General features: G+C 43.0%; 40 protein-coding genes (2 of these 40 running past the window's edge). 29 read left to right on the top strand and 11 right to left on the bottom strand.

Annotation, left to right across the window (positions count from 1 at the left end; genetic code table 11):
• The 6 genes from BW976_RS16235 to BW976_RS16260 all read left to right on the top strand — a co-directional run.
• Positions 1 to 1045 carry the 3' portion of a glycoside hydrolase family 88 protein gene (locus BW976_RS16235; RefSeq protein WP_076374373.1) on the top strand. Its footprint begins 173 nt before the window's first position, so the window shows 1045 of its 1218 coding nt (coding positions 174-1218); its start codon lies off the left edge, out of view; its stop codon occupies positions 1043 to 1045.
• Positions 1046 to 1067: 22 nt separating this feature from the next.
• Positions 1068 to 1670, top strand: a complete 603-nt coding sequence (locus BW976_RS16240) for a TMEM175 family protein (protein WP_076374374.1) — start codon at positions 1068 to 1070, stop codon at positions 1668 to 1670.
• Positions 1671 to 1846: 176 nt separating this feature from the next.
• On the top strand, positions 1847 to 2452 hold the full coding sequence (locus tag BW976_RS16245; RefSeq protein ID WP_076374375.1) for an RNA polymerase sigma factor: 606 nt from the start codon (positions 1847 to 1849) through the stop codon (positions 2450 to 2452).
• A gap of 28 nt (positions 2453 to 2480) precedes the next feature.
• Positions 2481 to 3752, top strand: a complete 1272-nt coding sequence (locus BW976_RS16250; protein WP_084192218.1) for a FecR family protein — start codon at positions 2481 to 2483, stop codon at positions 3750 to 3752.
• A gap of 285 nt (positions 3753 to 4037) precedes the next feature.
• Complete coding sequence (locus tag BW976_RS16255; RefSeq protein WP_076374376.1) at positions 4038 to 7433, top strand: TonB-dependent receptor; 3396 nt, start codon at positions 4038 to 4040, stop codon at positions 7431 to 7433.
• Between the two features lie 24 nt (positions 7434 to 7457).
• On the top strand, positions 7458 to 8987 hold the full coding sequence (locus BW976_RS16260) for a RagB/SusD family nutrient uptake outer membrane protein (protein WP_076374529.1): 1530 nt from the start codon (positions 7458 to 7460) through the stop codon (positions 8985 to 8987).
• 55 nt (positions 8988 to 9042) lie between these two features.
• On the opposite strand, the gene BW976_RS16265 is transcribed toward BW976_RS16260, so the two are convergent.
• Together BW976_RS16265 and BW976_RS16270 are read right to left on the bottom strand one after the other, a co-directional pair.
• Entirely contained in the window at positions 9043 to 9657 is a 615-nt protein-coding gene (locus BW976_RS16265; RefSeq protein ID WP_076374377.1) for a trimeric intracellular cation channel family protein, read from the bottom strand.
• 83 nt (positions 9658 to 9740) lie between these two features.
• Positions 9741 to 10961, bottom strand: a complete 1221-nt coding sequence (locus BW976_RS16270; RefSeq protein WP_076374378.1) for a dicarboxylate/amino acid:cation symporter — start codon at positions 10959 to 10961, stop codon at positions 9741 to 9743.
• Positions 10962 to 11167: 206 nt separating this feature from the next.
• Between BW976_RS16270 and BW976_RS16275 the strand changes: the two genes are divergently transcribed.
• From BW976_RS16275 to BW976_RS16285, 3 genes are all read left to right on the top strand, one after another.
• Positions 11168 to 13561: a TonB-dependent receptor gene (locus tag BW976_RS16275; RefSeq protein ID WP_076374379.1), complete on the top strand. Its 2394-nt coding sequence runs from the start codon at positions 11168 to 11170 to the stop codon at positions 13559 to 13561.
• Between the two features lie 236 nt (positions 13562 to 13797).
• Entirely contained in the window at positions 13798 to 14376 is a 579-nt protein-coding gene (locus BW976_RS16280) for an HD domain-containing protein (protein ID WP_076374380.1), read from the top strand.
• A gap of 11 nt (positions 14377 to 14387) precedes the next feature.
• Entirely contained in the window at positions 14388 to 15266 is an 879-nt protein-coding gene (locus tag BW976_RS16285) for a YitT family protein (protein WP_076374381.1), read from the top strand.
• Positions 15267 to 15359: 93 nt separating this feature from the next.
• Here the strand turns inward: BW976_RS16285 and BW976_RS16290 are convergent, their stop codons facing one another.
• The 3 genes from BW976_RS16290 to BW976_RS16300 all read right to left on the bottom strand — a co-directional run bounded on the left by BW976_RS16290 (position 15360) and on the right by BW976_RS16300 (position 18335).
• The gene (locus BW976_RS16290) at positions 15360 to 16403 is read right to left on the bottom strand and encodes an adenylate/guanylate cyclase domain-containing response regulator (RefSeq protein ID WP_175614122.1); all 1044 of its coding nucleotides are present in this window, start codon (positions 16401 to 16403) and stop codon (positions 15360 to 15362) included.
• Positions 16403 to 16780 (bottom strand): response regulator, encoded by a 378-nt coding sequence (locus tag BW976_RS16295; RefSeq protein WP_076374383.1) that lies wholly within the window; start codon positions 16778 to 16780, stop codon positions 16403 to 16405. The genes BW976_RS16290 and BW976_RS16295 overlap by 1 nt, the downstream gene beginning before the upstream one ends.
• Positions 16781 to 16955: 175 nt before the next feature.
• On the bottom strand, positions 16956 to 18335 hold the full coding sequence (locus BW976_RS16300) for a sensor histidine kinase (protein ID WP_076374384.1): 1380 nt from the start codon (positions 18333 to 18335) through the stop codon (positions 16956 to 16958).
• Positions 18336 to 18672: 337 nt separating this feature from the next.
• Here BW976_RS16300 and BW976_RS16305 point away from each other — a divergent pair, with 337 nt between their 5' ends.
• From BW976_RS16305 to BW976_RS16315, 3 genes are all read left to right on the top strand, one after another.
• The gene (locus BW976_RS16305; RefSeq protein ID WP_076374385.1) at positions 18673 to 19782 is read left to right on the top strand and encodes a twin-arginine translocation signal domain-containing protein; all 1110 of its coding nucleotides are present in this window, start codon (positions 18673 to 18675) and stop codon (positions 19780 to 19782) included.
• Positions 19783 to 20141: 359 nt separating this feature from the next.
• Positions 20142 to 21236, top strand: a complete 1095-nt coding sequence (locus tag BW976_RS16310; protein ID WP_076374386.1) for a hypothetical protein — start codon at positions 20142 to 20144, stop codon at positions 21234 to 21236.
• A 10-nt stretch (positions 21237 to 21246) separates the two neighbouring features.
• Positions 21247 to 23568, top strand: a complete 2322-nt coding sequence (locus BW976_RS16315; RefSeq protein ID WP_076374387.1) for a GH92 family glycosyl hydrolase — start codon at positions 21247 to 21249, stop codon at positions 23566 to 23568.
• A 21-nt stretch (positions 23569 to 23589) separates the two neighbouring features.
• Here BW976_RS16315 and BW976_RS16320 read toward each other — a convergent pair whose 3' ends face one another.
• Positions 23590 to 24492 (bottom strand): AraC family transcriptional regulator, encoded by a 903-nt coding sequence (locus BW976_RS16320; protein ID WP_076374388.1) that lies wholly within the window; start codon positions 24490 to 24492, stop codon positions 23590 to 23592.
• 334 nt (positions 24493 to 24826) lie between these two features.
• Here BW976_RS16320 and BW976_RS16325 point away from each other — a divergent pair, with 334 nt between their 5' ends.
• The 10 genes from BW976_RS16325 (at position 24827) to BW976_RS16370 (ending at position 41883) form a co-directional block, all read left to right on the top strand.
• Positions 24827 to 25624: an SDR family NAD(P)-dependent oxidoreductase gene (locus BW976_RS16325; protein WP_076374389.1), complete on the top strand. Its 798-nt coding sequence runs from the start codon at positions 24827 to 24829 to the stop codon at positions 25622 to 25624.
• Between the two features lie 4 nt (positions 25625 to 25628).
• The gene (locus tag BW976_RS16330) at positions 25629 to 26864 is read left to right on the top strand and encodes an enolase C-terminal domain-like protein (RefSeq protein WP_076374390.1); all 1236 of its coding nucleotides are present in this window, start codon (positions 25629 to 25631) and stop codon (positions 26862 to 26864) included.
• Positions 26865 to 26951: 87 nt separating this feature from the next.
• Positions 26952 to 28607, top strand: a complete 1656-nt coding sequence (locus tag BW976_RS16335) for a sodium:solute symporter family transporter (protein ID WP_076374391.1) — start codon at positions 26952 to 26954, stop codon at positions 28605 to 28607.
• An 11-nt stretch (positions 28608 to 28618) separates the two neighbouring features.
• Positions 28619 to 29050, top strand: a complete 432-nt coding sequence (locus BW976_RS16340; protein WP_084192220.1) for an L-rhamnose mutarotase — start codon at positions 28619 to 28621, stop codon at positions 29048 to 29050.
• A gap of 178 nt (positions 29051 to 29228) precedes the next feature.
• Positions 29229 to 31511, top strand: coding sequence for a glycoside hydrolase family 95 protein (locus tag BW976_RS16345; protein WP_076374392.1), 2283 nt, complete (start codon positions 29229 to 29231; stop codon positions 31509 to 31511).
• Positions 31512 to 31856: 345 nt separating this feature from the next.
• A complete protein-coding gene (locus BW976_RS16350) occupies positions 31857 to 33794 on the top strand; it encodes an SGNH/GDSL hydrolase family protein (protein ID WP_076374393.1) in 1938 nt (645 codons plus the stop codon).
• Positions 33795 to 33798: 4 nt separating this feature from the next.
• Positions 33799 to 35100, top strand: a complete 1302-nt coding sequence (locus tag BW976_RS16355) for an alpha-L-fucosidase (protein ID WP_084192221.1) — start codon at positions 33799 to 33801, stop codon at positions 35098 to 35100.
• A gap of 13 nt (positions 35101 to 35113) precedes the next feature.
• On the top strand, positions 35114 to 37447 hold the full coding sequence (locus BW976_RS16360; RefSeq protein ID WP_076374395.1) for a glycoside hydrolase family 95 protein: 2334 nt from the start codon (positions 35114 to 35116) through the stop codon (positions 37445 to 37447).
• Positions 37425 to 39554, top strand: a complete 2130-nt coding sequence (locus BW976_RS16365) for an alpha-galactosidase (protein ID WP_139332319.1) — start codon at positions 37425 to 37427, stop codon at positions 39552 to 39554. The genes BW976_RS16360 and BW976_RS16365 overlap by 23 nt, the downstream gene beginning before the upstream one ends.
• Before the next feature lie 136 nt (positions 39555 to 39690).
• Positions 39691 to 41883: an alpha-galactosidase gene (locus BW976_RS16370; protein WP_076374396.1), complete on the top strand. Its 2193-nt coding sequence runs from the start codon at positions 39691 to 39693 to the stop codon at positions 41881 to 41883.
• Between the two features lie 575 nt (positions 41884 to 42458).
• On the opposite strand, the gene BW976_RS16380 is transcribed toward BW976_RS16370, so the two are convergent.
• Positions 42459 to 43874: an MFS transporter gene (locus BW976_RS16380; protein WP_084192222.1), complete on the bottom strand. Its 1416-nt coding sequence runs from the start codon at positions 43872 to 43874 to the stop codon at positions 42459 to 42461.
• A 113-nt stretch (positions 43875 to 43987) separates the two neighbouring features.
• Here BW976_RS16380 and BW976_RS16385 point away from each other — a divergent pair, with 113 nt between their 5' ends.
• Both BW976_RS16385 and BW976_RS16390 read left to right on the top strand, forming a co-directional pair.
• Complete coding sequence (locus tag BW976_RS16385) at positions 43988 to 44371, top strand: winged helix-turn-helix transcriptional regulator (protein ID WP_076374399.1); 384 nt, start codon at positions 43988 to 43990, stop codon at positions 44369 to 44371.
• Positions 44372 to 44614: 243 nt separating this feature from the next.
• The gene (locus tag BW976_RS16390) at positions 44615 to 45541 is read left to right on the top strand and encodes a collagen-like domain-containing protein (protein WP_076374400.1); all 927 of its coding nucleotides are present in this window, start codon (positions 44615 to 44617) and stop codon (positions 45539 to 45541) included.
• Between the two features lie 129 nt (positions 45542 to 45670).
• Here BW976_RS16390 and BW976_RS16395 read toward each other — a convergent pair whose 3' ends face one another.
• Positions 45671 to 46429 carry a hypothetical protein gene (locus tag BW976_RS16395; RefSeq protein ID WP_076374401.1) on the bottom strand — a complete coding sequence of 253 codons (759 nt, stop codon included), beginning with the start codon at positions 46427 to 46429 and terminating at the stop codon, positions 45671 to 45673.
• 225 nt (positions 46430 to 46654) lie between these two features.
• Positions 46655 to 47599 carry a helix-turn-helix transcriptional regulator gene (locus tag BW976_RS16400; RefSeq protein WP_139332320.1) on the bottom strand — a complete coding sequence of 315 codons (945 nt, stop codon included), beginning with the start codon at positions 47597 to 47599 and terminating at the stop codon, positions 46655 to 46657.
• 45 nt (positions 47600 to 47644) lie between these two features.
• Here BW976_RS16400 and BW976_RS16405 point away from each other — a divergent pair, with 45 nt between their 5' ends.
• Positions 47645 to 48529 (top strand): NmrA family NAD(P)-binding protein, encoded by an 885-nt coding sequence (locus tag BW976_RS16405; protein WP_076374403.1) that lies wholly within the window; start codon positions 47645 to 47647, stop codon positions 48527 to 48529.
• A 66-nt stretch (positions 48530 to 48595) separates the two neighbouring features.
• Here the strand turns inward: BW976_RS16405 and BW976_RS16410 are convergent, their stop codons facing one another.
• Complete coding sequence (locus BW976_RS16410) at positions 48596 to 49615, bottom strand: class I fructose-bisphosphate aldolase (RefSeq protein WP_076374404.1); 1020 nt, start codon at positions 49613 to 49615, stop codon at positions 48596 to 48598.
• A 126-nt stretch (positions 49616 to 49741) separates the two neighbouring features.
• Here BW976_RS16410 and BW976_RS16415 point away from each other — a divergent pair, with 126 nt between their 5' ends.
• Positions 49742 to 50476, top strand: coding sequence for a class I SAM-dependent methyltransferase (locus BW976_RS16415; RefSeq protein ID WP_076374405.1), 735 nt, complete (start codon positions 49742 to 49744; stop codon positions 50474 to 50476).
• A gap of 115 nt (positions 50477 to 50591) precedes the next feature.
• On the top strand, positions 50592 to 51710 hold the full coding sequence (locus BW976_RS16420) for a Gfo/Idh/MocA family protein (RefSeq protein ID WP_076374406.1): 1119 nt from the start codon (positions 50592 to 50594) through the stop codon (positions 51708 to 51710).
• A gap of 93 nt (positions 51711 to 51803) precedes the next feature.
• On the opposite strand, the gene BW976_RS16425 is transcribed toward BW976_RS16420, so the two are convergent.
• Positions 51804 to 53153 (bottom strand): alpha-L-fucosidase, encoded by a 1350-nt coding sequence (locus BW976_RS16425; protein WP_076374407.1) that lies wholly within the window; start codon positions 53151 to 53153, stop codon positions 51804 to 51806.
• A 116-nt stretch (positions 53154 to 53269) separates the two neighbouring features.
• Here BW976_RS16425 and BW976_RS16430 point away from each other — a divergent pair, with 116 nt between their 5' ends.
• Together BW976_RS16430 and BW976_RS16435 are read left to right on the top strand one after the other, a co-directional pair.
• Positions 53270 to 54451, top strand: a complete 1182-nt coding sequence (locus BW976_RS16430) for an ROK family protein (protein ID WP_076374408.1) — start codon at positions 53270 to 53272, stop codon at positions 54449 to 54451.
• Between the two features lie 459 nt (positions 54452 to 54910).
• Positions 54911 to 57671, top strand: the 5' portion of a protein-coding gene (locus BW976_RS16435; RefSeq protein ID WP_076374409.1) for a SusC/RagA family TonB-linked outer membrane protein. Its footprint extends 587 nt past the window's final position; the window shows 2761 of its 3348 coding nt (coding positions 1-2761); it begins with the start codon at positions 54911 to 54913; the stop codon falls past the right edge of the window.

The raw sequence follows: 57671 nt of genomic DNA on the forward strand, positions 1-57671 counted from the left end.
GCAGGAATTTCCTAAAACATATCATCCCGATACTAAAAAACAAGAAAACAGTAACTCAGACTGGTGGTGCAGTGGTTTTTACCCCGGTAGTTTATTGTACCTTTATGAACAGGATCATGATCAGCAGTTATTAACCGAAGCTAACCGCATATTAGGCGTATTAGCCAAAGAGCAATTCAATACCCATACCCATGATTTGGGTTTTATGATGTATTGCAGTTTTGGTAATGCTAACAGGATTGAGCCTAACCCGGAGTATAAACAAATTTTAATTAATAGTGCTAAATCGTTATCAACCAGGTTTAATCCAACAGTAGGCTGCATCAAATCATGGGACTCTAAAAATCCTTCTGATTATTTGGTAATCATTGATAATATGATGAACCTGGAACTACTGTTTTGGGCCACTCACGAAACTGGCGATTCCAGCTACTACAAAATAGCGGTTACCCATGCCAATACCACCATGAAAAACCATTTCAGACCCGATTATAGCTCGTACCATGTGATCAATTACGATGCGCAAACAGGTGCTGTTAAAGAAAAAAAAACAGCGCAGGGTTTTGCCAATGAATCGGCATGGGCCAGGGGGCAAGCATGGGGTTTATATGGTTATACCGTAATGTACCGTGAAACCAAAGACAAAAAATATCTGGAACAGGCGCAAAACATTGCCCGGTTTATACTAACGAATCCCAATCTGCCTGCTGATAAGATACCTTACTGGGATTATAATGCTAACAATATCCCCAATGCGCTTAAAGATGCATCGGCCGCGGCCATAGCGGCCTCGGCTTTGCTGGAGCTTTGCCGTTATGCGGATAACAATAAAGGGCAGGAGTATTTTACAACAGCCGAAACTATATTAAAAACACTGTCCTCACCGGCTTATAAAGCCCCTGCCAGAACAAATGGAGGTTTTATATTGGAGCATAGCGTAGGGCATTTGCCCGGAGGCACCGAGGTTAATGTGCCCCTAACCTATGCCGATTACTATTTTATTGAAGCGATGAAAAGATACCAGGCATTCGGTGTGAAAAATTAAAGTTAACGATAATCAAAAATCTATGGCATTTGGTAAATCGAGGATAGAGGCTTTTAGTGATGGCGTTATTGCTATCATCATCACAATTATGGTGCTGGAGATGAAAGTACCTCATGGCGACAGTTTTGCATCGTTAAAACCGCTTATGCCTGTTTTGTTAAGTTATGTATTGAGTTTTACTTATGTCGGGATATACTGGAACAATCATCACCACATGTTCCATATCGTAAAATCGGTAAACGGAGCGGTATTATGGGCCAATCTTCACCTGCTTTTTTGGTTGTCTCTGATACCTTTTGTAACCGGTTGGGTTGGCGAAAACCATTTTACCCAATTACCTGTGGCCTGCTACGGTTTTATATTGGCCATGAATGGTCTTGCGTATACCATTCTCGAAAAAACACTGATCAGGCATAATGGCAAAAATTCAGTTATCGCCAATGTATTGGGGCGCGATTGGAAGGCAAAAAGTTCGGTAATTATTTATGCTGTGGCAATTGGTTTATCCTGGCTAAGTCCTGTAATTAGCTTTGTGTTATACGGTGTGGTTGCCGCTCTTTGGTTTATTCCTGATAAAAGAATCGAAAATAAATTAACCCGCGAAGCATCTGAAAGTAAAGAATAACCATTAGTTTAGATACCCCTGCTAATAAGTAAAAGATTATCGTCCTGAAGGGTAGGTTTTCTAAAAAGAATAAACTTTATCACTATAGTACTGTTATTGCACTTGACTTAATTTAGTTAAGAGCGTTAAAGGTTTTATAAAAGTTTAATTATTTGCCAATATTTATACACTAAACTATGTTTGAAATTGCTCATGCTGATGAGAGAGAGTTGTTGATGCAGGTAGCTTCGGGTGATGAACATGCCTTTCGCCAGTTGTTTACGATGCACCATCAGCAGTTGGGTGTGCATATGCTGCGTATAACAAACTCCATTGAACTGGCCGAAGAAGTAGTACAGGATGTTTTTTTGAAAATATGGTTCACCCGCGAATCATTGGTACGCGTTGATAATTTTAAGGCTTACCTGTTTGTAATATCTAAAAACCACGCTTTAAATTGCTTAAAAAAACTGGCTAAGGAACGTGCAGTGATTAAACAACTGGAAGAAGCTGGCACCGGCAACCTTCATGCTGAAATAGCGGGTACAAATATGTACTATAATTTATTGGATGAAGCCATTGATCAATTACCCCCGCAGCAGCAAAAAGTGTATTTATTAAGCAGGCACGGCCGCTTGAAATACGCTGAAATAGCCGACCAAATGGAGCTATCTCGCGAGACTGTAAAAAAATATTTGCAGATAGCTACCCTGTCTATAACAGAGTATGTGCATGAGCATCTGGAAGTTATAGCACTCTTGTTAATCGCTTTAAAAAGTTTTTTCATTTTTTTTAAAAACTAATACCCCCTTTTTTACCCTTGTTGTTGTCATGCATGTGAGGTTTCCTAAAAACCATCATTCGCCAATTATTTACTATGATAAACAACTACACGGTATGAGTGCATTGAATGCCAGATTACGTTATCTTTTTAACAGTTATTATAACCAAACCGCTACAGAACAGGAGCGGGATGAGCTGTTTCAAATTATTAATGCCTCAACCAATGATGTTGAACTTACTGCGCTTATTCAGCAGGCGTGGAATGATCTTGAAGTAAATGAACCGCTTTTTGACCCTTCAAAAAGCATGGATATGTTAAACAATATCCTGAAAAACGGAAACCAGGACAATATTCATATCATTAAGCCTCCTGATAATTACAGACTATGGCAGCGATTGGGTACTGCTGCTGCGCTGATGATCTTTTTAGGTTTTGGCGCCTATGTGCTGATCAACAAAAAAAGACAGCTAGATACAAAAAAAAACATAACCAAAATGCAGCCCAAGCATGATGTGATGCCAGGGGGCAACAGGGCGCTATTAACGCTTGCAAATGGTAAAACGATTTATCTTGATAATGCCCAAAACGGTGTTTTAGCAAAAGAAGGGAATACCCAAATTAATAAAACCCATGATGGGCAGTTAGTTTATGAAGGTGGCAAAGATGGGGCTGCTACCGGGGCGATACCTATGAATACCATTGCTACGCCAAGAGGCGGCCAATATCAATTAGTATTGAACGATGGGAGCAAAGTTTGGTTAAACTCAGCATCGTCATTGAGTTTTCCTGCTGAATTTACCGGTAAAACCAGGGAGGTTGAAATTACCGGCGAAGCTTATTTTGAAGTGGCCAAAAACGCGGCTATGCCTTTCAGGGTGAAAACTAACCATACTGTTATTGAAGTGTTGGGGACCCATTTTAATACTATGGCCTATAATGATGAGGCCGTAATGAAAACTACGCTTCTTGAAGGATCTGTTAAAATAAGCAATAACAACTATACCAGTATTTTAAAACCGGGCCAACAGGCATCTTTAAATCAGAATGGCGAGATCCGGGTGGTTAATGATGCCGATGCCGATGAATCGGTTGCATGGAAAGACGGACTGTTTCAGTTTACCGACGCCAGCATCCAGTCGATCATGAGACAGGCGGCCCGCTGGTATGATGTAGAAGTAAGTTATGAAGGTAAGATCCCGGTCAGGGAATTTACCGGGCGTATATCCCGCAATGTAAAAGCCTCTGAACTTTTGGGGATGCTTAAATATGAAGGGGTTAATTTTAAAATAGAAGATAAACACATTACTATAATGCAATGATCCTGTTGATCAGGATAAAATAAATCTCAAGACAACTAACCAATTATTCACCTTAAACAACTCTATGATGGAAGAAGTACCAAAAATAAGTTAGCTCCGGCAGGGGGATTCACAACTTTTAATACCTGTTTGCCGCACTGTAAATCTTACATAGCCGCAGGGTAGGTACAAGTGATAAAAACCGGGAAGTGTTCGCTGCACTTTCCCGGCCAAAAAATTATCTGGATCCCAAAAAAATGCAATCGACGAATTGAATTTAATGTTTAACCCAAACACAACAAACTTATGAATTTTAATTCTAAGGCCACGCCTTTGGCATGGCCCCAATTATCCAAAATAATACTGGCTATGAAGCTAACGGCTATTATTATAATTGCAGCCCTTACCAATGTAAGCGCAAAAAGTTATAGTCAGGTGGTGACTCTGCATCAGAAGAACACTACCGTTGAAAAAGTACTGAAAGCAATTGAAAAGCAAACCGGTTATCATTTTTTATATGATAAAAAGGATGTATCCAATGCAGGCGGAATAAATGTTCAAGTATCCGATGGTTCGCTTCAGGAGGCCCTTGATCAGTGTTTTAAAAATCAACCTCTTACTTACAAAATATTCCAGGAAACCATTGTAGTAAAAAAGAAAGATGAAACTGCTGCAATGGCTCCCGCGGCGGCATTTAAAGTGCAGGGTACGGTGAGTGATGATAAAGGACCTCTTCCAGGTGTAAGCGTCAGGATTAAAGGCTCAAATGTGGGTGCAATTACCGATGTAAACGGTAAATATACTTTAAATACGCCTGACGGTAATGCAATCCTGGTATTTAGCTTTGTGGGTTACAACACGCAGGAAGTGTCTGTTGGTAACAAATCTGTACTCAATGTAACACTTGTTGAGAATCAAAAAAGCCTTAACGAGGTTGTTGTGGTTGGTTACGGTACTCAAAAAAGAGTTGATCTTACCGGCTCAGTTGGTAGCGTTGGAGCAAAAGCTTTACAGGAGCGTCCGGCTATTAACTTAGAGCAGGAACTAGCCGGTAAAATTGCGGGTGTAAACGTATCTACCAACTCCGGTGCACCAGGTGGTGAAACCAAGATCCGTATCCGTGGCTATAGTTCTATCAATGCAGCTACAGATCCGCTGTATGTGGTAGATGGGGTGGTATGGACAGCAGGTGGCGCAGCATTAAACCCTAACGATATCGAAACTATTGATGTTTTGAAGGATGCGTCATCAACAGCAATATATGGTACCCGCGGTGCCAATGGTGTAATCCTGGTAACAACTAAACGTGGTAAAAAGGGTGGTAGTGTAAGCTATGACGCTTATGGAAGCGTTAGCGTAATGGCTAAAGAATTGCCTGTGCTGAATTCTCAGCAATGGTTATCGGTTGAAGATCAATCTTATGCCAATATTCCTAAATATGACCCCGCTGGCTGGGCCGCTGGTAAATATGTAGATGATGATCCTAAAAAGGAACGTACCGCGCTGATTGGCAAATTATTTGATCAGAATCTGAATCCATTGTATAATGTAGATTGGCAAAAAGCTACTACACGTACAGCTTATAGCCAAAACCACAACGTTACATTTACCGGTGGTTCAGATAACCTTACCTATGGTTTATTCCTGAACTATGCCGACGATGAAGGTATCATCCTGAATAGCTATCAGAAACGTTATAACGCCCGTTTAACTATTGACCACCAGGTAAAACCATGGTTAAAAGTAGGCGCTACCATTAACTATAATAACTCTGAGCAACGTACCGCAGATGACGGTACAGGTGGTAATAATATTCCGCGTATGTTAATTGAGATGGTGCCATTTATTCCAATCAGATATCCTGATGGTTCATATGGTAAAAGAACCGATTATCCCAATCTGGAAGGCGGTGACAACCCGGTTGCGCAGGCTAATGAAATTCACAACCTGTATCGCAAAAGCATATTTAGCGGTAACGGTTACCTGAACATAAACCTGGCGCCCGGATTGGAATTCCGCAGTACTTTAGGTGTTACCACTCAGGCAAACTATAACCCACATTATCAAACCGGTTTAGTTGGTGGTGCTACAGTTGACCAAAGCAACAGCTCGGCTTCTATTAACGAGTATAATGATACCTTCTGGCAGTGGGAAAACCATTTTACCTATAGCAAGGTGTTCAATAAAATTCATTCATTGAACGTAGTAGTAGGTACAGAACGCCAAAGCTTTAATGAACTGAGCGTTGGATCTTCAACATCGGGTTTATCAGATGATTATTTTGGATTTTATAACCTCGGTGTAGGTGCTACTCCCGGAACACCTGCTTCAAACTATTACGCGTGGCAGATACAGTCATTCTTCGGACGTATCAATTATGGCTTTATGGATAAGTATCTGTTAACCTTAACAGGCCGCGAGGATGGTTCGTCACGTTTCGGTCCTTCAAAAAAGTATGGTTTCTTCCCATCAGCGGCTTTCGCCTGGCGTGTATCTCAGGAAGATTTCCTGAAGGATAATAAAACTATTTCCGACCTGAAACTGAGATTCAGCTATGGTTTAACAGGTAACTCTGAGATTGGTCAATACAGGTCACAGGCTAACCTTGTGTCCGGAACTACAGTAGTGGGCGGAACAGGAACTGTAATTGATACAGGCAGCCCGGGCAACCCAGGTCTTCAATGGGAAAAAAATAGTGAGTTTAACTTTGGTGTTGCTTTCGGCTTGTTCAATAACCGGTTGAATGTAGATGCGGATGCTTATTATAAAAAGACTAAAGCACTATTGTTAAACGCACCGATTCCGGAAAGCAGCGGTTACAGCAGTGTGTTTAAAAACATAGGTAGTCTTGAAAATAAAGGTATTGAAGTTACCATTAACTCTGTTAACATCAAATCACAGGATTTTAGCTGGAATACTACTTTTAACATCTCGTTTCTGAAAAATAAAATTCTGCATTTAGGTGATGCCAATGATGATATCTTCCTGGCGCCTACGTTCCTTTCACAATTTAACCTTTTACGTGTTGGGCAACCTGCCAGCGTATTTTATGGTTACAAAGTGTTGGGTACATGGAGTACATCCGAAGCTGCCGAAGCTGCTAAATACGGCAAATTACCAGGTGATCTTAAAATACAGGACACAAACGGCGATGGAAAAATTACTGTAGCTGATAAACAAATTCTGGGTAAATCAACCCCATCAGGCTACGGAACATTTACCAATACCTTCCGTTACAAAGCGTTTGACCTGGGTATCGAGTTGCAGTTTAACTACGGCAACCAGATCATGAACTTAACACGTCACTCTGGTCAGGACCGTACCGGTCAGGCTAACAGCTATGCCACCGTATTGAATGCCTGGACTCCAGACCATCAAAATACCAGTATAGCTCAGGATCGTCCGGCCTATGTTTATTATCAAACAGAAATTTACTCAACCAAAGTGGAGAGTGGTAACTTCATCCGTGGCCGTAACGTAACGTTGGGCTATAACTTCCCTGATAATTTGGTTAAGAAACTTAAACTAAGCAGGCTAAGAGTATATGCACAAGGACAAAACTTGTTCCTGATTACCAAGTACACCGGGTATGATCCTGAAACTTCCACCTACAACAGTAGCAGTAACTTTACCCAGGGTATACAGTTTTACGATTATCCAAAACCAAGAGTATACCTTCTGGGTGTAAATGCAAGTTTTTAATTAAATACCTAAATGAATGTTATTATGAAATTTAATTTAAAAAAATACAGGACTGGTTTACTAGCCCTGATCGTTATAGCAAGTGCTACGAGTTGCAAAAAATACCTTGATGAGCCGAATAAAAGCAACTTTACTCAGCAAAACTATTTTACAAGCCAGAGCCAGGCACGTGCATTTGTAAATGGTATTTATGGCAACAACTTAAATGGTCAAAACTATGGCACCTACTTTTTTCAGAATGGTGATGCTTATGGTGAAGCTCCATTTATCACGCTGGAACTGTTTGCTGGTCACGCCACATCATTAGGACAAAGTGTGAATAATAATAACGTGATATTTGAGCGTACAGATCCAACCAATCCCGGCTTTGAAACCGTATGGAAAAGCTGCTATACCGCCATTGCAGAGTGTAATATTGCATTGAACCGTATACCGGCTATCAGCATGGATGACGCTACAAAAAAATCAATGTTAGGCGAGGTATACTTTTTAAGGGCATTCTATTATTATCACCTGGTAAGATTGTATGGTGATGTGCCTTTGATCATTGCTCCGGTTGATTTGAATAGCCCACTTTTATATCCGTCGCGCACGGCAAAAGAGCAGGTTTATGATCAGGTAGTAAGTGATCTTTTGGCGGCCGAACAATCGGGCCTTCCGGGTACTAACGGCATGTTAGCATCAATGGGCGCAGTTCATACATTGCTGTCAAGTGTATATTTAACTATGGCTGGTTATCCGTTGCAAAAAACTGAGAACTATCAGAAAGCAGCAGATGAAGCTAAACAAGCGTTGCCTTTATATACCCTGTTTACTGATTACGCCTATTTACATGATAACGCCCATAAAAACCAGGGTGAGCTGATATTTCAGGTCAATTATGATGCAACTAAAAATGCTACAAATGCTATCACCCAGTTAACCGTTCCGTTTAACTTGCCGGTTGGTGTTTATAGCGACCACCTGGGCGCTATGATTCCTACGGATGCTTTCTTTGCCAGTTATGAGGCTGGTGATAAGCGTACACAGGAGCAACAATTCTATTTTTCACAGTATCCATCTTCTGATGGCAAATCCACCGTTATTTTTGGAGAGCACTGCTTGTACAAATACTTCCATGTGGAAAGTTCTGTATCAGGTACTGCCAATAGCGGAAAATGTGATGAAAACTGGACACTTTTACGTTTGCCTGAAGCTATGCTGACCTATGCTGAGGCATCAAACGAGGTGAATGGTCCAACTGCTGATGCTTATGCTGCGGTAAATCAGATCCGTACACGTGCAAATCTGGCACCCTTAGCTGGGTTAACCAAAGATCAGTTCCGCGTAGCCATCTGGAAAGAACGTTATCACGAGCTTGCTTTTGAGGATAAATCATATTTCGATATCCAACGTACTCATCAGATATATGATGTGAAAAACAATGTATTTGGTCCGGCAACATCTACTGCAAACGAGCAGGGCGTTACCATGAAGGATCAGTATTACTTGTGGCCTGTTCCACAGCGCGAGATATCTACAAACAATAAACTAACCCAAAATACCGGTTGGTAATATTGTCATCAGAATAAACAAAGATGCCCTCCGATACTTCTGAGGGCATCTTTGTTTAATGCCACTCTTCGTTGTAAACAAATTTGGGCATCTGCCATTTATAACGGATGGATAACAGGCGCAATGCCAAACCAATAACACATGCCAGTATGATGGCAACTTCGGAACTGCCGCCCAGGTATTCGATACCTAAATAAGCCGCACCGGTAACTATCGAGGCGCTTGCATAAATCTCTTTATGAAACAACAGCGGGATATCATTACACAATACGTCGCGAAGCACACCACCCGCACAGCCGGTGATCATACCGCTGAACATCACAATAGTAGGCGGGAGGTTTATTTGTTGTGCTACCTGGCAGCCTATAATGGTAAATACCACCAAGCCCAGCGCATCAAGATATAAAAATAGCTTTTTGAGTTTGGTCATCAACGAGGCAATGATGGCAGCTAATATGGCCGCCCCTGCGGTGATCAGCAGATACTCCGGGTGTTCAACCCAGCTCATGGGATAGTGGTTAAATAAAATATTACGAACGGTGCCTCCGCCCAGTGCGGTAACCCAGGCAATGATACAAACACCAACCCAATCCATATTACGCCTCCCGGCGGATAAAGCGGCCGTCATAGCCTCGGCAATAATGGCGATGATGTATAATATATGCAGCATAATAATCCTGGAATTTGGGTATGATTGGGCTTACAGCTCAAATATAGTTATTGGAGACGATTAATTAAATGATGGTTTAAATGCTATTCGGCTTTGTTGAGCCAGTTTTTACCTTCGCTAAAGCGGGTTACCAGCATAGCGGCGACTGTATCGCCTGTGGCGTTTAAAAGGGTAGCCATGGGATCAACCAGGGTGCCGATGATCATGGCAGGGGGGAGGGCCTCCGGTGGAAAACCATAGGCTGATATAAACAGCAGCTCGCCAATGTATCCGCCATTGGGTATACCGCCTTCAACCAGGCTCACCAGCACCGTCATGGCCAGAGCCAGCGCAATGGTATCGGCGCTGTTAAAACTTTTACCGAATAAGGCAAACACTACTACCATTTTTACGATGGATGATATACTTGAACCATCTTTATGCAGGGTACCACCAAGCGGGATTGTAACATTGGCTATCACATCGGGAATCCCCATTTTTTTTGCGGCATCCAGATTTGCGGGTATGGTAGCTATGCTGCTACAGGTGCCTACCGCCGTTGCCGATGGTATAATATTGTTTCGCCAGTACTTTTTTATACCCTTTACACCACCGGCTATAAAAGCATATAAGCTAAAGATCACCACAAAATAAAAAGCCCCTACACCATAATACAGTTCCATAGAACGGGCATATCCCCCAAACAACTGCGGACCGAACACGCCCACCTGATAGGCAAAATACGCCCCCAGGCCAATGGGGCCAAGTTCCATGATGAGGATGAATATATTTTTAAATACCTCGTTGCCGCTATGCAAAAAACGAGCAAAAGAGGCTCCTTTTTCGCCTGAGCGTAAGGTGGCAAAGCCTATCAGTATCGAAAAAATAATAGCGGCCAGCATGCTTTTTCTGGATAAGAGCTGATAAAATTCGCTGGTAGTAAACAGCTGGGTGAGCTGATCGCCAAAGGGCTTTTTGACAATGGCTTCGGTAATGGGGCTGGCCACCAGGTGCTGATGAATAGGAAAAATCCATGTAGCAATAATAGTAACTATAGCTGCTACCAGTACGGTTGATAAAAACACCAGCGAGGTAATGCCCAGTAAGCGGCCAAGCCGTTTTGATCCATCAAGCCCTGCAATGGCCGACGCGATGGCAAAAAACACTAATGGCACTACCGCTGTAAATAGCAAGTTCAGGAAAATATCACCAACCGGTTTAATGAGCTCCACCTTTTTGCCCAAAAGCAAGCCTGCTATACTACCCGCTATAATACCAATCATGAGCATGATAATGCCCTTGTAGTTTTTGAACCAGCTATTCATTGGGCTAATATAATTCTTCTATGCCACATATGTCTGGGTATAGCGGAATGAGCTATAAATCAAAGTGGAATTTTGATGGATTATTAACGAAAACGTATTAGTATTTTTTTATTTGGATTTATTCTAAATAAAAATAACTTTGCGGCGTTTTACACTAGCAGTTTAAACACACATAACTATTGATCCCCTACAAAACCCCTAACGCAATGACGCATTTTTTACGAAAAAATCATCCCCCCTCGTTAAGTCTCATATTCTTCATCTTTGTTTTAACGCTTTGCCTGAATACCGGTTTTGCATCGGCAGAAACACCAACGGGTAGTATAAAAGGTATAGTTAAAACCAGCGATAACGAACCTATAGGCCTGGCCACGTTGCTCATCAAGGAAACTAACCAACGCACCATGACCAGCGTAAATGGTCGTTTCAACTTTAAAAAGGTAAAACCAGGTACTTATACCCTGGTTGCTTCATTTGTAGGTTCAACCACCAAATCGCAGCAGATTACCGTTACGGAAAATGCCGAAACAGTTGCCGATTTTATCCTGGAAGATGATAGTAAAAACTTGCAGGAAGTAAGTGTAAAAGGTCATAAAACTAATAAATTCCTGAAAAAGGAAACGGAAGATGTAGCCCGTTTACCACTCAAAAACCTGGAAAACCCACAAGTATATAGTGTAGTAACCAGCGAACTGATGAAAGAGCAGGTAGTAACCAGCTATGTGGATGGTTTTAAAAATATTCCCGGTACAGGTGTGCCATTGGTATACAACAACGGGCGTACAACACTTTTATCCCGCGGCTTCACTACTGGTAACTTTATCCGTAACAGCGTAGCTGGCTACAACTTTAATGCAATTGACCCTGCCGATATTGAAAAGATTGAAGCTATCAAAGGACCTACAGGTACCTTGTTTAACAGTAGCTTAGCCTCATTTGGCGGTTTATTTAACCGGGTTACCAAACAACCTTTTGGTACGCCGCATACAGAGATCGCTTACCAGACCGGCAGTTTCGACCTTAACCGCTTAACGGCCGATGTAAACACGCCATTGAACCATGATAAAACATTATTATTTCGGGTTAATGCCGCCCTGCACAATGAGCATAGCTTTCAGGATGCCGGTTATAACCGTAGCTTCTTTGTAGCGCCGAGTATCACTTATATTGTTAACGACCGTTTATCTGTTGATGTTGACGCGGAGATAGGTAACGGCAGCGCTACATCTGCATATCGCCTGGCGCCGGATCCTAAAGCCAAAATATATAATATTAAGGATCTGGGTATAGATTATAAACGTTCGTTCGCCAATAACAATCTTGATTACCAAAGTCGCCAAATTGATATTTATGCTTTAGTTAACTACAAGATATCTGATAACTGGAAATCACAAACCATGTTCAACAAAACTTTCTCTACCACAAAAGGCTTTGTTACGGCGTTTACCATATCAGATACTGCAATAAGACGGCAGGCAACCAAAGAAGATTATCCATATTACATCACCAATGTACAGCAAAACTTTATTGGCGATTTTAAAATTGGCCGGTTCCGCAATCGTATCGTTACTGGTTTTGAATACTACAACCAAAAAAGTAACAATACCAATGTTTCAGTAAATATGCCGCTCATCAATTATAAAAACCCGGGAGCTGCTTACAATAATTTTACCCCTGAAAAGGTTTCTGCACTTATTGCCGCGCAGGCGCCAATACCGGGCAATTATGTTCAAAATAACCAAAGTTCATACGCGGCCTATGTGTCGGATGTATTTAACATTACCGATAGGTTAAATGCGATGGCCAGTATCCGTATAGACCGTTTCGAGAACAAAGGCGCTTATACCCCTGCCGACGGCAAAACCACAGGTAACTTTAACCAAACGGCATGGTCGCCAAAATTTGGTTTGGTTTACCAGTTGGTTAAAGACAAGGTATCGCTGTTTGGCAATTATATGAATGGTTTTAACAACGTCACAGCTACCAGCTTTGATAATACGCCATTTAAACCTCAATATGCCAACCAATGGGAAGGTGGTGTAAAAGTTGATGTGTGGGATCATAAGTTAAGTTCCACAGTGAGCTACTATGATATCTCGGTAACCAATACTACGATGGATGATCCGGCACACCCGGGATTTTCAACCCAGGCAGGTACCCAGTTAAGCAAAGGTATCGAAGCCGAATTGATAGCCAACCCATTTGCTGGCTTTAACATTGTAGGTGGCTTTGCCTATAACAATAGTAAAATAACCAGTGCGGCGCCAGGTACTGGTATACAAGGTTTACGCCCTGGGGCATCAGGTCCTGCACGTTTGGCTAACTTATGGGCAAGCTACCGTATTACCAATGGTAAGGTAGAGGGTTTGGGTTTTGGGGTAGGTGGTAACTACGGTAGCTCTTCATACCAAACCAATACAGCAACGTTTAAATTTACTATACCATCATATACCACGGTTGACGCAACAGCTTTTTATGATCAGCCTAAATACCGCATTGGTGTAAAATTCGATAACCTGACTAACGAAAAATACTGGTCGTTCCGTTTAGCGCCACAAAACCCAACCCGGTTTACATTGAACCTAACGCTTAAAATGTAAGCTGTTAAAGTATTATAAAAAGCCTGCTGATCGCATAAGTGGTCAGCAGGCTTTTTTGTTTTTATCTTATACTGGGCGACGCATGTAATGCGTCTCTACATTTGTTTTTTGTAGAAACACAATACTTGTGTCTCCCTCTCGTATAGGGAAACGCTTTTGTTTTTAATAGAGACAAAATATTGATGTATTCTTCTCATAAGGCAATTTCTTATATTAGCCATCAATTTTAACCACCGATGCAGATTGAACAGGCCCGGGAATTTATACTGGATAAACTAAAAAAAGAACTTCCTGCGTGTTTTCATTATCATAATGCCGACCATGCTTTGGATGTATACACAGCATCAAAGCAACTAGCACAAAGTGAGGGGATAGGCGATCATGAAACCCAATTACTACTTACCGCGGCGTTGTTTCATGATTCGGGTTTTTTATCGGGCCAAAAAGATCATGAAAGCAAATCATGTAATAATGCACGATTATATTTACCTAACTTCGGCTATACCGACGAAGATATTGAACGGATCTGCGATATTATTATGGCCACCAAAATGCCGCAAAGTCCTCATAATCATTTAGGCCAAATTATTTGTGATGCCGATTTGGATTATTTAGGCCGGAATGATTTTTTTGTACTAAGTAAAAAGCTATTTTCGGAACTTGTAATAACCGATGGTTTAAAAACAGAAAATGACTGGGATAAGCAACAGATAGTCTTTCTTAAAAATCATCATTATTTTACCAAAACAGCGATCGAATTGCGAGGCCCTGCCAAGCAGCTGCATCTGGAAGAGATTATTAAAAGAACAGTTTAAAAATATAATTCATGACCAAATCGGAACACAGTTTACCCGAAATAATTAAGGATGTTGTAACCGTAATCATCGGGATATTATTTTGCGGTTTTGCCCTCAAAGGTTTTTTGGTCCCCAATAGCTTCTTCGACGGCGGTGTTACTGGTATATCGCTGTTGATACATGAATTGTATCATAAGAACATCGCATTTGTTATTGTAATAGCCAACATCCCATTCATTATCATGGGGATGTTCCAGGTTAATAAGACATTCGCGCTTAAAACTTTTGCCTGTGTGGTTGCATTAGGTATTTGTCTGCATTTTGTACCATACCCGGTTATTACGTCTGATAAGCTATTGGTATCCATATTTGGTGGGGTGTTTATGGGCTTGGGAGTGGGGCTGTCCATCCGTGGTGGCTGTGCATTGGATGGTATTGAAATACTGGCACTTTATACCTTAAAACGAAGCAGTTTTACCATCAGCGAGATCATCCTTGGCATTAATATTATCATCTTCTTAATCGCAGCCTTTAAGCTTGGGTTGCCAACAGCATTGTATTCGATCTTAACCTACTATACCGCTTCCCGAACCATCAGCTTTGTGATTGATGGGCTAGAAGAGTACACGGCTGTGAACATCATATCTGGCCAAAGCGAGATCATCAAAGAAAAACTGGTGATGGAACTGGGTAGGGGTATTACCATTTACAAAGGCGAGCGGGGTTTCCTGAAAGAAAGCTTTGATGTACACCAGCCGGTTGATATTATCTTTACCGTAATAACCCGCTTTGAAGTACGCAGGCTAAAAAACCTGGTTCACAGCATTGATCCCAAGGCCTTCGTATTTACCAATAGCATTAAAGAAGCTGCTGGCGGTGTATTGAAGAAAAGAGTGAGGGAGCATTGATTTGAAGTCAAAAATCAAAAGTCAAAAGTCAAAAAAATAAACCAAAAACTCTAGCCATAAGAGACTTTTGGCTTAAGACTTTAAACTTAAGGCTTAAGAGACCACCTCGTATATCTCAACCGGTTTGGCTTTGTTTTTAAGGCTTACTTCGCCAATTTTATTAAACTCGAATGATTCCTTGGCTTTTTCGTAAACATCGTGGGTAACGATGATCTGGTTGGCTTGGGCAACCGATTGTAAGCGTTGTGCCAGGTTGACAGCATCGCCTATTACGGTATAATCCAAGCGTTTCAAAGAGGCTGAGCCAATATTTCCTGAAATCATTTCGCCCGAATTGATACCTATAGAAACTTCGGGTTTAAAAGTTCTGTCGCCATAAACTATAGCTTCGGCAGCGTGCATTTTCTCTCTTACGGCAAGGGCTGCATCAATAGCACGGTCGAGGTGATATTCGCCCCTGAAAACGGCCATCACGGCATCGCCCATGAATTTATCGATATGCCCGTTTTGCGCTATGATCTCTTTTACCATGGCATCAAACAGCTTGTTAACCAGGCCTACTACCGTGTTGGCCGGCACGTGCTCTGAAATGGCGGTAAACCCGCATATATCAATGAATATAACGGTAGCGTCGATAGTTTCGTTGGAGAGCAGACTGGTTTCAAACTCCTTGTGGGTCATAAAGTTTAACACATTCTCATCAACATACATGCGCAATATGTTATTCTCCTTAATGGCCTGTAAGGTTTTTTTGAGTTCGATAACGTGCAGCAGCGTTTTTTCAATGGTGATATCCAGATCTTCGAAATTAACGGGTTTAACCACAAAATCAAAAGCGCCACGGTTCATGGCGGTACGGATATTATCCATATCGCTGTAGGCCGATACCATAACCGCCTTTAAGATAGGGTTGGCCTCGGGGAGTTTGGTAAGCAAGGTAAGCCCATCCATTTCGGGCATGTTGATGTCGCTTAAAACCACATCAATATCCGGCTGTTCGGCCAATTTTTTAAGGGCGTCAAAACCATTCTGGGCAAATACAAAATCAAATACCTTTTCTCTGATCTTTTTCCTGAATTTCTGTTTGATGAGTAATTCCAGGTCCGATTCATCATCAACCACCAGTATCTTGGCCATTATTGTTCTATATGTTTTAGTTTGTCTTTCAAATTATTAAAATCAAGGGGCTTAGTTAAAAAATCATTGGCACCCAGTTCCATGGATTGTCTGTAGTTCTCATCATCGCCATAAGCGGTTATCATCATCACTACCGGTGGTGGTTTTTCGTAAGTGCTTCGGATGTTTTTCAGCAGCTCAAGTCCGCTCATGCCCGGCATATTAATATCTGATAAAATAAGGATCACTTCAGAATGATTTTGTTCCAAATATCCCATGGCCTCTTCACCAGATAAGGCGAACGTAAAAGCCATTTCACCGCTTTTGATCTCTTTCCTAAAGCGCTGGGTAAACAATGGCTGCACATCGGCCTCATCATCAACAACAAGTATCTTCAATTTAATTATTCGTTAGTGGTTAATTTTACGCGGTGCTCATGAGTACTGCGTAGTTAGTGATTTAATTTAGTTAGTGAATTAGTAATTTTATGTCTGTGTGAAAAAATCATCGTAATATATTACTTACTCTTCTAGTCCTTGCTCTTTGTTCCCAAAATCCTTGCTCCCCAAAATTCTACCCGTTTGTAGGTATGATGATAGTAAATTTAGCAAACTCACCTTCCTGGGTTTCTACTTTTAGCTCACCATTATGGGCTTTGGTTATGATATCATAGCTCATGGATAAACCCAGACCGGTTCCCTGCCCGGTAGGTTTGGTAGTAAAAAATGGCTGATATATTTTGTCCAGCACTTTTTGAGGGATACCTATGCCATTATCGCTTACCGTAATTTCCACCGCATTATGGCCATTGGCAAGCGTAACATGTTTGGTAGTTACATTTACCATGGGCTCGTAGCCTTCACCTTTCAGCCTTTTCTTTTCGGCTACCGAATAAAACGAATTGTTGTACAGGTTAAGCAATACCCGTCCCAGGTCCTGCGCCATCGCGTCAACATTGCCAATGTTTTCATCAAAACTGGTTCTCATGCCTGCATTAAATGATTTGTCCTTGGCTCGCAGCCCGTGATAGCTTAAACGTAAATACTCATCGGCAAGGGCGTTGATATCTGTAGGCTCTTTCTTGCTGGTTGATGCGCGGGAATGCTGCAGCATGCCTTTCACGATGGCATCGGCACGTTTGCCATGCTGGTTTATTTTGGCCAGGTTTTGGGTAAGGTCATTGATGATGTCGTCCGCGTCTTCCTTAATCTCATCAGGCAATTTACTTAAAATATCCTCCTTAAGCTCATCCAGTAATTCAATACTAACCTCACTAAAGTTATTCACAAAGTTTAAAGGGTTTTGTATCTCATGAGCAATGCCAGCTGTAAGCTCGCCCAGGGATGCCATTTTTTCCTGTTGTACCAACTGGGCCTGCGTGCTTTTTAATTCGGCCAGGGTTTGTTGCAGTTCTTCTTTTTGTTGGGTAAGCTCCGCGGTACGCTGTTTAACCTCACTTTCCAGGGTAACTTTCCTGGCGGCCATCATGCGGTTCTGTTCTTCCTCGTTACGGCGCTTGGTACGCTCTATCTCCAATGCTTTGTTTTGCCTGCGATTGATGAACCACATGGCACAAAACCAAATTACCGCGAACCATATGGCGCTCTGAAAAACATTATCAAGATTCTCGTATAACTTGGGGAATAAATACTCGCAGATAAAAGTAAGAAACCCAACTGCCACAATAGGGATCACCGCGTTAACAAGAGAGCGGCTTGATTTAAGTTCTTCTATCGTATAAGGCAAGGAAGCAACACCCGCTGCTAATGCAAAAGTAAGCAATTGAAAAATCCACCGGCTATCAAAGTTAAAGCTCATAGCCATAAGCGCAACTGCGGTACACATAGCATATAGCAGGTACTGTGACCATGGCGAATTTACACCATCACGCTTCAGGTTTTTACGCAGTTGTGTACATAATAAAAAGGTAATAAGCGCAGCAAATCCCGCCATATGTCAATTCAGTTAGTCCGGTTAATGTTAATGGTGATCAATTTTTAAAACTAAATATTTAATTTGAATATATTAAATGTATAGTCTGTTCATGTTATATTTTATTACATCGGCAGGCGGCTTCTTTATACGTAGTTGATGTTTGCCCGGTTATATTTTAAAATACCTCCGAAAAATACGGCAAGTTTTCAAAATCCGTTTCTGCAGCTGTTTTATAAAAACAGCTGGATAGGGGCCGGATAAATAATTTCTTTTTTCGTGCCTTAAGGTATCGAAAATTTGAAAGAAAATACATTATCTTAGCATTATGTTCATACAATAGAACAATTATAAACCCATGGAGAAATCGAGAAGAAATTTTATAAAGAATTCGGCCATTGCATCCGCCCTGGTTGCCGCCGCGCCTGCTAAAAGTTTTGCTATATTACATCAGGATATGAAACCAAACGACCAAACTATAGGCCAGGGAGAGTTTACCTACAAGGCCGATAAAAACTGGGCCAAGATCAGCGTAAACAGTAATCCGCTGGCCAATTGCCACGAAATGGTACAGGACAGCAAAGGCCGCCTCATTATGCTGGGCGACCATACCCATAACAACATCCTGATATTTGATAAATCGGGCAATTTGCTTGACTATTGGGGAACATCCTTGCCCGGAGGCCATGGTTTAAGTATCAGCAAAGAGGGCGGCGAAGACTTTTTATTGTTGACGGATTGCGGATGGGCCCAGGATAGAACAGGTAATAACTACGGTCAATCTGGCCAGGTATTGAAAACCACACTTGATGGTAAACTGATATTCGCCATAGGCCACCCGCGAACCATTGGTATTTATAAAGACGATGAACCTTTTAAACCCACCGAAACCGCTGTAGCTCCCAATGGCGATATTTATGTGGCCGATGGTTATGGTTCCGATTATATTATCCATTACAATAGCAAAGGGCAATACATCAATCACTTTGGCGGCCACCATAATATCAATAAAGATCATAACCTGGTGAATGCACATGGCGTAACAGTTGACATCCGCGATAAAAATAACCCAACACTGATATGTACCTCGCGCGAGGAGAATTGCTTTAAAGTATTTACGCTGGACGGGAAATTCATCAAACGTATTGATATGCCGGGAATGTACGTATGCCGGGCGGTGATCAACGAGCAAAATATTTATGCTGGTGTATGCTGGTCGAAAGATGCGGCTGGGAAACGTTTTGATTACTCGGGATTTGTAACGGTGTTGGATGCGAAGGATAAAGTAGTGTCTAATCCGGGTGGTGCTGCTCCGGTTTATAAGAACGGGGTATTGCAGCAAACCCTACAATCGGTTAACCCGATTTTTCAGCATGGTCATGATGTTTGTGTTGACGAAGACAAAAATGTTTACGTATGCCAATGGAACGCTTACCATACTGCTCCGGTGAAATTGATCCGGGTGTAAATGAGGTTTCATGGGGTGAGAGAGCTGTATCAGATTTAACACCTCCAATTGTCATTCTGAGCGATAGCGAAGAATCTATTCTACGAGAAGCACAGTTCACGAATAGATGCTTCGTACCTCAGCATGACAAATCTTTTGTAATCACCTCCTGCCTCCATTGTAAAAATAGCGTTAATAATAGCCCGGCATACCATATAACCGGGCTAAATCATAAATTTGCTATCGTTTCCATTTATAATCCATCAACATCGTGTTTTAATCTATGTCGGGCAATCGGTGCCAGCTATATTTTTACAGTGTTTCGGTAAGCTGCGTTTATCCTTTTTTAATAAATTTAAGCAGACAATAATCTACAGCCAATGTTTGAGGAGTTTCTTTTATTACTTGAATCTGAAAAGGGTAAAATTGAAACGGTTTTAAAGCCGCATCTTGATGAAAAAATATTTAAACAGCTGGTGGGTGGTTTTTTTGACGAAACACAAAAGCGTTTTATTGCTTTTGCCTTTATGCCTATAAAGAGATCAATGTTTTATGAGTATGATTATCTTTTTGAACTCTCGACCAGTGGACATTCTGCGATTTATTTCTCAGCAGAAATACCGGATAAGACGAAAAAATACCTTGATCAAAACACTTTTCAGTATAAGTCAATTCAAGAGCTTATTGAAGAAGGACTATATCAAGGGCTTTTAATTACTTATACCGGCGAGTTTGATTTTGATGAATGGAATATCTTAAGGGATTGTTGTTTTTCGGATAGTGGGGATAAAAATAAATTGCTCAAAGGTAAGGTGGACGGGATCAAAGAAGGAGGATTAAAAGAGATTTTCTTTAATAGAACCAATAGCGTTTTCCAGGAAGCATTGGAGCATCATACAAAGCTGATGAGCTATGTGCAAACTAAAAATGAAGCTATTACCATACCTTCGGAATTAAAGCCTTTCGTTGGCCATTCAAACCTGGTAGCGTTGGTCAGGGCTGAGAAAAAGCAGAAACTAAATCTTGCATTTCAGGACTATATTAAAAAGGCTGTTTATCACCCTTTAATTATTAGTCTCAAAACAAATTACCCGGATATATATGAAACTGTTTGGGGCTTTTATGGGAATGATTGCAATTTTTTAACCCCATCGCACCGACAATTCTGTTTAATGCTATTTATGGCGACATACAAACGCAAAAAGTCGTTACTGCAATTTTACTTTTACCATTTACAGGAAAACAAGCTATATAAATGGATATATTTTGAATTGCATCCGTACAAGGAAAAATTCGATTATGATCTTATTCAGAGAGTTTTTTCTCCAATATCGAAACTGGATAACATGGATTATATTCATGATCCAAGATGTAATTTTGATGACGACGACTTCTGGAACAATTTTGTGCTTAAAAAGAATAATGGAGAATATCAATATTTGATAGAATACAAAGCCACTATTTCAACACCTTAGTAAATAAAACATGCTCAAAAATAATATACTGAAAATTGTAGCTATCAGCCTGTCGTTATCTTTCCATGCGGCATTGTTTGCTCAGCAAAAACAACTGGCCGACTATGTGAACCCCTTTATTGGTGCCAGTACAAATATGCAGTCGGCGGGTAACCCTGCGGGTTTGGGTAAAACTTTTCCGGGAGCTGCTGTTCCATTTGGGATGGTGCAGGTAAGTCCGAATACCATAACGGGTGGAGATAACGGACCGGGTTATAGCTATGAGCATAAAACCATAGAAGGTTTTGCACTTACTCAAATGAGCGGCATTGGTTGGTATGGTGACCTGGGCAATTTTTTGGTGATGCCTACCACAGGGACATTAAAAACCAGTGCGGGTAAAGAGGGGCATCACGATGGTTATCGTTCTTACTACGATAAAGCCAGCGAAAAAGCATCTGCAGGTTATTATTCAGTGATGCTGACTGATCATCAGATCAAATCAGAATTGACGGCTACGCCGCATTGCGGTATCATGCGGTTTACGTTTCCGCAAAACAGCGGTTCGCGGATCCAGATTGATTTGGCCCATCGTGTTGGCGGCACCTCGGTCAATCAATATGTAAAAGTGGTTGACGACCATACCATACAGGGCTGGATAAAATGTACGCCCGAAGGCGGTGGCTGGGGTAATGGTGCCGGGCATGCTTTTTACACGGTGTACTTTTATGCCCAGTTCAATAAATCCTTAAAAGAGTGCGGTGTATGGAGCGCTAACATCCCGCAGGGCCAAACCCGCAAACTGGAAGATATTGAAAGTGCCAAATATCAGGACATTATCGCACATGCTGCCATATTGCCAGGAACCAAAGAAAAGTTGGGTAAACACCTGGGCTTTTACACCGATTTTGACACCAAAGCCAATGAACAGGTGATATTGAAAACAGGTATCTCTTACAACAGCATTGAGGGAGCAAAGAATAACCTGGAAACCGAAATTAAAGACTTTGATTTTGACAAAGTTCACCTGCAGGCTCGTGCCTTGTGGAATAAGGCTTTATCAAAAATACAGGTGACCGGTGGATCAACTGAAGACAAGTATAACTTTTACACCGCCATGTACCACACCATGATTGATCCGCGCACGTTTCAGGATGTGGATGGGAAATATCCCGGCGGCGATCTGAAACCTCACGTAGCTGATCATTTTACCAAACGAACCATTTTTAGCGGCTGGGATGTATTCCGCAGTCAGATGCCGCTGCAAACCCTTATTAATCCTGGTTTGGTGAACGATCTCATTAATTCGCAGGTTACGCTGGCTACCGAGAACGGTTCTCACTTTTTTGATCGCTGGGAGTTGCTGAACGCCTACAGCGGATGTATGATTGGTAGTCCGTCCATATCTGTTATTGCAGATGCTTACGCCAAAGGCATCCGCGGTTATGATGTTAATAAGGCCTATGAGTATAGTGTGAATACCAATGCTAAAGATGGTAATGGACAACGTGGTTTTACCACGGGTGGCAACAGCATATCCGGCACGTTGGAGTATGCTTATTTTGATTGGTGTATAGCCCAACTGGCTAAATCGCTTGGTAAAAAAGAGGATGCTGCTAAGTACGAAGAAAAAGCCCTGGCTTATAAAAATGTATGGGATAAAGATAAAAACTGGTTCCGCCCGAAAGATAATAATGGCGACTGGCAGCAATGGCCTGCAGCTGGCAGGTTGCAGCAGGGCTATGGTACGGTAGAAAGCAATCCCTATCAACAAGGCTGGTTTGTTCCGCAGGATGTGCCGGGTTTGGCCAAACTGTTGGGTGGCAATGAAAAAGCCATTGCCGATCTGACCAACTTTTTTGAAAAGGCCCCTGCTAATTTGCTTTGGAACGATTATTACAATCATGCCAACGAACCGGTACATCATGTGCCATTTTTATTTAACCGTTTAGGTGCTCCATGGCTTACCCAAAAATGGACAAGGATCATCTGCCAGCGCGCCTATCACAACAAGGTTGAAGGATTAGTAGGTAACGAAGATGTGGGCCAAATGTCGGCCTGGTATGTGCTGGCAGCAAGCGGTATAGCCCAGGTTTGCCCCGGAGATATGCGCTATGAGATCACCAGCCCGGTATTTAGTAGAGTGAAAATTAACCTGGATTCTAAATATGCCAAAGGAAAAGTGTTTACCATTTTAGCCAAAAATAATTCGGCGGCCAATGTATATACCCAAAGCGCTACTCTGAACGGTAGACCATATCATCATTGTTATCTGGATTATGCCGCTATTGCATCAGGTGCGACTTTAGAGTTGGTGATGGGGCCTAAGCCTAATAAGTCCTGGGGAAAGTAAAGGAGGTATTTATTAACCTTGTCACCCCGTGTTCTTCGCCGTAACCCGGTACTGCTCGGGTGAGGAACCAACATACTTTTTAAAAATGCGCGAAAAGTAATAAGGGTCTTCATATCCCAGGTTCATAGCTACCGCTTTTATTTTATGATCATGAGTGTAAAGCAGCTGACAAGCCTTTTGCATTTTTAAATGTATAAAGTAGTCGATAGGAGGCATGCCAGTAGCTTTCCGGAAGATGTTGGAAAAATGCGATACCGATAAGCTTTGCCGGGCAGCCATATCTTCCACGGTTAACTTCTGGCTGATATTACTGCGCATGTGGTTGATGGTTTTGGTAATGATATCACCATCATTCTCGTGATTATTTTGCACGTGCCGCTGCGGAAACAAAAATATAGCTATCAAATGATGCAGGCAAAAAGCTGCATTGCACAGGTTTTCTATGCTGTAGCCCATTTCCAATGTTTGATAGATGTTTTGCCATATCTCTATGGCCTTTTCATTAAAGGGTATTTGTATAGGACCTTTATGAATATTTAAGTTGAGTGATTGATTAAGGGCCTGAATATGATCGCTGGTATAATGCACCCAATAAATTGTCCAGGGATCGTCTTTGTCGGCCCAGTAGCGAATGTATTGATCAGTAGCTGGTATAATGATAAACTGGTTTGATGTTACCTCATAGCGTTTACTATCCAATATGTAATGTCCCTTTCCCTGCAGGCAGTAGATCAGGATATTATCCTCACAGCCCTTCCTGCGCTCGCGGTAATGTGCAGCGGCTTTCGGGAAATAACCTATATAAGTAATATAAATACGAAAAAGCTGGGGGTTCTTATCTTTCGCTTCCCGCAGTATCTTTTGCGGAATAGCCAAAAGCTTTTCTCCCATAAAGCCATCCCGTCTTTTGAAACTGCTGCTCATGAATGTAATAATTGGTTTTGTAATTGAATATTACATCAACAAAGAATCTGTCCGTAATATATGATGCTATTATATATAAAACAATCGGCAAATACAATCATTTAAGGCGTATTGTAAACACCAGATAGTATTTTGCCAATATCCTTTACTTATCTACTGATATTTAGTTGAATAATCCATTAAGAAAACTGTTTTTCCTATTATAAACAATAATGCAAGGCTTTACTTTTGAATTGTTCTGTAAGCACCAATTTAACCATACTGTAAATGAATTTTAGGGAGATACCGCTACATCGTAGCCGATACAATTCCCTGACTTTAACTATAAAAATATATGTTACTCAAAAACAAAGTAATTTTTTTGACAGGGGGCACCGAGGGGATTGGACTGGAATGCGCCAAAGTATATAGCGCTGCCGGGGCCCGGTTGAGCATCATTACTAACAACGAGGCGAGTATTGAACTAGCAAAAGCGAAACTTCCCAAAAGCGAAATATTGTTTATAAACGCTGATGTATCAGTAGCCGCCGACATGCAGCAGGCCATTACTGAAACTGTAGACCATTTTGGTAGTCTTGACGTGATCCATAATAACGCCGGTATCTCAAACCCCTCAAAAGCGATACACGAAACTACTGCCGAAGAGTGGGATAAAGTATTTGACATTAATGTGAAAGGCATTTTTAACACTACCCGGTTTGGTATTGATGAGCTCAGAAAAACAAAGGGAAATATATTGAATACAAGCAGCCTTGTTGGAGAGATAGGACAGGAGATCCACGCGGCATATAGCGCCACCAAAGGTGCTGTTAATGCGCTTACCAAATCAATGGCGCTTGATTACGCGCCTTATGGTATCCGGGTGAATGCCGTTGCCCCGGCAGGTGTATGGACACCTATGCTGCGCAGCTGGAGCCAGCAGCAACCCGATCCGCTGACTATTGAAAATTATCTGGATGGCATACACGCTTTGGGCTATTGCCCCGAAGGTGATGTAGTGGCTGATGCCTGCTTGTTCCTGGTATCTGAGCAAGCCCGTTTTATTACAGGCTGTATTTTACCGGTAAGCGGCGGTGCCGAATTGGGCTATCGTAGTGTTATCAACCCATTAAACCAATTAAATCAGAGCTAAATACATGATAAAGAATATTGAAGTTGACGACGTACGCTACGCCCTTGATGGCAGCGCCGGAAGTGATGCCATACATACCAATCCTGTTTACTCCTACGCGGTAACCCGTTTATTTGATGATAGCGGACTAACAGGCACAGGTTTTGCCTTTACTCTGGGTGAGGGAAACGACCTGGTTTGCAAAGCAGCCCATTATTATGCCGGCAAACTGGTGGGTAAGGATATTGAAGAAACCATGGCCGATTTTGGCCGCTTGTTTAATCAGCTTTCGAATGATCAGCAATTCAGATGGTTGGGGCCGCATAAGGGTGTGGTGCACCTGGCGCTGGCTTCGGTTACTAACGCCTGTTATGATCTTTGGGCCAAAAAGAGGGGTGTTCCGCTATGGAAATTATTGAATGATCTTTCGCCCGAACAAATTGTGGCTACACTTGATCTTTCGTACCTCGAAGACGAACTAACCCACGCGCAGGCTATCCAAATGCTGACGGATCAAAGATCAACCAGTCATCAGCGGGAAAATATTTTGCAAACCGGCTATCCGGGTTATGACACTTCTATCGGCTGGTTCAATTACTCCGACGAAAAAGTGCGCGAAAACTGCAAGAAAGCGCTGGAAGAAGGTTTCACGGCCATGAAACTTAAAGTAGGTTCTGTCGATCCGGAAAGGGATATCCGCCGGGCGCATATTGTACGTGAGATAGCCGGGGATAACGTGAAAGTTATGTTGGATGCTAACCAGCAATGGAACCTGCCGCAGGCTATATCTATCTGTAATAAATTCAAAAGCATGAACCCTTATTGGATAGAGGAGCCTACTCATCCGGATGATGTGCTGGCCCATAAAACACTGGCCAACGCCGTAGCCCCGGTAAAACTGGCTTTGGGCGAGCATGTACCCAATAAGATCATCTTTAAAAATTACCTGCAAACCGGCTGCGCCTCCTTTATCCAGGTGGATGCTGTGCGGGTAGGCGGGGTAAGCGAATTTATTACGGTAAGTCTGTTATGTAAAAAATACGGCGTACCGGTAGTGCCACACGTAGGCGACATGGGGCAGCTGCATCAGCACCTGGTATTGTTCAACCATATTTCGATGGGTCACGAGGCTTTGTTTTTAGAACATATACCGCATTTACAGCAGCATTTTGTAAACCCGGTACATATCAGCAATGGTGTATACATCACCCCTCAGGAACCCGGCAGTAGTTGTGACTTGATAGCGTTAAGTCAAAAGTAAAAATTCAAAATATAAGTATAACGGGAAGATTGATAAAGCAACAAAAGTTTGTCTTAATTCTTATCTCTTGATTCTAAACAAAAAACCATGATCCATACGCCCGATTTAATCATCAGTGCCTTATACATCGCCTTTATTTTTGTCATAGGGCTATGGTCGGGTATCCGTCATCAGCGTAAAACCAGGAATAATAATAACGAGGCGGGAGAGTACTTTTTAGCCGGGAAAAAACTGCGCTGGCCCATGATCGGGTTAGCCTTGTTCGCCACCAATATATCCTGCGTGCATTTGGTGAGCCTGGCGCAAAGCGGTTTTGATAAGGGCTTGCTCAATGGCGATTTTGAATGGATGGCGGCTTTTACGCTCATCTTGCTGGCCTTGTTCTTCGCCCCGTTCTATATTAAATCCGGTGTGGCTACACTGCCCGATTTTTTGGAGAAAAGGTATGATCGTGCAAGTCGCGATTGGCTGGCTATCATATCAGTGGTATCTGCGGTGCTTATTCATATCGCGTTTTCCTTACTGGCCGGTGGGGTGGTACTACATACGCTGTTTGGCGTTGATACGTATACCAGCGTGATCGTTATCTCTATCATTACTACTATTTATACCATTGTTGGCGGTTTAACTGCAGTGGTGGTGACCGAATCTATCCAAACCCTGGTGTTGTTGGGTGGCGCTATCATCATGAGTGTTGCTGCCTACAACAAAATGGGTGGCTGGGAACCTATGGTTGATGTATTAAAACATACCGGCGAAATGAACAAACTCTCCATGCTGCGCCCGCACGGTGATCCGAGCGGTATGCCCTGGTACGCCGTATTTTTGGGCTACCCGGTATTAGGGATCTGGTATTGGTGTGCCGATCAAACCATTGTGCAGCGTGTGCTGGGTGCTAAGGACGAGAACCATGCCCGCGTAGGGCCTTTATTTTGTGGTTTTATAAAAATACTACCCGTTTTTATTTTTGTGATGCCCGGCCTGTTTGCCTATACGCTGGCACAAAGCGGTCACCTGGATATTTCGGCATTAAAATCGGTTGTTGGCGGGAAAGAGGTGGTTGATAGTAAAGGCATCTACACCCTCATGATCACACAGTTGATACCGCAAGGCTTGATAGGCGTACTGGTTGCCGCCCTGTTATCGGGTTTAATGAGCCAGATCTCGGGCGCGTTAAATTCTATATCCACCATTGTAAGTTATGATATTTATAAACGCTATAAACCCAATGCACAGGATGCCGGGCTGGTAAAAGTGGGCAAAATAGCCGCCGGGGTATCGCTGGTTTTGTCGCTGGCTCTGTTACCCTTGCTTAACCGGTACGGCAGTATTTTCGATGGGTTGAATGATATTATAGCGCACATAGCTCCACCCATAACCTGCGTGTTCTTATTAGGTGTTTTTTGGAAAAAGGCATCGGCAGTATCAGCCAAATATACCTTGTGGATAGGTTCGGCTATTGGCGTGATCGTATTTGCCATGAATAAGTTGTTCCCGGATACGGTAATAGGGCAGGTACCCTTTATGATGATGGCTTTTTACCTGTTTGTGATGTGTGTATTGATACAGGTAACGCTATCCTATGCCTACCCGGTAATACACACTAAAGAAAGTTCAGCACTCTACTGGCGATCGCCCTGGGAACCTCTGCGCGGTCCTGCATGGCGTGGTTTAGGGAATTACAAAGTGCTCTCGGTATTACTGGTAGTAATCATGGTGGTGCTTTTTTACATTTTTAGATAACTAGTATGTATATGAAAAAACTCTCAATAGCGATCCTCTGCCTGCTGGCTTTCACCGGATGTAACCAGCAGCAAGCGCAACAAGCAGCCACCGATACGGTTAAAGTAAAACGCTTTGGTATGGTCACCGGCTTAAAACCCGAAAAGTTGGCGTACTACAAAAAACTGCACGCTGCGGCCTGGCCGGGGGTATTAAAAAAAATCAGGGAGTGCAACATCCGTAACTATTCCATCTACATTCAAAAAATCGAGGGCAAGTATTTCCTGTTCAGCTATTTTGAATATGTGGGGGCCGATTTTGACAAAGACATGGCCCTGATGGCTGCCGATACCACCACACAACGCTGGTGGAAGGAAACCAATCCCACACAAAATCCATTACCTGAGGCAGCGGCCCAGCAAAAAATATGGCAAAATATGGAAGAGGTTTTTCATACCGATTGATCAGGCTAATGAGTAATTGTAACAATTATCATTTGTGTTTAAATTAAAACTGTAAGTATTACATTTAATTTATATTTTTAGCCACGATTGCTGCATCCAGGTGCTTTTGGAGATAGAATACGGTATGAATATCCGGAGCAAGCAATAAAACCAATTAAACACAAAATTTTTGTTTCTGATGATTAAAAAGATTGCTTGCTTTTCGCTTTTTTTAACGCAAACCGTATGGGTGTTTACCGCAGGAGCCCAACAGGTAAACCCGGGCCTGCATCAAAAAAGTTTAACGGTTTGGGATGATAAACCCGCCAAAACCTGGATGACCGAAGCTTATCCCATAGGTAATGGCCGCATGGGTGGTATGGTTTTCGGCGGACTTGCCCAGGAGCATATCCAGTTTAACGAGATCAGCCTGTGGACAGGCGACGAAAATGAAACCGGCGCTTACCAGGCCTTCGGCGATCTGTATATTGATTTTAAAGGTAAAGATTCCACCCAAAAAATACCGGCAAATTATCGCCGCCAACTGGATATTAGTAAAGCGGTACAGCAGATCAGTTATACCGATGGCGGCGTAGCTTACCAACGCGAGTATTTTTGCAGTTTTCCCGGTAAGGTGATGGTACTGCATTTTACTGCTGATAAAAAGGGTGCCTATTCGGTCACTATTAAATTAAAAGATGCCCATAACTCGGTGGTTACTGCTAATGGTACCACATTGCAAATTACCGGCAAGTTAGATAATGGCCTGGCCTATGACGGCGAGGTAACTATTAAAACAGAAGGTGGTTCTATCCAAGCGGAACCGGATGGTAAAGGTGGATCGCAATTGGTGATCAGTAAAGCCGATGGTTTTACCATATTACTGGCAGCGGCTACCGATTATAGTAACAAACGCGACCAGCACTGGCGCGGCGAAGCTCCTGGCATTAAAGTAAAACAGGCACTTTCGGCGGCTCAGGGTAAAACCTTCGCGCAATTATTAACAGCCCATTTGCAGGATTACCAAGCTTTATTTGGCCGGGTAGCTATTAACCTGGGCAATACCCCGGCAGAGCAGGCTGCTTTACCAACCTACAAACGCCTGATGGCTTATAAAACCAAGGGCGATCCACAATTAGAAGCTTTATTATATCAATATGGTAGGTATTTGCTCATCAGTTCATCACGTGAAGGCGGGTTGCCTGCTAACCTGCAAGGTTTATGGAACGAAAGCAATAACCCACCATGGCGCAGTGATTATCACTCCAACATCAATATCCAGATGAACTACTGGCTGGCCGAGCCTACCAATCTTTGGGAATGTTATGTTCCATACATTGATTATATCAATAGCATGCGCGAGGTGAAAAAAGAAAGCACCCGTAAGCAATATCCCGGCGTTCGCGGCTGGACGGTAAAAACTGAGAACAATATTTATGGCGGTTCCAGCTTTTTGTGGAACACCCCCGGCAGCGCCTGGTATATGCAGGGTATTTGGGAGCCTTATGCCTTTGCGCTGGACAAAACCTATCTTAAAAACTTTGCCTATCCCATTTTGAAAGAAGTAGTGGAGTTTTGGGACGATCACCTGAAACGCCGTCCCGATGGAACGCTGGTATCTCCGCTGGGCTGGTCGCCCGAGCATGGGCCTACCGAGGATGGCGTAACCTACGATCAGGAAATAGTATATGACCTGTTTACCAATTATATTGAAGCTGCCGATGCTTTGGGTATAGATAAAGCATACCGCGACCATGTTGCCGATATGCGGGAGCATCTGCTGTTGCCCAAGATTGGTAAATGGGGACAACTACAGGAATGGGAAACCGACCGCGATGATCCTAAAGATACCCACCGACACTCTTCAAATCTGTTTGGCCTGCATCCGGGCAGAAGGATTAGTCCCCTGAAAACACCGGAGTTAGCCAAGGCTGCAAAAGTAAGCTTACTGGCCCGTGGCGATGTGTCAACAGGCTGGTCGATGGCATGGAAAATAAATTTCTGGGCACGCTTGCTGGATGGTAACCATGCCTATACTATTCTAAATAATTTTATAACACTGGTTGGTGGCTCAGGAGTTAACTACAATGAAGGCGGCGGTTTATATGCCAACCTTTTCTGCGCCCATCCGCCATTCCAGATCGATGGAAACTTTGGTTATACAGCTGGGGTAACCGAAATGCTGCTGCAAAGCCAAACCGGCGAACTGCAATTACTACCCGCATTACCAAAAGCATGGCTAACAGGCAGCGTACAGGGTCTGCGTGCCCGCGGCGATTTTGAGATTGTGAACATGGAATGGAAAGACGGCAAAATTGTTAAGCTATCTATTAAATCATTAGCTGGTGGTGAGTGTAAGCTGCAAAGTCCTAATGGTTTAAAAACTGCTGCACAGGTTTCAAAAACCGATGGAGCAGGTAATGATGTGGCTTATAGCTTTAAAACACAGGTGGGTAAGGTTTATGATTTTGTGGGGAATTGATAACGCCGCAGAATCGACTCGCCAACGATGAATATTAAAAATAGCGTCATTGCGAGGTACGAAGCAAAGAGCCCCCTCTAAATCTCCCCCTGAAGGGAAGGCTTTTGGAAATGTTTTAAAGCCCTCCCTTCCGGGGAGGGTTGGGTGGGGCTCTTTGTTTCGTACCTCGCAATGACGTGGTGGGGAAAGAAGCGCAGACGGGAGAGTCGTCTACGCAATAGCATTTCAAGGGGGATTGTCCATCTACTTCAAAGATTTATCCATTTTTTGAGATATAATTAGCCAATACATTTACCAAACCAGTAAGAAGCCTTCCGGCGAAACCATTATAACAGAATACCAGGCATGATGAAATTTAAATACTTATTTATTTTAGCTATATCGTTCGGCGCTTTCTTACCGGTAAAAGCCCAGGACAAAGCCAACCTTTGGAAAGGTTTTGAAAAAGTAACCGTAAGCATCGACGGGCACAACGCTTATTATGTAAAACCAAAACAGGCATTGCCAGGCAATCCATGGGTGTGGCGCGCATCCTTCCCGGATTGGCATACCGAAATTGACAGTATATTGTTGACCAAAGGATTTTATGTAGCCTTTGTTAATGTCGATAATCAATATGGTAATCCGCAAGCATTGCAGGTTTGGGATAAATTCTATGCGTATTTAACCGAAAAACAATCATTTGCTCATAGGGTAGCATTGGAAGCGGTGAGCCGTGGTGGTTTGTATGTGTATGGCTGGGCCAAGCGCAATCCGGATAAGGTAAGCTGTATTTATGGCGAAACCCCGGTTTGCGATTTTAAAAGCTGGCCCGGTGGCAAAGGTAAAGGTCCGGGTGATGCCAATAGCTGGAAAGAGCTGAAAGAAGTATACCATTTTACCGAAGAACAGGCACTAGCTTATAAAGATAACCCTATAGACAACCTGGATGGGCTGGCCTCGTTTCGTGTACCCGTACTGCATACCATCGGCTTGAACGATAAGTTGGTACCTCCTGATGAAAATACATACCCTTTTGCCAAAAATTACCTGGCTTTGGGTGGCCCGGTGAGCATTCAGCCCATAACCCAGGGCCCGGTAGAATTACAGGGACATCATGTTAAAATTGATCGCCCTGAGTATTATGCCGACTTTATCTACAGCAATTCATACCCGGTAAAAAATGAGTTGCGGTACAGCAATTATGTGACCACAGCCAGTAAACTCAATAACTTTTATTACGCGGTTACGGTAAAAAAGAAGGCCACGGTTTCGTTCCTTGGAGGATCCATCACCTTTAACCCAGGCTGGCGCGATAAGATCTGCCGGTATCTGAAAGAAACCTATCCCGAAACAGATTTTCATTTTATAGCTGCCGGTATCCCATCCTTAGGCAGTTTACCGCATGCTTTCCGCGTACAGCGCGATATCCTGGATTCGGGCAAAACCGACCTGCTGTTTTTAGAGGCAGCGGTGAATGATCGGGGTACCGACAGCACCACACAGGTACGTGCTTTGGAAGGGACAGTAAGACATGCCCGCAATGCCAATCCGTATACTGATGTGATCCTGATGGCCTTTGTAGATCCTCAGAAAATGGAAAATTACGCCAAAGGCAAGTTATCGCCCGAATTATTTAACCATGAACTGATAGCCAGGCATTATAACCTGCCCTATGTAAACCTGGCACTGGAAGTGAACGATAAGATCAAAAATAAAGAACTCACCTGGGCCGATGATTTTAAAGATATCCACCCGGCATATTATGGTCAGGAGCTTTACTTTGCCACCATAAGAACGCTGTTACAGGAATGCGTGGAGGATAAATACAAGGTGCCGTTTAAGATACCCGTACCCCAGGTAATTGATAAGGCCCGCTATGAAAATGGCAGCTATTACGACCTGGCCAATGCCAAACTGGGCAAAGACTGGCAGATTACCCCAGATTGGGACCCGAAAGATGGTCTTTCTACCCGTCCGGGTTTTGTGCATGTGCCGGTACTGAATGCCGATGAACCGGGGGCAGAATTAACACTCCCGTTTAAAGGTAACGCGGTAGGTATTGCTGTAGTAGCCGGTGGCGACGCGGGCACGATATCCTACGCCATTGATAACGGCCCATATAAAGATAAAGATCTGTTCACGGAGTTTAGCAGTTGGTTGCATCTGCCTATTTATCATATACTGGGCGATAATTTGAGCAATGGCAGCCATGTGCTTAAAATTAAAATCAGCGATAAAAAGAACGGTTCGAGCAAGGGGCATGCCTGCCGCATTGTCCATTTTTTGGTAAACAATAAATAAACATATGATGAAGAAAAAAGCGGGGTTGATGATGGCCCTGGTATTAAGCATTTGCGCGGTATTTGCCCAGGAGGTTAAAACACCTAAGGTGGTTATGGATCAGTTTATGGACAAGCGCTTTGGCATGTTCATCCATTTTGGCCCGGTAACCCAGCGCGGTACCGAAATTGGCTGGAGCCGCAATAAAGAGGTAGCCCAGGCCGATTATGATAACCTGTACCACGAGTTTGATCCGCGATTATTTAATGCCGATACCTGGGTGAAAACCGCTAAAGATGCCGGTATGAAATACCTCACCATCACCGCTAAGCATCATGATGGCTTTTGCTTATGGCCAACCGCTTATTCTGATTATAACATATCCAATTCGCCATTTAAAAGAGATATCGTTGGCGAGTTGGCACAGGCCTGCAAAAAGCAGGGTGTAACTTTTTGCATCTATTTTACGGTTTTAGACTGGCATGATCCTGATTATCCTATCCATAACCCTTACGATTCTACAAAGAATGTTAAAGGCGATATGACCGCCTTTAAAACCCGAATGAAAAATGAGCTGAAGGAAGTGATCACCAAATACAAGCCCTTTATGCTTTGGTTTGATGGTTACTGGGAAAAACCCTGGACAAAAGAAGATGGCAAGGAAATATACCAGTTCATCAAAAGTGTTGATGCCAATGTTATCGTCAATAACAGACTGGGAAAAATCAGTGAAAAGCTGAATGAAGAATCTGTAGGTGATTTTTTAACGCCAGAGCAACGCATAGGGGAGATCAACATGAATGAACCCTGGGAAAGCTGCATTACCATTTGCAACCAATGGGCCTGGAAACCAAACGACCAGATGAAGTCATTAAAACAATGTATCCAAACGCTGGTAACAACGGCGGCGGGCAATGGTAACCTGTTGTTTAATATTGGCCCAGCTATGGATGGCCACATCGAGGCCCGGCAGGTGAAGCGCCTGCAGGAAATGGGCGATTGGTTAAAACAGTATGGCGAAAGTATTTACAGTACGCAAGGAGGGCCTTATGCGCCTAATGCCATCTACGGTGCTACCCGTAAGGGCAATAAAATATACCTGCATGTTTTTCAGCGTAAAGATGGGATGCTGACTATCCCCGCTATTCCGGGTGTAAAGATCACCAAATCCTATTTTATGAACGGGGATGCCGTAACGATTAAGGCAGATAAAAACAATTATCAGATCGGCCTGCCAGCCACCCTGCCCGATGAAAATTGCTCGGTAATTGTTCTGGTGCTTGATAAAAACGCTCAAGGCATCCCGGTAATACTTACTAAAGCCTAATTATTTACAACCGATGATAACCAAACGTCTCACATCAATAACAAGCATTTTGTTATTAACCTCAACGCTAAGTTTTGCGCAAAAACAAGCATTGAGGCTGCATTACGATAAGCCTGCTGCCGTATGGGAAGAAACCTTGCCCCTGGGTAATGGTCGCCTGGGTATGATGCCCGATGGTGGGGTGAACGATGAAAAGATTGTGCTGAATGACATTACCCTGTGGTCGGGCTCGCCACAGGATGCTAATAATTACGAGGCTTACAAACAGCTGCCGCAGATAAAAGAGTTGCTGCTGGCCGGTAAAAATGTGGAGGCACAGGCGCTCATTGATAAAGACTTTGTATGTAAAGGCCCGGGTTCGGGTGGTGCACGATGGGGTTGCTACCAGGTTTTAGGCGATCTGGACCTGAAATTTGACTATAGCAAACCCAATGCGCAGGTTACCAATTACCAAAGATCGTTATCTCTCAATACAGCCGTGGCTAATTGCAGCTACCTGGTTGATGGCGTTACTTACAAACGCGAATACTTCACTAGTTTTGGCGACGATGTAAACATGATCAGGCTAACGGCCGATAAACCCGGCAAGCTGAATTTTAGCATCAATATATCCCGCCTGGAGCGGTCGGCCACCAGTACCAGCGGCAATACCTTGTTATTGCAGGGGCGTCTTGATAACGGTACCGATGGTAATGGTATGCAATACCAGGCCAGCGTTAAAGCTAAATTAACCGGTGGTACGCTTTCTTCTACAGCAAACAGCCTCTTGGTTAAAAATGCTACCGAAGTCATTATCTATATATCAGCAGCTACCGATTTCAGAAAGCCCGATTTTAAGCAAAGAATCCAGCGCGATTTGGATGCAGCTGTGAAAAAGCCTTACGCCGCACAAAAGCAGCAGCATATCACTAACTATCAAAAGCTATTTAACCGGGTTGATATTAATTTAGGATCACCGGAAAGTACGGAAACTACCGATCAGCAACTGATCAGTTTTCATAAAGAACCCGGTAATCATAAAGATATGCCGGTGTTGTTTTTTCAGTTCGGCAGGTATCTGAGTATCAGCAGTACCCGTGTAGGTTTATTACCACCAAACTTGCAGGGCCTTTGGGCCAACCAGGTACATACCCCCTGGAATGGCGATTATCATTTGGATGTGAACGTGCAGATGAACCATTTCCCGGTAGAAGTATCTAACCTGTCGGAACTAAACCTGCCCTTGGTTGAGCTGGTACGCGGGTTGGTAAAACCCGGCGAAAAAACAGCCAAAGCCTATTACAATGCCGATGGCTGGGTGGCCCACGTGATCACCAATGTTTGGGGCTGGACGGAGCCCGGCGAAAGCGCTTCCTGGGGTGTAACCAAAGCCGGATCGGGCTGGTTGTGCAGTAACCTTTGGGATCATTATGCTTTTACTAATGATAAAGCTTATTTAAAAAGTATTTACCTGATTTTAAAAGGATCTGCACAGTTTTACAGCAGTATACTCATCAAAGATCCTAAAAGCGGTTATTGGGTTACTGCGCCTTCTTCATCGCCCGAAAATAGTTTTGTGATGCCCGATGGCAGCGGCCGCCACGCCAGTATCTGTATTGGTGCAACTATCGATAACCAGATTATGCGCGAGTTATTTACCAATGTAATTACTGCTTCTAAGACGCTTGGCATCGATAAATCATTCAGCGATACCCTGAAATTGCGCCTGAAACAAATACCGCCTGCCGGTATCATCAGCAAAGACGGTCGCATACAGGAATGGCTGGAAGATTATCAGGAAACTGATCCGCAGCACCGCCACATTTCGCACCTGTACGGTATCTATCCAGCCTCGGAAATTACACCGGATGGTACACCCGAATTGGCCGAAGCTGCCAAAAAAACGCTTAATGTTCGTGGCGACGACGGCCCGAGCTGGTCTATCGCTTACAAATTGTTATTCTGGGCAAGATTACACGATGGCAACCGTGCTTACAAGCTGTTTACGGAGATCATGAAACCAACCACCCGTACCGATATCAATTATGGTTCGGGTGGTGGTATTTATCCCAACCTGCTCTCTGCTGGGCCGCCGTTCCAGATCGATGGCAACTTTGGCACCACCGCAGGTATAGCCGAAATGCTGATACAAAGCCATGCCGGTTATATCGACCTGCTGCCTGCCATACCCGATAGCTGGAAAACATCCGGCTCGGTTAAAGGCCTCAAAGCCCGTGGAAACTTTACGGTTGATTTTGCCTGGAAGGATGGTAAGGTTACCACTTACAAGATCACTTCCCCCGATCCGCGTAGCGTAAGGGTTAAAGTAAACGGAGCGATAAAAAATGTCACTGCCCAAAAAAGCTAAACAATTTAAACTATACATGAAGCCTATTGCAACAGCAACAAGACAATCCATCCCCAAAATAGCCCGGCCGGTTTTAGTGTTCGCACTACTACTGGCTTTGCCATTTGTAAATAAAGTGTCGGCGCAAGCACGTAAACAGCCCGCAGGTCAGGTTTTCATGCCTTATGGTAAAGGTAACGCTATTCTCTATAATCTGAAAAACGGCTTGTACTCTGTGTCTAAAGATAAGTACTTAGCATACAGTAAGGTAAACGCCACCATCTCCCTAAACGGTAAAACCATCTCCACTAAAGATTATACATCCCGCACCTATACCAAAACCGATATCACCGATGGCTTTGGCAAGGGTGTTAAATATATCATTACATTAATTGGTAAAGGCCTTAACCCCATCAAACAGGTGTTTTACACTTATCCTAATCACGAGTATTTTATCACCCAAATAGAAGCTGCCGGGAAAGGATTGCAAACCAATTCCATCATCCCGTTCTCGGGTAATATAGCCGCGGTTGTTGGTGATGCGCGCAGTATTTTTGTGCCTTTTGATAACGATACTTTCATTCGCTATAACGCTAAACCTTTTACCACACCGTTCAGCAATATGAGTGCCGAAGTAGGGGCCGTGTACAGCAACGATAGCCGCAACGGTTTTGTAGTGGGCTCTATTGAACATGAAGTATGGAAAACCGGCATCCGCAGTACCGCCAAAAAAGACAGTGGTAATGCCATCCAGGTTTGGGCAGGATACACAGAAAATGGCGTGACCCGCGATAATATCGCGCACGGAATCATCAGTGGTGATGTGATAAAATCGCCAAAAATACTGGTAGGTTATTTTGACGATTGGCGCACCGGCATGGAAGAATATGCCAAAGCCAACCGCATCGCAGAGCCTCCTTATGTTTTTAACTGGACAAAACCCACACCCGTAGGCTGGAACAGCTGGGGCGTGATGCAGGAAAAACTCACCTATGAGAAAGCCACTAAAGTAGCCGACTTTTTTGCCGATAGCTTAGCCGGTTTCCGTACGGGTAAAACAGCCTTCATCGACCTGGATTCCTACTGGGATTTTATGGTAAAAGGTGGCCCGGAAGGCGATTACAGCAAGTTGAAACAATTTGCCGATTACTGTAAAAGCAAAGGCCTGGAACCCGGCGTATACTGGGCACCATTTACCGACTGGGGCTGGAAAGATGGCCCGCAACGCAAGGTGCCCGGCAGCAATTATACCTTTGGCGACATCTGGACAAAAGTAGGTAATGGCTACCATGATATTGACGGTGCCCGCGCTATTGACCCAACACATCCGGGCACCCGCGAACGCATTGACCTCATCATAGGTAAACTAAAAGCCTGTGGTTTTAAAATGATCAAGATCGACTTTTTGGGTCATGCTACGGCCGAGTCGACCCATTTTTATGATCCCACAGTAACCACCGGCATGCAGGCCTACCGCAAAGGCATGGAATATCTGATTGATAAACTGGGCGACCAGATGCTCATTTACGCCGCCATTTCGCCGAGCATGGCTACCGGTCGTTATGTGCACACGCGTCGTATTGCCTGCGATGCCTTTAAAACCATTAAAGATACCCAGTACACCCTCAATAGTGTAAGTTATGGCTGGTGGCAAACCTTTTTATACAATTATGTTGATGCCGATCATGTGGTACTTTCAACCGAGAGCGAAGGCGCCAACCGAGCCCGCTTTTTATCGGCTGTTATCACCGGTACGGTAATCACTGGCGACGATTTTTCGGTACACGGCCAATGGAGCGAAAGGGCTAAAGTCTGGTACCAAAATCCGGAAGTGATCAAACTGATCGAAAACGGCAAAACGTTTAAACCTGCTGAAGGCAACACTGACGAAAACGCCTCTGAAATGTTTACCCAAAAAATTGGAAATAGTATCTATATTGCCATTTTCAATTATGGCAGTGAGCCCAAAACTTTTGCTCTGGACGGCAAACGCCTCGGTTTAAACAGTAAAGATCAATACGAGTTACATGAGCTTCTACAGGGCGACATCCTGGGTAAAACATTAAACTTTAAGCTTGATGGTGGCGATGCGGCTTTGTATAAATTGGATATCGATGCAAAGAAATAAATATAGGCTGTCACCCTGAGCACCGTCGAAGAGTAGAGCGCAGAGGCCTGCCCGCCATGCTTCGACGGTGCTCAGCATGACACCCTTGAAAAAGAAAACACATTAACACTGAAAATAACCTTATAAATTGAGAAATATGTTCCGAAATCATTTACTGCCCTTATGCCTGGTTGGTGGTCTGTTTACAGCTGGCAGCAGTTTTGCCCAGGTAGTGACCATCCCGGTGGAAACACAGCACAACGCGCTGGTATTACAAACTGATGCTGATAAGAACCTTAAAATGGTTTACTTTGGAGCCAAACTGAGCAATACGGCCGAATATGCGCGCATCCAAAAAATGTATAACCAAAAGGACGACTCCGGCATCCTTAACTCGGCGTATACACCATCTGGTTCCGCAAACCTGGCCGAGCCGGCTATAACTGTAACCCATGCCAATGGTGACAAATCCCTTAGCCTGGTTTATGTGAGCCATGAGGTGACCAAGGTTGCCGATGATATTTCGCTGTTAACGGTTACCCTGAAAGACCCGGTTTATAATTTTGAGGTAAAACTGTATTACAAAACCTATTTTAAAGAGGATGTTACCGAACAATGGTCGGTGATCAAACATGGCGAAAAAGGCGAGGTGGTATTAAATAAATTCGCATCTGCCAACCTGAACCTGAAGGGTAGCGGCTTTTGGTTGAAACAATACCATGGCAACTGGGCCGAAGAAATGCGCCCCGAAGAGGCCAAACTAACACACGGTATCAAAACCATCGACAGCAAACTGGGTACCCGTGCCAATTTGTATGAGCCATCCATGTTCGCGGTATCTATAGATAAACCCGCTACCGAAGATGAAGGTAAAGTATTGTTAGGTGCGCTGGAATGGTCGGGTAATTTTAAGATCGATTTTGAACTGGATGTGTCTGATAACCTGCGACTGATTGCCGGTATCAACAATGCCGCGGCCGAATATCATTTAAAACCAAATGAAGAGTTTGCTACACCTGCCCTGGTGTACACCTACTCTGACCAGGGTAAGGGTGACGCGAGCAGAAAATTACAACGCTGGGCACGCAAATACAAAATTGTTGATGGCGAAGGTTCCAGGCTTACCCTACTGAACAACTGGGAGTCAACTTATTTTGATTTCAACGAAACTAAACTAGCCGAACTATTAAAAGATACCAAAAAGCTGGGTGTCGACTTGTTTTTATTGGATGATGGCTGGTTTGCCAATAAATATCCGCGCAATGGTGACCATGCAGGCCTGGGCGACTGGCAGGAGAACAAACAAAAACTGCCCGACGGCATCAGCTGGCTGGTAAAGGAAGCACAAAACAATGGCGTAAAATTCGGTATCTGGATAGAGCCCGAAATGGTTAATCCTAAAAGCGAGCTATATGAAAAACATCCGGATTGGGTGATCAAACAACCCAACCGTCCCGAAAAGTATTTCCGTAATCAATTGGTGCTCGACCTGACTAATCCAAAAGTGCAGGATTTTGTATTTGGCATCGTAGATAACCTGTTCACCAAAAATCCAGATTTGGCTTACATCAAGTGGGATTGTAACGCGGTGATCTATAACGCGTATTCGGCTTATCTTAAAAAGGATCAATCGCATTTGTATACCGATTATGTACGTGGCCTGTATAAGGTGCTGGAGCGTGTACGCGCTAAATATCCAAAAGTACCATTGATGTTATGTTCAGGTGGTGGCGGTCGTGTGGATTATGGTGCATTGAAATACTTTACCGAGTTTTGGCCAAGTGATAATACCGATCCGCTGGAGCGCGTGTTTATCCAGTGGGAGTACTCTTACTTTTACCCAGCCATCACCAGCTCCAACCACGTGACCGACTGGGGTAAACAACCGCTCAAGTTCCGTACAGATGTAGCTATGATGGGCAAACTGGGTTTTGACATCGTGATCAGCAAGCTAAGTGAGCAGGACTTGGATTATGTTCATGGTGCTTTAAAAAACTATGATAACCTGAAAGAAGCCATCTGGCATGGCGACCAATATCGTTTACAAAGTCCATGGGATAATGATGCTGCGTCTATCATGTATGTAGATAATGCCAAAGCAAAAGCGGTGATGTTTAACTACCTGGTGAATAATCGTTATGGTACAGGCACGTTGGTGCCTATCCGTTTGAAAGGTCTAGATCCGCAGAAAAAATACCAGGTAAAAGAGATCAATCTTTATCCGGGTACAAAATCACCCATAGAAAACGACCTGGTATTAACCGGTAACTTTTTAATGAATGTAGGTGTAAACCCGCACGTAAGCAGCGGCAGAACCAGCGTAGTGCTGGAATTGGATGAGGTGAAGTAGTGAGGCGGTGATTGGTGAATAGTGAGTAGGAGAGAATGCCCACCTGTAATCATTTACATCAACACGCGTCATTGCGAGGTACGAAGCAATCCCCGATAAGCAGAGTCACTCTGTATAGTTTAGAGATTATTAATATTTATAATTGTTTTTTATAGGTATTAATGAGCTCCCTCCGGTCGGTTGTCTTCGTGCATCGCAATGACGCTTTTTTTAGATAAAACCCAACTTGTCATCTCGAACGAGGTACGAGGAGAGATCTTTTACGCAGGATACGCACAGATTCGCCGAATGATTTTGTCACCAGCCCTCCCAATAAATTTTAATATATTTACCATACAACGGCCCGGTTTTCTCCCAAACAGAGAGAATCGGGCCGTTTGCATAAGCACCCAAAAAGGCAAAAAAATCAACTTATTTGTAGTTAGTTATTTGAATATCAATTATTTAATACTTTTTAAACCTTTCAAAACCCATCAAAAATTTGTTAAAAAGTGTTAAAATGGCGTTAAAATTTAGTTAAAGTGGCCAAAAGTGATGCGTTTTTACCCTGTTTTTGACTAAAAAAGTGTTAAAATTTAAGGTTTAAAAAGTTTTTCCTGTGATTTATCAGGCAGCAAAAACAAAAACAGGCTGACGATTGCAAGCAAAAAAATATTGATGCTGGTAGCCAGCCGGTAAGCTGATATATACCCGGCCAAACTGGTATCGCCCGAGAGCCGGTAAAAAAATATGCCACCTACAATACCTATCCCCAAAGCAATAGCCGTTTGCTGAAAGGTAGAGAAAGTCCCTGAGGCAGCCCCTGCAAACTGGGTTGGAATGCTCTTTAGAGCCATAGTGAGTAAGGAGGGCAGTACCGAACCACAGCCGGTACCGTAAATAAAAAGTAAAGGCAATAGTACATACCTACTGACAGTCACAGAGTTAAAAAACACCAAATGGAACAGGAGCGCTGTAACCATGATCAAAACGCCCGCCTGCAGCACCCGTTTACCATAAAGCGGTACCAGACGAAGGGACAACAGGGAGGCTAACACATACCCAACACCCTGGAACACAAAGAATATCCCGGTTTCGGACGAGCTGATGCCAAAGCCGTTCTGAAACAGGATCACATTGATCAGGAAATAGGTATCCTGTACCATAAAATAAAACAGCACAGCACAAAGGCCGATATTAAAATCCTTGAAACTGAACAGGCGTACGTCGACCAAGGGCTCATGGCCATTATGTAGCTTGCTACGCTGGTCGAGCACAAACAGGTATAACAATAAGAGCGACAGAGCGATAGATGTAATGCTCCACCAGGGCCAGTGAAGCTCTGGACCGCGCACCAGGGGGTAAATCAAAGTAATCAGGGCTAAGGTGAGTAAACTAACACCAGAATAATCGAACCGGGATTTTTTGGAGATTTTAGTATCCTTCAGGAATATGGCTGCCAGTATCACGGCGATCAAACCTAAGGGCAGATTGATGAGGAAAATGAGTCGCCAGCCATCCATCAAAAAGTGAATATCGGGCAACAGGCCTCCTAAAAATTGCCCTATGACCGAGGCAGTACCGGCTATGCTACCATAAATCCCCAACGCCCTGATACGGTCATGGTGTAGCGGGAAAAGTTCCTGGATATAGGTAATACTCTGCGGGATCATAAAAGCCGCACTGATGCCCTGTAAAAAGCGCGATGTATTAATTTGCCATGCTGTTTGCGAAAAACCACACAGGTAGGAGGTAACCACAAATAGCAGCATGGAAACTATAAAAACGTTCTTTTTGCCATAATGATCACCAGCCCGGCCACCGGTGATCAGGAAGGCGGCATAGCCCAGCAGGTACAGCACAATTACCAGCTGGATATCACTGTCGGATCCATGAATGCCCCTTTTGATGGAAGGGATGGCCACGTTAACAATAAAGATATCGATCACCGATAAAAATACTGCCGACGACAGGATAATGAGCAGGAACCATCTTGAAATTTGTTTGTTCATAATTTGCAGATAAAGGAATTTAACTGGCTTTAGGCCTGATTTTGTTAGCTTTACAGTTCAAATATGAATGGGATGGGAGAGGCTCACAAGTAGTTTGAAGGAGGATACTAAGTATGAAAAATGATACTAACGATGACGATCAGCTGGTTATAAAAACAGAAAATGGCTTTTTTTTAGAAGATAACTGTCCCATGACAAATGCACTGGACATCATCGGCGGAAAATGGAAACTGATGCTGCTTAACAAGATCAGGGAGGAGTGCCCTATGAGGTTTGGGGTGCTTCGTAAAAAGATGCAGTATATCACCCAGGCCACACTGACCGCCCAGCTCAAGGAACTGGAACGCGATGGTATTCTGTTACGCACAGCCTACGCCGAATCGCCTCCACGGGTAGAGTACAAGCTTACCGAGCTGGGCAAAACCCTCATCCCCATTATGGATGCGTTGTGTGATTGGGGCAATAATTATTGCCAGATGAAAAAGAGCATTAAGTAATTCGCTCACACATAGGGAGCCCTTACCTATTACAAACAACCATCAGGTGGAAGATAAAATTTCGCAATAATTAACCTGTTTTCTATAGGTATAAATACGCGTATTTTGGGTAATTAAATTAAGTATAAATACTTTGATTTTCAGGTAGTTATGCGGTATGTATTTGGTGTTATAGTGCTCAATTTTGAGCTGCAGTATAATCTGCATCAATTAATCCTATAACTTCTTTAACCGTCAAATTACATGAAAAAATTTAATTACTTATTTATGTTATTAGCATTGGTAATGTTAATAGCAGCATCTTGTGGAAAAAATGGGGCAGTTGGCCCGGCAGGCTCCCAAGGGGCTACAGGTGCACAAGGAGCAGTTGGCCCCGCAGGCCCTCCGGGAGCTAACGGGCAAAACGGAAGCGTTATCTACAGCGGTACTACTATCCCTGCCGCTACTATAGGTGCAGTTGGCGATTTTTATTTAAATATCTCCACCGGCTTGCTTTACGGCCCTAAAATAGCAACAGGTTGGGGCACAGGTTTCTCGCTTCAAGGGCCGGCTGGTGCCGCTGGTGCACCTGGAAATAAAATCCTTAGCGGAACAGGAGCTCCGGCAAGCTCATTAGGTAGTAATGGCGATTATTATCTTGATGCTGTAAATTATTTATTGTACGGACCTAAAACTGATGGCGGATGGGGAGCCCCGGTATCATTTAAGGGAGCTACCGGCGCGCAAGGCCCTCCGGGCACTGCCAATGTGATGTACACTGACTGGTTTACCCCAACTACCTACGTAAAAGATACCATTTTTGGATCATATGGATTTTACCACGATATCAGTATTCCGGCTATTACACAAAACGTGCTGGATAAAGGAACTGTAATAGCTTTTGCTAAATTAAATGGCTATGTTTCGTCCATTTGGCCTACAAACCAGGTTGGGCAGCTGCCTATTGTCATTACTTACATGGATGGTGCAAATGCCAATATAGATACCTGGTTTGATATTGCTTCGTTGGGCAAAGTGAGGGTCAAATTAGTAAGCAGCCTAAACGCTTATGGTGGCATTTCTAATGCTCACCAGTTTCGTTTTGTTATTATACCGGGCGGAGTAAGTATTCCTGGCACTTTGAGTTATACAACGTTACAGCGTTATTTACGGATCCCCGAAGGACATTGATGAATAAAGCGTCCCGAAAAAAAGGATAGATTAGAAAAATATAAGCCTGCAGATCAAACGGTCTGCAGGCTTTTTGGGCAATTTTAAATATATCATTGTGCTAATGCTGGTTGAGTCAATTTAACAGGCTCATTGCGACTTGGATCGTGTGGTAGGAGCTAAACCGGCTATTAAAAAAGATATACCGCTAAATGCTAACGCAACAAACAGGCTTGTCCATTCGGGTTCGGTATGGATGCTGGCTATAACACGCGGTAAGTGCAGTATCAGCACCCATATCAAAAACATAAGGCCTAAAAGAGCACCGGCCAGGTGGGTCAATCTCTGGATAATAAAGCTTATAGCTGATGCAAAAAAAGCGACCATAACCAGGTAATCCCAAAACAAACGGGCGGGTATCCAGGCCGGTATCAGGTTGGCAACAAATTGGGCGTACATATAGTGCTGTACACCAAATACCAACAGACCAATGGAAAAAAGATAGGTACCAGTTTTTATCAGCTTAGTACCACTATCTTTGCTTGTGGCGCCCAATAGGATAAGGGTACCACCCATAATGCAGATGATTTCAAAAAAGCCCGCCCATTCCGACGGATTCTTGGGCTCGGCCAACACTTTAGGTACATGGATCAGGAGCAAGGCTAATAAATAAAGTAACGCTGCTAAAAATGCGCCATAAGCCGCGTATTTTTTAATCAGGACGAGTAGCCCAGCCACAATCAGGAGCAAACCTGTTAAATACGCTAACGCTTGTTTGGCCGGTAACGAAGCCACGACGGGCATTAGTCCGGCGGGGAAATGACCTGATACGATATGAACCGCGCCTATGGCGATAATACTGATCACCAGGAAAAACTTCCCGATGTTAAGGTAAAGGTTGTTATTCATTATTTAGGTTTTTTTTGGAATCCGGCATAAGATAAATAAAAAATCAATAAACCAATAGGTTAGAATACTCATATTCAGATTATTAATTATGTTTAAACATGATTAATAATCTGAATAAATAGAAGGTTTTGTTGATGCGGAATTAAAAAGGCAATTCCGGGCGATGGTAAAAGCTATTTAGATAAACCCAATGATGCAGAACCGGCGAGCTATCCCGTTTTCTGATTAATCCTTAAGTTCCCTGGGTAATATCCCGAACTTTTTCCGGAAGGCCGCGGTAAAATGATGTGGGTGCTTGTAGCCAGTAAGATGCGCTACTTCGCCTACATACATTTTTTCATCAAGCAGCAGTCGTTTGGCTTCTCTCATACGAATATCGTGGAGATAGCCAAATACGGTAGTACCGAACAGTTCTTTGAATCCGTTCTTGAGCTTCATTTGGTTGATGCCAGCTTTTCTGGCCAGTTCTATAATGGAGTGAGGCTGATCGTAGTGTAATTCCAGGATGTCTTTAACCTCATGCAAATATGCAATGTCCTGTGGTTTTAGCTTTGAGATGGCGGCCTGATCTTGCTGATCCAGTTGCTTGATCTGTAACAGGAAAAGTTCGATGGCCCTAGCTTCCAGATATATGCCTTTTAAATGACCGCTGTAAGGCGAATGCTGCATATCATTAATGACATGATACATGGCGGGTGTTATTTGAGCAGTGAGATCGAAAGCTGGCGTTTCGGCACTGGAATGATGAAGGTTCATCAGGAACTCACTTTCTTGGGTAACTATATGGTTAAAAAAATGCTCGGAGATAATGAGCTCAAAAAAGGAGCGTGTTTTTTTACCGGTTGGCTCAATGTTTTGCGTATATGTGTTTGCTGGTTCACGGTAAACCACGAATTGTTTTTCAGCCATATTTCGGTTAAGCTGGGGCGAATCATCAGCCAGTTTGAAATGCGAAATAATGGCGGATTTATCAGGCGTAAAGAATAATGTTTTTTCGAGCGGGTTGCTATAGCTGCCCCAGCGCAGATCTATTTGGTTAAAGGCGATCTCATCCAGTTGCATCCGGAAACCAGATTCATCCTGTATAATGTTCTTTTGTTCGTTAAGCACACTTCTGTCCATAATACTTCCTCTCGCGTTGATGAGATTTCCTTTGACGTTAACTGTCACTATAAGTGGTATTTAACTTTGCTGCCACAAAATTAGATCATTAAAATGGAAAATAATAAATATATCACCGTATTTGGTGCAACAGGTAAAATAGGCATGGAATTACTGCGCTTTTTGTCGGCAGCAGATATTAAAACAATTGCGGTTACCCGTGATAAAAATAAAGCGGTTACTATACCGTGTGTGGACTGGGTAGAGGCAGATATGGCTAATAAAGAAAGTCTGTACAAAGCCATGAATAATACTAAAGCCGTTTTTTTACTTTCCGGGCATAGCAATAGTTTTGTTGAGGAGCAAGGTAATGTTATTGAAGTAGCCAAAGAACAAGGTGTAGGGCATATCGTAAAACTATCGTCAGGAGCTGTAGACAAGGATTCTCCTTTTTATATCCCGGGTTCATTTATCGCAAAAGTTCATGGTGAGGTGGAAGCCTTATTAAAGACTTCGGATATCCCGTGGACGCTTCTGCAACCCAACGGATTTATGCAGAACTGGCTTGGAGAACTGGCACAAACGGTTAAACACGAACGCAAAATATATGAAGCTACGGGTGAAGGTAAAAGGGCTTACCTGGATATCAGAGATATCGCCGAAATAGCATTCAGGATACTGATCAACCCCGAACCACATGCAGGTAAAGCCTATTTGCTTACCGGTGGACAGGCAGTGAATTTTACGGAAATAGCTGCCATAATTGGTGCCGAAATAGGGGAAGTGGTTGAATTTATTCCACTCAATCCAGGGGAAGCCCATCAGCGCATGGAAAAAAAGGGAATGCCAGCGGTGGCAGTTCAATCCATATTGGCTTATGCGGAAGCGCAAAGAAATAACCAAGCCACTTATGTCAGCCCTGCCGTATCCACTATATTAAATAAACCTGCCCGTACTGTGAAAGCATTTGTGGAAGATCATGTTACCTTGTTTAAATAAGAGCCAATATATGAACAACAGCAAGTCGTTAATATTTTAAGCGACTTGCTGTTGTGTTTAGACAAATTAAGCTTCAAGAGCCAGTGTGTATTCACCGCGCCTTGCCGCATTGTTAATGCTCAGTCGTTTATAAAAGAGTTGTTGAGCAACAGTTACATTTTCATCTTTACCTTGCCAGTATTCCATAGCTGGTTGTTGAACCGCTCTGGCAAACGAAAAGGTAAGGGCCCATGGTAATTTGCCTTTATATTTTACATGCATGGCACTTAAATGCGCGCTTGCATCCGTGGCCGGTTGCCCGCCTGATAAGAACGCCACACCCGGAACCGCTGCCGGTACACAACGTAATAAACATTCAACAGTGAGGTGGGCGACCTGGTCAACGCTGGCTTGTACCGATGCGCTAATACCAGATACCACCATATTGGGTTTTAATATCATGCCTTCCAGGTAAATACGCTGTTGTATCAGTACCTCAAATACAATATGTAATACCCGCTGGGTAACTTCAAAACAACGCTCAATGGTGTGGCTGCCATCCATTAATACCTCGGGTTCTACTATAGGCACTACATTAGCCTCCTGACAAAGGGCTGCATAACGAGCCAGCGCATGAGCATTGGCGTAAATACTGCCATCTGTGGGAGTACCGTCCGAAATAACGATTACAGCACGCCATTTGGCAAACTTGAGACCAGCTGCGGCGTAGTTTTTCAATCTTTCCCGCAGTCCGTCAAGGCCTTCAGTTATTTTTTCACCAGGGAAGGCGGGCATATCTTTGGCGCCTTCATCCAGTTTAATGCCCGGGATAACACCGGCTTTAACCAGCAGTTCAATGAATGGTGTGCCATCTGCTGCGGCCTGTTTAGTAGTTTCATCAAATAAGATGGCACCGCTTATACATTCGCCCAGTTTGGGTGTCGTTACTATTAGTTCACGATACTTTCTTCGGTATTCTTCTGTTTGTGGTATGCCAGCCTCTGCAAAGCGTTTATTACAGGTGGCTATACTTTCGTCCATAGCCAAAAGGCCTTTGTGGCCCGCCATTAATTGTTGGGCGGTATCTTTTAAAATTTGCTTATTCATAGGTATATGATATTTAGGGCAAACGTTTGGGAGTGTTGCTTTGTTGTAAATATAATAAATGATTTTGTAAGGGGTATCTGTGATTTTTATTGAATTCGGGAACCTTGTTTTGTATAATTGCTGATCATGAAAGAGAATAAATACGATAACGAAAGCTTCTTTAAACAATATGGTCAAATGCCCCGCTCGGTTATAGGCTTAAAAGGGGCAGGAGAATGGCATGAGCTTCAAAAAATGCTTCCAGATTTTCAAGATAAGCGTGTGCTTGATTTGGGTTGTGGTTTTGGATGGCATTGTCGTTACGCCGTTGAACAAGGCGCAATTCGTGTGGTTGGGATTGATCTTTCAGAGAAAATGCTTAATAAAGCGAAGGAAATAAACGCCTCTCCATTAATTGAATACACGTGTATGGCCATAGAGGATTTTAGTTATAAACCTAATTCATTTGATGAGGTTATTAGCTCGCTGGCATTTCATTATCTGGAATCGTTTGATAAAGTTTGTAGCAAGGTACATCAATGTCTTACAGTTGGCGGTTCATTTGTATTTTCGGTTGAGCATCCCATATTTACGGCTCAGGGCAACCAGGACTGGCATTTGGACAAACAGGGGAAACGCTTGCACTGGCCTGTTGATAACTACTTTAGTCAGGGTAGCCGTGCAACATCATTCCTGGGTGAACGGGTTATTAAATATCACAAAACGTTAACAACTTATATAAATGACCTGATCCGGAATGGGTTTGAAATTACCGCGATTGTTGAGCCTGAACCGGAAAAGATGATGTTGGAAAAGGTGTCCGGGATGCAGGATGAGTTACGTCGACCTATGTTTTTGATCATATCTGCAGTGAAAAAATAACCAGTGTTTAGCATTCCCGATTACCTCGGTAAATGATAAATTTTTTTTCGTTTAATAACGGTTTTGGTAAAAAAGCCTAAATTGTAATCGATTACGAACCTTAAAACCAATGCTTATGAATTCGCGCCGTGACTTTTTACAGAAGTTGGGAATATCTGCCCTAGCCTTGCATCTGGCCCCGCTTTCGGGATGGACAGCCAGTAAAAACAATGTGGAAGCTCCTTATGAAGGCCGTGTGCTTCGCGTAGCCATTATGGGGCTTGGGAGCTATGGGACACGGGTGGCAGAAGCCATGCAATCATGCGTAAAAGCCAAACTGGTTGGTGTCATAAGCGGTACGCCTTCAAAAATTAAAGACTGGCAAAGTAAGTATGGCATCCCGGCAAAGAATTGCTATAATTATGAGAACTTTGATAGCATCAAAAATAACCCCGACATTGATGCCGTTTACGTGATCACACCAAATGCATTGCACCATGGCATGGTATTACGGGTGGCTAAAGCGGGCAAACATGTCATTTGCGAAAAGCCCATGGCTATAAATGCCAAAGAAGGGCAGGAGATGGTAGATGCCTGTAAAAAAGCCAACGTCAAATTGTTGGTAGGTTACAGGATGCACTTTGAACCCAAAACGCTTGAGGTGATCCGGATGCGTAACAGCGGTGAGTTTGGGAAGATCCTGTTTTTTCAGGGCCAATGCGGCTTTAAAATTGGCGACCCTACCCAATGGCGACTCAATAAACAACTGGCAGGCGGCGGCTCAATGATGGATATCGGCATTTACGCTATAAATGGCTCGCGCTATATGACCGGTGAAGACCCTGTTTGGGTTACCGCCCAGGAAACTAAAACCGATCCCGAGAAATTTAAAGAAGGAGTAGATGAAACTATCCAGTTCCAGTTCGGCTTCCCAAGTGGAGCAACTGCATCGTGCTTGTCTACCTATAATATGAATAATCTCGATCGCTTTTTCCTGGATGGTGAAAAAGGTTTTGCAGAGATGTGGCCATCCACAGGTTATGGCCCAATACAGGGACGTACCCATAAAGGCGAACTTACTCAGCCGGTTACTACGCATCAAACGGTACAAATGGAAGAAATGGCTGCCATTGTTTTTGATAATAAACAGCCTGTGGTTCCTGTGAATGGGGAAGAAGCTGTAAAAGATTTGAAGATTATCGAGGCTATTTATCAGGCGGCTAAAACCGGATCAAAGGTGGTGATAAGTCTTTAGTCTGAAGTCTCGAGTCTGAAGCTTTTAGTTCTAAAAAAGCGGCACTTATGCCTACAAATTCAGAACTAATGACTTCAGACACAAGACGCAGAACTATTCATTGGTCAGGAAACCGCCTTTACCACGGTAAAGATCGAGTTTGCCGTTAAGTTCAACTTTTATGACAGACATGTATTTGTCCTGCAAGTTTTCGGGGATGGTGATGTACGTTAAACCCGGTACCACACTCCAGGATATCTTACCCACAATTTTATAATTCAGCGGGGTATCACTGCCCAAAACGCTTACTTTTTTGATGCTGTTTTTTAGCCCTTTGATCAGCACAGGCGCGCTTGTTTTAGCTGGCACAAACAGATATACTACAGTTGAATCTTTCGATAGGGTGCTTGCGCCATAATAATGGCCCAGGGGCATACCGGCTATGGTATTGAAAACACCTTCGCCGTTCCTCTTATTCCAGGCACCTAATTCTTTAAGTAGATTCACTTCTTCAGCTGGAATACTGCCATCGCCTTTGGGGCCAATGTCCAGTAGTAAATTTCCACCGTAGCTTACGGCATCGGTAAAAATGCTGATGATCTCATAAGGTGTTTTGAAATTCTTGTCCTGTGGTTGAAAACCCCAGTTGTCATTGCTGGTCATACAAAGTTCCCACCATTTGTAAGCAGGTCTGGATACCGGGAAGTTTTGTTCGGGAGTATCATAATCGCCATAGCCCTGTAAACGCCCGTTGATGATAGTGTTGGGGTTGTAGCCCAATAATTTCTGTCTGACTCCTGCTGCATTCCATTCTTCGGCGCTGTGTTCCCAGTCGCCATCAAACCACCAAAGATCGGGATTGTATTGTTTGGCAAGTTCATCCAGTTGCCCATTCATGAAAGTTAAATATTTAGCCCATTTAGCAGGCTGGTCTTTTACCTGATACCTACTGCTATCCTTCAAAAAACCAGGATAATCGGAATGGCTCCAGTCAATCAGCGAAAAATAGGCGCCTGTTTTTACACCACGTTGGCGCAATGCATCATACAATGGTTTTAGCAGATCTCTTTTAGCTGGAGTTTTCTGCACTACGTTTAGCGGGCCGTATTTACTGTTCCATAAAGCTACGCCGTCATGATGTTTGGTGGTCATTACCGCGTAACGGGCGCCACTTTCTTTGATCAGGTCGGCCAGTTCATTGGGGTTATACTGGCTTGCCGTGAAGCCTTTTAACTGGCTCATATAATCAGGATAGCTGATTTTTTTGTTATGAAAGCTCCAGCTTTCGTCTATCCCTTTTACGGAGTAGATGCCGTAGTGGATAAATATGCCCAGTTTAGCATCTGCAAACCATTTCATCTTTTGTTTGATCTCGTCGGGATTTACGTGGTGTTGTGCCTGTGCATAACCCGTGCAAAATATGGTAACCAATACCACGAGCAGGTGTGATAACTTTTTGAACATTTTCAAAAGTAATTATTAAGATTATAAACTATTGCTAAACTTTTTAAAAAAATTAAAAAGATTTCTTTTTTAATTAAATTAATTTTTTTATATATGCATATATAAACCCCTGTTACATGTTTTTTAAAAATATTGACCTGATTAAAGCGCTGTATTACAGTAAGACAGCATCCCTTAATGACCTGAGTATCGACACGGGTCGGAGCATTCCCTATGTAACTAAGGGGGTGGCCGATTTAGTCAAGCTAAATATTGTAAAAGAGATTGGCATAAGAACATCAAGTGGTGGCCGCAAACCAGCAACTTACTCACTCATAGCTGATACCGGCTTTATTATTTCGGTAGCCATGAATCAGTTTGTGACCCGGATTGTGATTGTAAACATGAACAATGAGTTTGTGGGCGATGTACAGGAGTTTGAACTGAAACTTAACGACAACAACAATGCTATCCATTCGCTGATAGCACATATCAACGCTACAGTTATCAAATCTGGTTTACCACAAGATAAATTTTTGGCTGTAGGTATTACCATGCCGGGTTTTATTGACGCTTTTCAGGGTAATAACCTGAGCTTCCTCCAATCTCCCGATGAAACCTTAGTAACCTATATTGCCAAACAGGTTGAGCTACCAGTATTTATTGAAAACGATTCCACATCTATAGCTCTTGCCGAGCAAAAATTCGGGCTCCCGATTGCCCGTAGTAATTCCATGATCATTAACCTGGGTTGGGGTATTGGTTTAGGAATGATCATCAATAAAGAAATATTTAAAGGACATAGCGGTTTTGCCGGAGAGTTTAGTCACCTACCACTCCACAAAAACGGAAAGCTTTGCTCATGCGGAAAGCAGGGCTGTTTAGAAACGGAAGCATCTTTACTGGCCATAGAAGCCAAAGCTACCGAAGGCCTAAAACAAGGTGAGGTAAGCAGCCTGGTAAAATATGATACGGTATCGGCCGATAATATTATTGATGAAGCGCTTAAAGGAGACGCTTTTGCCGTAAAAATAATTTCCGAAGCCGCTTATTTCATTGGCCAGGGTTTGGCTATTCTGCTGCACCTGATGAACCCCGAAAGTATTATACTGAGTGGTAAGGGGAGTGTTATAGGCAAACTATGGCTTAGCCCCATTCAGCAGGCCATGAACGAACATTGCATACCACATTTGACCACCTACACGCAATTGGCGGTCTCCAACCTGGGTAACGATGCACAACTGTTGGGCGGAGTAACCACGGTGATTGAAAATTTATACAAACTTAGTCCGCAGGTCAGTATTTCCGAACCTGCATAAATAGATATTTAAAACCTTTTTAACTTAATTAAATCAATTTGAATGATAAAACTTTACTTGACTTTCAGAAAATGGGTAGCATTGCTACTCTTATTTATTTCGGCAAGCTCTTTTGCCTAAACAACCAGTACCTGTTAGGTTCTTGATAAAACTGTACCTGTACATGGCGTATCTATCCCATAAAAAGGTAAATAATCGGTAAGGGAGAGCATTTCGGCAAATTATGGCTTTATCCTGCTCAGCAAGCCATAAGAGAGCATTGTATGCCGCATTTAACCACTTACACGCTATTAACGATACCCAACTTGCGTAACAATGCACGGTTGTTAGCTGGTGAGTTACTGAGGTTAAAAAATTATACAAACCCAGTCCGGTAAAAAATATCTCAAAACCTGCATAAACAGATATTTAAAAGCTTTTTATACTTAAATAATTTATAAACAAACCAAAACAATTTACATGAAACAACTTTACTTAATTTTCAGAAAATGGGTAGTGCTACTACTCTTACTGAGTTCGGCAAGTTCATTTGCCCAAACAACCGTTACCGGTGTGGTCCGTGATGAAACAGGGCCTGTACCAGGTGTATCTGTACTTGTAAAAGGTACAACAAACGGTGTACAAACCAATAGCAGCGGTGCGTACAGCATCAAAGCAGCAAAAGGCAATGTACTTAAATTTTCATCCGTGGGGTACGCTGCAAAAGAAGTTACCGTTGGCGATGACATGGTTATTAATGTAACCCTGGCTGTAGGCAGTAATCAATTGAAAGAAGTTACCGTAACCACCTCATTCGGTATCAAAAGGCAGGAAAGATCAGTTGGTTATGCAACCAGCACTGTTTCGGCCAAAGAAATTACCGAAGCCGGCAACACAAATTTTGCCTCGGCATTGTATGGCAAAGCCGCAGGTGTTATAGTGAAAACTCAACCGGGAGGCGCCAGTAGTGCTGTAAATATACAGATCCGGGGCATCAACTCCATCAATTACAACCAGCCTCCATTATATGTTGTGGATGGTGTAATTATCCGAAATCAACAGCAATATGGTCAAAATGGTTTCAATAATGGTGGCTTTTACAGCGATCAGCGCATTGAAGGTAATGGTGTGCTGGACATTAACCCTACCGATATTGAAAGTATAGATATACTAAAAGGCGGTAGTGCTACTGCGCTTTATGGTTCTGATGCCGAAGGTGGTGTAATAGTTATTACTACAAAAAAAGGCATCAAAGGAAAAGGTCCCTCAGTGGATTTTAATTATTACGGTACTGTAGAGAAAGCGGCTTTTTTACCTAACTATCAGAATGTTTACGGGCAGGGCTATGACCGTGCAACGAATATTTCTCTTGGTTTTAACGAAGACGGATCTGTTCCTGATACACAATCACCAGCAGGTTGGAGGCCAAACTTTAGAGCGTATGCCGATTTTGGCCCTAAAATGGAGGGTCAAAAAGTCCGTTGGTGGGATGGTTCAATCCAATCATATTCTCCGCAACCTGATAACTATAAAGACATATTCAGACAGGGAACAAGTTCAAGCGCCAACGTGTCTATTTCAAATCAAACCGATAATGCAGATTACAGAGTTTCTTACACTCGGCTTGATTATGACGGAATTCAGCGGGAATCCAGTGTTCATAAAAATACTTTCAATTTAAATAGTTCGTTAAAATTGAGCAAAAAAGTAAGTGTAGATGTTGTTGCCAACTTTGTAAACACTTTAACTAAAAATCGCCCATACCAAACTAACAGGCTTGCACAATCATTTGATGGCTTTTTTGGCAGGGAAGAAAAAATGGATCTTGTAAGACAAAAGTTCCTTACATCAACAGGATTCGAATATGCTCCGGCAGAAAATCCTCAATACAACCCTTCTGAGGCTTTTGTTTTTAGGGTTAGACCTAATCTTTATGATTATTTTTTCAATACTTTGAAAAACACCTATACTGAAAATGAAAACCGCCTGTATTCAAGCGCAACTTTAAACTGGGGCATTTTAAATCATCTTAAATTTCGTGGAAGAATAGGGAATGATTACACTGGTCGTAATACCGAAGCTAACAGCTACAACACTTACCCGGTAGCTTTTAATACTGGAGGCAACAGTACCGGTGGTTATAACGTGTCTACCGGTGTTTATTCTATACTATACGGAGATGCTTTGTTAACTTACAATACCAATATTACAAAAGATTTCAATTTTTCATTAACCGGTGGTTTTACGGCAAGGCGCGAATCCTATCGTGATGAAGCATCCGGAACAACGCAGGGTTTAGTAACGGAGAATTTCTTTTCACTAAGTAACTCTAATGGCATCGTTAGTACTTCTTATACCAGACAATTTGAAGTAAAAACAGGTGTTTTTGGTTTATTGGATCTATCCTATAAAAACTACTTGTTTTTAGAAGGTGCATTACGCCAGGAGTCTGCCTCAACTTTGCCTCCTCAAAACAATACTTATTACTATCCCGCAGTTAATGGAAGTTTTGTTTTTACAGATGCACTGAAAGATGCCATGCCATCATTTTTAAGTTATGGTAAATTAAGGCTATCCTATACAGAAAACGGTAACCCTGCCCCAAGATATCAATCTAACGTAGCTTATCAGCAAACCTCTCTGCAAACGGTTAATGGTTCGGTACCTCAACTTTCCATACCGGGAGCTTATGGTAATAATACATTACAGCCCGAAAGGAAACACGAATATGAAGGCGGTTTGGAGCTTCGTTTTTTAAATGATAAGCTCAGTGTAGATGCGAGTTATTACACCAATAAAATAAATAACCAGATATTGGGTTTAACCGCTGCTCCAAGCAACGGTGCCGGAAGCCAGATAGTTAACGTAGGTACTATTGGAACTAAAGGTTTTGAACTTGCCTTAAATGCTACACCTATCTCAACAAGTGATTTTAAGTGGAATGTACGTTTAAATTATTCAGTTTATCACACAAAGGTTTATTCTTTGGCTCCTAACCTGCAGGAGTTAGTTTTACCGGGTACAAGCTTTGAAGGTGGCTCTATAAAAGTTGTAGCCAGACCAGGTGAAGAGTTAGGTAATATTTATAGTTACCCGCTGCAAACTGATGGAAAAGGGAACAATTTAGTAGATGCTAATGGGTATTATAATGCAGATAATTCTCACTATGTAAAAGTGGGTAATATACTTCCAAAAGCCAGCGGTGGTTTTTCAAACACATTTACATACAAAAGTGTGTCAC

This window comes from Mucilaginibacter lappiensis (assembly GCF_900155965.1).
GTDB classification, from domain to species: domain Bacteria; phylum Bacteroidota; class Bacteroidia; order Sphingobacteriales; family Sphingobacteriaceae; genus Mucilaginibacter; species Mucilaginibacter lappiensis.

Bases quoted from the DNA above. Each gene is read 5' to 3' on its own strand.
- BW976_RS16240 (WP_076374374.1), top strand. From the start codon at position 1,068: ATGGCATTTGGTAAATCGAGGATAGAGGCTTTTAGTGATGGCGTTATT.
- BW976_RS16245 (WP_076374375.1), top strand. From the start codon at position 1,847: ATGTTTGAAATTGCTCATGCTGATGAGAGAGAGTTGTTGATGCAGGTA.
- BW976_RS16250 (WP_084192218.1), top strand. From the start codon at position 2,481: ATGCATGTGAGGTTTCCTAAAAACCATCATTCGCCAATTATTTACTAT.
- BW976_RS16255 (WP_076374376.1), top strand. From the start codon at position 4,038: ATGAATTTTAATTCTAAGGCCACGCCTTTGGCATGGCCCCAATTATCC.
- BW976_RS16260 (WP_076374529.1), top strand. From the start codon at position 7,458: ATGAAATTTAATTTAAAAAAATACAGGACTGGTTTACTAGCCCTGATC.
- BW976_RS16265 (WP_076374377.1), bottom strand. From the start codon at position 9,657: ATGCTGCATATATTATACATCATCGCCATTATTGCCGAGGCTATGACG.
- BW976_RS16270 (WP_076374378.1), bottom strand. From the start codon at position 10,961: ATGAATAGCTGGTTCAAAAACTACAAGGGCATTATCATGCTCATGATT.
- BW976_RS16275 (WP_076374379.1), top strand. From the start codon at position 11,168: ATGACGCATTTTTTACGAAAAAATCATCCCCCCTCGTTAAGTCTCATA.
- BW976_RS16280 (WP_076374380.1), top strand. From the start codon at position 13,798: ATGCAGATTGAACAGGCCCGGGAATTTATACTGGATAAACTAAAAAAA.
- BW976_RS16285 (WP_076374381.1), top strand. From the start codon at position 14,388: ATGACCAAATCGGAACACAGTTTACCCGAAATAATTAAGGATGTTGTA.
- BW976_RS16290 (WP_175614122.1), bottom strand. From the start codon at position 16,403: ATGGCCAAGATACTGGTGGTTGATGATGAATCGGACCTGGAATTACTC.
- BW976_RS16300 (WP_076374384.1), bottom strand. From the start codon at position 18,335: ATGGCGGGATTTGCTGCGCTTATTACCTTTTTATTATGTACACAACTG.
- BW976_RS16305 (WP_076374385.1), top strand. From the start codon at position 18,673: ATGGAGAAATCGAGAAGAAATTTTATAAAGAATTCGGCCATTGCATCC.
- BW976_RS16310 (WP_076374386.1), top strand. From the start codon at position 20,142: ATGTTTGAGGAGTTTCTTTTATTACTTGAATCTGAAAAGGGTAAAATT.
- BW976_RS16315 (WP_076374387.1), top strand. From the start codon at position 21,247: ATGCTCAAAAATAATATACTGAAAATTGTAGCTATCAGCCTGTCGTTA.
- BW976_RS16320 (WP_076374388.1), bottom strand. From the start codon at position 24,492: ATGAGCAGCAGTTTCAAAAGACGGGATGGCTTTATGGGAGAAAAGCTT.
- BW976_RS16325 (WP_076374389.1), top strand. From the start codon at position 24,827: ATGTTACTCAAAAACAAAGTAATTTTTTTGACAGGGGGCACCGAGGGG.
- BW976_RS16330 (WP_076374390.1), top strand. From the start codon at position 25,629: ATGATAAAGAATATTGAAGTTGACGACGTACGCTACGCCCTTGATGGC.
- BW976_RS16335 (WP_076374391.1), top strand. From the start codon at position 26,952: ATGATCCATACGCCCGATTTAATCATCAGTGCCTTATACATCGCCTTT.
- BW976_RS16340 (WP_084192220.1), top strand. From the start codon at position 28,619: ATGAAAAAACTCTCAATAGCGATCCTCTGCCTGCTGGCTTTCACCGGA.
- BW976_RS16345 (WP_076374392.1), top strand. From the start codon at position 29,229: ATGATTAAAAAGATTGCTTGCTTTTCGCTTTTTTTAACGCAAACCGTA.
- BW976_RS16350 (WP_076374393.1), top strand. From the start codon at position 31,857: ATGATGAAATTTAAATACTTATTTATTTTAGCTATATCGTTCGGCGCT.
- BW976_RS16355 (WP_084192221.1), top strand. From the start codon at position 33,799: ATGATGAAGAAAAAAGCGGGGTTGATGATGGCCCTGGTATTAAGCATT.
- BW976_RS16360 (WP_076374395.1), top strand. From the start codon at position 35,114: ATGATAACCAAACGTCTCACATCAATAACAAGCATTTTGTTATTAACC.
- BW976_RS16365 (WP_139332319.1), top strand. From the start codon at position 37,425: ATGTCACTGCCCAAAAAAGCTAAACAATTTAAACTATACATGAAGCCT.
- BW976_RS16370 (WP_076374396.1), top strand. From the start codon at position 39,691: ATGTTCCGAAATCATTTACTGCCCTTATGCCTGGTTGGTGGTCTGTTT.
- BW976_RS16380 (WP_084192222.1), bottom strand. From the start codon at position 43,874: ATGAACAAACAAATTTCAAGATGGTTCCTGCTCATTATCCTGTCGTCG.
- BW976_RS16385 (WP_076374399.1), top strand. From the start codon at position 43,988: ATGAAAAATGATACTAACGATGACGATCAGCTGGTTATAAAAACAGAA.
- BW976_RS16390 (WP_076374400.1), top strand. From the start codon at position 44,615: ATGAAAAAATTTAATTACTTATTTATGTTATTAGCATTGGTAATGTTA.
- BW976_RS16395 (WP_076374401.1), bottom strand. From the start codon at position 46,429: ATGAATAACAACCTTTACCTTAACATCGGGAAGTTTTTCCTGGTGATC.
- BW976_RS16405 (WP_076374403.1), top strand. From the start codon at position 47,645: ATGGAAAATAATAAATATATCACCGTATTTGGTGCAACAGGTAAAATA.
- BW976_RS16410 (WP_076374404.1), bottom strand. From the start codon at position 49,615: ATGAATAAGCAAATTTTAAAAGATACCGCCCAACAATTAATGGCGGGC.
- BW976_RS16415 (WP_076374405.1), top strand. From the start codon at position 49,742: ATGAAAGAGAATAAATACGATAACGAAAGCTTCTTTAAACAATATGGT.
- BW976_RS16420 (WP_076374406.1), top strand. From the start codon at position 50,592: ATGAATTCGCGCCGTGACTTTTTACAGAAGTTGGGAATATCTGCCCTA.
- BW976_RS16425 (WP_076374407.1), bottom strand. From the start codon at position 53,153: ATGTTCAAAAAGTTATCACACCTGCTCGTGGTATTGGTTACCATATTT.
- BW976_RS16430 (WP_076374408.1), top strand. From the start codon at position 53,270: ATGTTTTTTAAAAATATTGACCTGATTAAAGCGCTGTATTACAGTAAG.